Below are 57,671 nucleotides of genomic sequence, written 5' to 3'. Positions count from 1 at the left end.
TGCCACATGTGCATTTCTGCAAATAATACCATTGTTGGCTAAAGCATCAATATTTGGTGTTGGTATAATACCGCGCTCTGCAGGAAATGGGTGCGTACTTGCGTAGGCATTCCGATTAAAACCAACATCGCCATAACCCAAATCATCTGCCAGTATAATAATTACGTTTGGTTTAGCTCCTGCAGTTTGTGCTTTTATTTTAAAATTATTGAAAAAGAAAAAAGAAAAAAGGAGAATAAAGTAATAATGTTTCATCATTTTAAAGTTTAGCTTGGTGCGGTAAAATTAAAATGATTGTACTTTAATAGAACAACTATAATTACCTCATAATTGTTGTAAATTACCTCTAAAATGATGAAATACACAAAACATCTTTAAAGTGTAAATTGTAAGAATTATTATCATTAAATAATATCTCCCTTTGCATGATCAATTTTAATTACACATTATCTAATCACGTCAATAGAATTAAATATTAAATTTAAAAAACCAGTTTAACTTTTTACAAAAAAAACACAACAAACAACACTAAATAACTAAAAAACAATAACTTACACTATTAAACAATTTAACATAAATTTAATATTTAGAACTTTTGTGCTACTCAATAGAACATTTGTTTCCCTTAAAACAGGCTATTTTATTCAAATTTGTGTATCAAAACATTTAAAACTAACAAAATATGAAAATCAAATTACTTGAAAAGTTGCTATTCAAAGAATGGCAATTCAAGGCTTTTCTTATTGCATGTATTTGTACAATAGGCATAAGTACTGCCCAAGCGCAGACACTTACTATTAATGGACAAATTACTGATAATGCTGGAGAGCCTTTAGTTGGAGCTACCGTAATTGTTGTAGGAACATCAACAGGTGCAGTAACAGATTTTGACGGAAACTACTCTATCAAAGCTGCTACTGGAAGTAAGCTAAATATTAGTTACTTAGGCTATGTAGATGAAGTTGTTACAGTTGGAACTTCTACAACAATTAATATCAAACTTAATGAAGACACTGCTGCTTTAGATGAAGTTGTTGTAGTTGGTTATGGTACCCAAAAACGTAAAGAAATTACAGGTGCTGTGGGACAAGTTAAAAACGAAGACCTAGTTCTAAATGCTACGGCAGATTTAGGTACAGCTTTACAAGGTTCTGTAGCTGGTGTAAACGTTACTGCTTCAAGTGGTCAACCTGGTGCTGAATCTAATGTATTAATTAGAGGTATCGGTTCAATTAATGGAGTTAACACCCCCTTATATGTTGTAGATGGCATCCCTTTTGATGGAGACCCTAAATTAAGTATTGATGAAATTGAAACTGTAGATGTACTAAAAGATGCTGCCTCTACGGCTGTTTATGGTACTAGAGGTGCTAATGGTGTAATATTAATTACTACAAAGAAAGGTAAAGAAGGTATCATGAAAATGAATATTCATACTTGGTATGGATTACAGTCTATTACATCTGGTCTACCTTTAATGGAGTTAGAAGATCATTTATACGCTACACATCTGAGATCAAATGCTTTAAATGGTACAAATTTTGGAAATACATGGACACCTATAGTACAAGGTACACACCAGTTAACAAATAATTCTGATTTAACAGACATCATTCAACAAGATAGTGCTCCTATACAAAACCACAACTTGAGCATTTCTGGGGGTAAGGATGGATTAGCATATAATATTAATGCGTCATTCTTTAAGCAAGACGGTATGTTAATCAACTCTGGTTATGAAAGATTTAATGTTAGAGCCAACACTCAATACAGAAAAGGAAACTGGAACATATCTACCGGTATGGGCTTTAGAGTTGAAGAAAGAGACAGGGAGCCATGGCAATTATTACTTATGGCATACAAATACAATCCATATTCTCAACAGCTAGATCCAGATGCAACTGAAATAGAAAACCCAGGATCAACAACTAATAACGATGCTATAAACCTTTCTCAAAACCAACAACGTCTAATTCAAACCGATAGAGATAATGTTGATAGTTTTGATGCTAACATGACGGCTAAATATAATTTTAATGATAACTTAACTTATACTGCTAGAGTTGGTTTTAATATTTCTAATAGCACAAGACGTGTAATTAACCCATTATTTGTTCAAACTAACGAAGATGGAGAAATAGTACCACCTCAAGTACTTTCTGGTATAAGAGAAACATACTCAAGAAGAACTAAACAAACTTTTGAAAACTTCTTAAATTATAAAAAAAGTTTTGGTAACCACAACTTTAACTGGACAGGTTTATTCTCTGCAGAAACATCCTTTGCTAGAAGTACTTTTGCTGACAGAAGAGAGTTTGTTAGCAATGAAGTACAAGAATTAGGTGCTGCATTAGGAACTTCTGATGTAGGTAACAATGGAGGTAGATGGAATAACCGTACAATAAACCTAATGGGTATGATGACTAGGTTACAATATAACTTTAAAGGCAAATATCTTTTAAGTGGTGCTGTAAGACGTGATGGTTCTTCTCAATTTAGTGAAGATTTTAGATGGGGTAACTTCTTTTCTACATCAGTTGGTTGGAATGTATCTGATGAGGCCTTTTGGCAACCTTTAAAAAGGGTAGCTACATCATTAAAACTTAGAGCTGGTTATGGTGAAGTAGGGAATGAAGGGTTTGAACCTTACAGTAATCAAGCTACTATTCAAATTGAAAGAGATGCTATTTTGGGTCCTGAAGAAGCTGATGCGTTACTTGCAGGAGCTATTCAAGAGCGTTACGCAAATGATAAAGTAAAGTGGGAAACATCTATATCTAAAAATGCTGGGTTTGAACTTGGTTTATTTAAAAATAAATTAAACATTTCTGCAGATTTTTATAAAGAAAACAAAAGAGACTTATTATTGCCGTTGCTACTACCTCCTACTACCGCTGGTGCAACAAACTCAACTGTTATTATTAACATTGGTGATATGGAAAACAAAGGTATGGAGTGGTCTGCCAACTACAAACACAAAGGTAAACTTTCTTGGAATGTAGGCCTAACATACACTAAAAACGAAAATATAGTTACTCGTATGTCTGGCGGTAATGATATTTTATATTTAGGAGGTAGCCAAGTTGTACAAGGTGTTCCTAATGAAGATTTAGTATCAGCTGTAGCTTTAGGTTATCCTGCTGCTTCATTTTTCTTAATTAAAACTGATGGCATAATTGACAGTCAAGAAGAACTTGATGAATATAACTCACTTGTTGGTGGTAATGCCAATTTAGGAGATTTAAAATATGTTGATGCTCCTACTGTTGACACAAATAATGATGGTATTCCTGATGCTGGTGATGGTGTTATAAACCTAGACGACAGACAATTTGCTGGCGGCGGTTTACCAGAATTTGAAATGGGTCTTAACTTTGGTGCTAATTACAAAAATTTCGATTTTTCTATGCAGTGGTATGGCGCTTTTGGAGGTGAGGTAATGAATGGCAGTAAAGCTTTTGCTTACAAATCTGGTCGCCATCAAGACTTAGTGCATCAATGGTCTCCTCAAAATACAAATTCATTAATACCTACTGACCGTGGTAGAGACCATGAAAACTACAGAGGTTATACTGATTATTGGCTAGAAGATGCTTCTTTTGCAAGATTAAGAAACGTAGCCATTGGTTATACAATCCCTAAAGATGCTATAGAAAAGCATGGCATTTCAAACATAAGAATATATTTGTCTGCGCAAAATGCAATCACTATTACTGATTATACTGGTTTTGATCCTGAAGTTGGTAATAACGGATTCAGCACAAGAGGTTTAGATAGAGGTTCATACCCTGTTAGTTCTAGCTTTAGACTAGGTGTACAATTTGCCTTTTAATCATAAATTCAATATCTTATGAAAAAAACATTTAATAATTTTTCTAACAAATACACAATTATGAAAAAGAAAACATATAAAAAATTGGTTTTTTTGTTAGTAACTTCTCTATGCATCTTTAGTTGCTCTGAAGATTTCTTAGAGGAAACTAACCCAGTTGAGCTTTCAACTAGTAGTTTTTGGCTCAATATAAATGATCTTGAAACAGGATTAACAGCTGTTTACAATGCCTTTAAAGATGGTAACATATTAAGAACAGGAGACGAATACAATAGATCTGACATGACTTTCCCTGGTTGGGGTAGACCAAATACTAGCAATGTATATTGGTTGCAGACTTTTAATAATTCATCTGATGCTCCTAACGCAAAATGGGCTGCATTATACAAAGGTATTTTCAGAGCTAATCAAGTTATTGAAGCCACCGAAAGATTATACCCTGAATTCACAGGAGAGACTCTAGAGCGTGCAGATTTAGTTATGGCTCAAGCCAGAACATTTAGAGGTTTATTCTATTTTTACTTATACACAGGTTTTAATAACGGAGCTGTACCTATTTTAGATTATGTACCTCAATCAATTGATGATTATTATCAACCTATAAGTCCTGCTGAAACTGTTCAAGAATTTTACAGAGCTGATTTAGAGTATGGAGTAGAAAACTTACCAATGACCTATTCTGAAGGAAAAGCAGGAAGGCTAACATCTGGTACTGCTTTAGCTCTACTAGGAAAAAGTTACCTTTACGAAGGAGATTATACAATGGCTGCTCAATATTTTAAAACAATTATTGATGACCACCCTTATTCTTTAACTCCCGATATAGGTAGTAATTTCACTACAAGAGATGAATTTAATGAAGAGTCTATTTTAGAAATAGGATATTCATTAAACTATAAAGAAGAGTTAAGTCCTTATGGACAAGACCAAAACTCATCTACTATAAACTTTGCATTTAGTCCTGTAGGAGGTTGGAGATCTCTTTATCCTGCATGTTGGTTAAACGACCTATATAGAAATGAAGTACTAGATATGCAAGATCCAAGAAACACAGTTAGCAGGCCAGAAACAGATGCTAATGGATTAATTGTCAGAGATGAAGAAGGCAATCCTGTAATGGAAGAAAATGTACCAAGAGTATTCTCTTTACGAACTTCTGCTTCCATAGCTCTTGTTGATGATGTAGATACTCAGTACTACTTAAAAACCTCTGCTCAAGGAACTGCTTATAACAATGCAGAACACTGTTATTGGAGAAAATACACCAACTGGGATATAGCTGAAAGTGAAAGAGACATATCTGCAACTACCCCACGTTCTGGTGTTAATGTTCGCGTAATTAGATTAGCAGATATTTATTTAATGTATGCCGAGGCTCTAATTGCTGGTGGTACTAATGATGCTGGTGTTGATGAAGCCTTAGTTTATATTAATAGAGTTAGAAGACGTTCTGCTGTAAGATTATTAGGTTTAGATGGTACAGGTGAATACCCTGTAAATGATCATGATAATGTTTCATACAATGCGCAATCTTTAATGGAACACCTAATGCATGTTGAAAGACCTCTTGAATTATCTGCTGAAGGTAACGCAATACGTACAATAGACTTGCGTCGATGGGGTATTACAAAACAACGCTTTGAAGAATTATCACAAAGACAATACTGGTCTGACAACTTTAAATTTGAAACTGAAAAAGGTGAAAGTGGTACAAGATGGGGGTCAATTCTATCTGGAACCGAAATAGAGGGTAAAGACCCAGAACCAAAATGGACTGAGTTTGAGCAAGCAGCAGCTAATTACACTGAAAATCTTCATGGTTATTGGCCAATACCTAATAGCGAAGAAGTAGCTAACCCTAGATTATATGATACTCCTTAAAAAAAAATAACATGAAAAAACATAATATAAAATACAATTTAATTATGGTCATCGCTATACTTGCTGTTATATTCACAGCATGTAACAAAGATGATGAGTATGATCAACCTAATTCATTTAGTGATGTAGGTTGGTATATTGCCTATGAACAAAGTCCTTGGCCAGATACACTTTTAACAAATAAAGATGACTATTTAACATTTTCTGATTTATCTCAAAACGCTATTAGCCACAAATGGGAAATTGAATCTGGAAACTTTTTCTTAGAGGGTCCAATTCAAAGATTAGACTCTATTTTTGATGATAAAATAATTGGTTCTGGTTCTTCTGAAGATAAAACAGTAAGCGTTTTATTTAAAAATTCAGGTTATAATCACGTAAGATTATTTAATATATTTAAAGACAGCGTTACCTTTAGAGGTCCTACAGAAGAAGACAATATCTCAGCTGTAAAAGTTGGAGAAAACTGGGTAATAGACAAAACATTTGTTGTTGATGTTTATGATACTATTGTTCCTACTATAAGAATTGAAAGAAGTAATGGTGAAATTTTAAATCATACTAGCACAGATACTATTTATGTTGAAGCTGGTGACGCTATTAATGTGTTCGATTTAACAGAAACAGGAAGACCAGATGATTGGAATTGGAATATAGGAGGCTCAACTAGTACAGAAAAAGATGCTACACTAGTATTAAAAAAACTAGGAGCTTTTAATGGTACTTTAACACTAAGAAGAACTGGTCAAAACATCCCAGGTGATTATGAGCAATATAAAATACCCGCTCCTTTTAAAGTAATTCCTTCTAGTCAACCTTTCAGACTTACAGGTAATGTTTATGAATTAGAAGATCAAACCATAGTTGTTCCCTTTAATGGTGAATTTGCTCCATTCATTGATCATGAATCATATTTTACCGTTACAGTAAATGGAGGTGCAAACCCTGTTACTATCAGCAATGTTAGTACAGATCCAAATGACGCAACTTTACTTTGGATTACTCTTAATGAAACCATATACAGATCAGATAATATTACTGTATCTTATGATGGAAACGGAACTTTCAAATCTACTGATACAAGAGAGCCTGAAGCATTCACTGATGCTCCTGTAACAATGCACAACTATAACTATATTAATAGCGATGTTATGGCAAGTTTTGAAGAAGCAGGAACTGGTTGGGAAGAAAGAGGAGGTCCAACATCAATTGAGTATATAACAACAGCACCGTCAGGTGAACCTATTCCTGATGGCAATTATATTTTGAAAATTGTAAGCTCAGGTGGTGGCCAAGGAGCCATATTAAAAGACTTTGGTAGTTTTGAGCCTGGTGTAGATTATAAGTTAAGCTACTGGGTATACGCTGAACCTGGCTCTGCTAACTCTTGTCGTGCAGACTTTTTAGTTGGTAATAATGATGCTTTTAATTTCTGGCAAAGTTTAAATCCTGGACCCGCTGGTTGGCAAGCTGGTGCTGCTCCTGGTGCTTTTGGAGAGTGGAGAAAAATTGATAATAAAATTATTAACGTTGATAACGCTAATGATCACTCAATATTTTTCCGCCCTAATGGAGCAGGAACATATTACTTTGATAATATTTACATAGAAAAGGTAGATGTGAGACCTTAACTCATAAATGTACTCAACAAAAAGACCTATTTATCTAGATAAATAGGTCTTTTTTGTTAAAGTAAAATATTTATTATATTTATATAAAACTAAACTAAAATTGAAAAACTTAGCATTAATAATATTAATATTATATTCTAATATTGCTTTCTCTCAAGTTTTCAAAAACATAGAACAACAAGCAAAACTTTCTAACTTAGGAGAAAACAACGGTGTTGCCGTAGCAGATTATGATGGCGATAAAGATTTAGATTTAATTGTTGTTGCCAAATCCAAAGACAATAAGGACAGTAAAAGTATAACAAGGCTATTTAAAAATAATAATAATGGTACTTTTACAGATGTTACAACTGAAGCAGGATTAATTAACCTTTATCCTGAAAGTGAGAATTCACCTGAGTTTAGTGGTATAGATGGTATTAAGCATGGTGTTTCTTGGGGTGATTATGACAATGATGGGTATCCTGATTTATTTTTTACCCACAGTTATAAAGTTCAATTATTTCACAATCAAGGAGATGGATCATTTATTGAAACAACAGAACAAGCTGGTATATTAAAAAGAAATAATTGTAGAAACACAAGTGCAACTTGGTTTGATGTTAACAACGACAGTTATTTAGATTTATATATATCTGAATGGGGTGAATGTGAAAACAACTTATTCTATATTAATAATGGAAATGGTACATTTTCAAATGCTACAGAACAATTTGGCTCACAAAACCTAAAGTTTTCCTACATGAGTATACCTTTTGATTTTAATAATGATGGTTGGATGGATTTATACGTAAATCAAGATACAGGAGGAGATAATGACTTATTTATTAATAATGATGGAAATAATTTTACTGAACAAGCTATTAATTACGGTTTAAACACTGCAAATAATAATATGGGAGTAGCTATTTTTGATTATGATAATAATGGTTGGTTTGATTTTTTTGTAACTACAATAAATTTAAATGTATTTTTTAAAAATAATGGAAATAATACATTTAATAAAAATTTAGAATATAGTAATTTAAAAAATACAGGTTGGGCATGGGACTTAGCTTTTTCTGATTTTGACCTAGATGGTGATGAGGATCTTTTTATTACAAATGGATTCAAAGAAATGGCTCCTAATGAAAAACAAGAAAATTATTATTTTGAAAACTACAATGATAATGGAACCATTTCCTTTACAGATAAATCAAAAGAAACGGGCTTAAATAAACTTTCTGTAAGTATTAGTGCAACACCTTTTGATTATGATAATGATGGTGATTTAGATTTATTCGTAACAAACAACAATAGCCCATCAAACTTATATGAAAATAAAATAATAGAATCCTCTCAAGAGAATCTAAACTGGTTCAAACTCATTCTCGAAGGCACAGTCTCAAATCGTCAAGCTGTAGGTACAATTGTTACTATTAAAACCAATTTGAATACACAACACAGATACAGCACAGGTGTACGCTACTTGTCACAGAGTATTCAACCCGTACATTTTGGCTTAGGAAAAGCTACTGATATTGAGGAAATTTCAATAAAATGGCCATCAGGAATTGTTGAAACATATAATTCACTTGAAATTAATTCAACTTTTAAAGCAATAGAAAACCAAGGTATTGAAAATTACAATGTACCAACTGCTATTAAGAAAAAAGGATGTACAGATCCTTCATCTTGTAATTATGACCCAGATGCCTTAATTGATGATGATTCCTGCCAATACTTACAAAATAATGAAATTATTGGAAGTACAGATGTAGGCTTATTTTCTACAACAACTTACTCTTACAACGCAAAACAAAACAACACTTTAATTTGGGAGGTTTACGGAGGTGAAATAATTAGTGGGCAAAACACAAACACTATTAATGTAAAGTGGCATATAACAAATAAAGGAACAGTTTCTGTAATTGAATCTGACATGTTTTGCTCTACTAAAAAAATTAGCTTAGATATTTTTCCAAAAATATCATTAACTAATGAGCAATTTTCAATTGCTAGAATTTGGAACGAAGTTTTATTACAAGCCATAAGAAATGATTTTGCAAGACCAACAATTCATGCTAGAAACTTATTTCATTGTGGTATTGCAATGTATGATTCTTGGGCAATTTATAATAATACTAAAACTTACCTTATTGGAAAAAATCATAATGAACAAGATTTTACTGAATTTATTGGCCTAAGTAAACAAGAAATTGAGAAAACCATTAGCTATGCCATGTATAGACTGATAAATTATCGCTTTAAAGATTCTCCTAAATTTAATGAAACTAAAATATTAATAGACATGGTTATGTCTCAATTAAATTTGGATATAAATTATAATTCACAAAATTTTAATAATGGAGATGCAGCAGCATTGGGCAACTATATTGCTCAAACTATAATAAATTATGGAAATAATGACGGATCTAGAGAAAATACTAACTATTCAAATGCTCATTATAAACCTCTAAACCTTCCTTTATCACCCAGAGTATCTGGCAGTGGTATTTTAAATAATCCAAATAGATGGCAACCTTTAAGTTTAAATCAATTCATAGATCAAAGTGGTAATTTAATTTCAGGTAACACCCCTGAGTTTTTAAGCCCTGAATGGGGTCAAGTACTACCTTTTTCACTAAATAAAGATTTTCAAGTTAATTACACCAGAGACAATAATAATTATATCGTTTACCATGATCCAGGCGCTCCTCCCCTTTTAAATATAAATAATGAAGATGTTAGCAGTGAAAATTATAAATGGGGGTTTTCATTAGTATCTATTTGGGGGGCGCATCTAGATCCTTTTGATGGTGTTCAATGGGATATTTCACCAAAATCAATAGGCAATTTAAATATTAATAATTTTCCTACTGATTTTAGCAACTATCTAAATTTCTATGATGAAATAAATGGAGGAGATAATAGCATAGGTCATTCAATAAACCCAATAACAGGAGTTCCTTATGAAACTCAAATTGTCCCAAGAGGAGATTACGCAAGAGTTCTAGCTGAATTTTGGGCTGATGGACCCGACTCTGAAACACCTCCTGGGCATTGGTTTACTATACTAAATTACGTTAATGATCATCCTTTATTTGAAAAAAAACTTAATGGAAGTGGCAATATACTACCTCCTTTAGAGTGGGATGTTAAAGCGTACTTTTTACTTGGTGGCACAATGCATGATGCTGCTATAGCTGCTTGGAGTGTTAAAGGATGGTATGACTACATAAGGCCTATTTCCGCAATAAGATATATGGCTAGCCAAGGACAAAGTAGTAATAACATGCTGCAAAATTACAATACAGCAGGTATACCTCTAAAACCTGGATATATAGAACTTGTTGAAGAAGGTGATGAACTTGCTGGAGACACAAATGAACATATTGGAAAGATTAAACTTTACACATGGAAAGGACATAACTATATTGATGATACTAATACTGATATGGCTGGCGTAGGATGGATTTTAGCCGAAAATTGGTGGCCTTACCAACGCCCCAGTTTTGTAACGCCACCTTTTGCGGGTTACGTATCAGGGCATTCAACATTCTCTAGAGCTGCCGCAGAATTAATGACACTTCTAACAGGCTCAGAGTTTTTCCCTGGAGGTATGGGGGAATTTATTGCTAGGAAAAATGAATTTTTAGTTTTTGAAGAAGGTCCTAGTACTGATGTTAAATTACAATGGGCAACCTACAGAGATGCATCCGATCAATGTAGCTTATCAAGAATTTGGGGAGGTATTCACCCGCCAGCCGATGATATACCAGGTAGACTTATAGGTGAAAAAATTGGTAAAGATGCTTATAGTTTTGGAGTTAAATATTTTGAAGGAAAAGAAAACAATACATCTACACCTTCAAACTATAAAATTTACCCTAATCCTATAAGTGAAAACTTTATAATTAATGTAACAAATACCACATTAAATGATAAATTTAAATTAATTGATTTAAAAGGAAGTTATTTAAACATTATATCAAAACAATTTAACGAAAACACAAATAAAACAACACTAACACTTCCCTATAATTTAGCATCTGGTGTTTATATTTTAAAAATTAACCAAAAGTCAAACCTTATAATAAAACCCTAAAAACCAACCTGTAAATAGTAATTTATTGCTAATATTTAAACATTTGTTCTACTGTTAACACATTTATAATTTTATATTTATATAAACTAACTTAAATATAAATTTATGATGAAAAAATTACTATTACTTGTTTGTATTATTACAATCTATTCAACATCTTCTTATGGCCAATATATCTTGGATTTTGAAGATACATCTAAGTTTGGGGCTACTCAGCAATCAAATGGCGCACCTCATACCGAAGTTACTGCTGCCACAAACCCTGTAAAAGCTGGAATAAACACTAGTGATAATTCACTTCAATTTACTGAAACAGCAGGTGCTCTTTATTGGGAGTTTGGATTTTTATCTAATTCACCTGATCCTGAAATGGACGGTAACAGCTTTGGTTTTGCCCTAAATGAAACGAATGGCAAAATATTAAAACTTAAAGTGCTTTCAGTAAATGAAACAGATTTTGAACTAAAACTTCAACCTTACATTAATGGAGCTGTTTACAATGGAGGAGCTACTCAAAGTCTATCTAGTATTAATTTAAATACTTGGTATGAAGTTACATTCGACTTTTCTGCTGCTCCAGATGGTTGGGTTCCTAGAGTAGATGTTTGGTTTAATCCTACAGGAGGTACCAGAGATGGAGATATTTTCTACATTGATGATTTAGCCCAAGTAACAACTCTTGGAACTAAAACAAAAGATTACAACTCAATAAACATACATCCTAACCCTGTTTCCAACACCTTAAAAATAACTGATTATCAAAAATATAAACACATTACTATACACAACTTATTGGGGCAAGAACTTAAAACACTAAATTCAAAAAGGGAAATTGATGTTTCTGATCTTAAAAACGGAATCTATATTTTAAAAACAGACACTGGAAACACTTCAAAGTTTATAAAAAAGTAACAAAATATCTTAAATTAAAAAGGTGTAAACAGTTAAAAACTATTTACACCTTTTTTATTTTGTGACCACGGCAGGATTCAAACCTGCAACCTCTTGAGCCGTAATCAAGTGCGCTATTCAGTTGCGCCACGTGGCCTTTTTTGTGGGTGCAAATATAGCATTTATTAAAACTTTACCAAACATTTATTTCAAAATTATAAATATGTATTTTTGAAACATGGTAAAAGACTTAATACAGCAAAAATTTGGTAACACCCTAGATAGCGGCTTAATTGCCGAAATACTTGATGTTGGCATTATAAAATCATTTTTAAAAGATGATATTATTATTGATACAAACCAAACCATAAAATACATACCTTTACTTTTAATTGGGAATATTAAAATTTTAAGAGAAGACGATGCTGGTAATGATTTACTCATTTACTTCCTTGAAGCTGGCGAAACCTGCACCATGTCTCTTACCTGCTGCATGGGCACCTCAAAAAGCAAAATAAGAGCTGTTGCAGAGCAAGACTCTACGCTAGTTATGATACCCGTGCAAAAAATGCAAGAGTGGTTTCATAATAACCACAGTTGGCGAAACTTTATTTTAGAAAGTTACCAAGCCAGGTTTGAAGAAATGCTTGATGCTATTGATAGTATTGCCTTTTTAAAAATGGATGAACGCTTGCACAAATACTTACTCAATAAAGCTATTTTAAACAGCACTAATACCATAGAAATTAAACATCAAGAAATAGCTGAAGATTTACATTCATCTAGAGTTGTAATTTCAAGACTATTAAAACAACTTGAAAAAGAAAAAAAGATAGCCTTAGGCAGAAACAAAATTGAAATTTTAAAAGCTTAAGTAACCTAGGTTACATCATTGCCACTTTCTTAACCTTAATTTTGCACGTAAATTAAGTAGAATGGAAAGTATTTTAAACCCTTGGCCTTGGTATGTTTCAGGCCCTTTAATTGCCTTAATAATGGCTTTATTGCTTTATTTTGGTAAAACTTTTGGTATGTCTTCAAATTTAAGAACCATGTGTTCTGCCTTTGGTGCTGATAAGTTTGCAGATTTTTTTAGGTTTGATTGGAAAGCCCAAAAATGGAATCTTACCGTAGTTTTAGGCGCCATAATTGGTGGCTATATTGCAGTTAATTTTTTATCTAACGGTACACCAACCAATTTAAATACAACTACAATTTCCGAACTGCAAAACTTAGGTTTTAAAAATGCAGGAACCACACTTGTACCTAAAGAAATGTATGGTTTAGATGCCTTAACATCAGTTGAAGGTTTACTCATTTTAATTATTGGCGGTTTGCTTGTTGGCTTTGGCACACGTTACGCTGGAGGTTGTACATCAGGGCATGCCATTACTGGTTTAAGCAGTTTACAAAAACCTTCGTTAATTGCTGTTATTGGCTTTTTTATTGGTGGTTTAGTAATGACTAATTTTATTTTACCAATAATCTTTAACCCCTAAATTTAATTCAAAATGAAATTTTTAAAATTCTTAATAGTTGGTATTATATTCGGAATAATTTTAGTAAAATCTGAAGCTGTTTCATGGTACAGAATTTACGAAATGTTTAGGTTTCAATCTTTTCATATGTATGGTATTATTGGTACAGCAATTGCTTCGGGGGTACTATTTCTTCAATTGGCAAAAAAAGGCTTTATAAAAAATATACATGGCCAAAAAATAGCCGTTCCCAAAAAAGATAGAGGTTTTATAAGATATATTATTGGCGGCACCATTTTTGGACTTGGTTGGGCTTTAATTGGCGCATGCCCTGGCCCAATGTATATACTTTTAGGCACTGGTGTTTTTAGCATGCTAATTGTAATTGCAGCGGCATTAATAGGTACGTTTTTATATGGTATTTTAAAAAATAAACTACCACATTAAAAATGGACAACACAGATATTTTAGGTTATATTGGCGCACTAATTGTTGGTTTAGTACTAGGCTTAATAGGCGGTGGCGGTTCAATTTTAACAGTGCCATTGTTGGTGTATTTATTGGGTTATAACCCTATAATTGCTACAGCCTATTCGTTATTTGTGGTAGGCACAACATCATTAGTTGGCACACTTCAAAAACACAAAAAAGGGTTGGTTGATTTTAAAACAGGTTTAGCGTTTTCTTTTCCTTCATTTGTGGCTGTATATTTATCAAGGCGCTACTTGGTACCTAATATTCCAGACAGTCTTTTTTCAATAGAAAGCATTGAAATTACAAAAGAAATGAGCATCATGATTTTCTTTTCAATTATCATGCTTATTTCTTCAGTTTCTATGATAAAAAACAAAAAAAAATCTGATGTTACTACAAAAAATAGTCAGCCGTATTACAAAACATTTATACAAGGTATAATCATTGGTACTATTACAGGAATAATTGGTGCTGGTGGCGGTTTTTTATACGTACCCGCTTTAGTACTTTGGGCCAATATACCCATGAAAAAAGCTGTAGGCACATCATTAATTATTGTAACAATTAACTCTTTAATTGGTTTTACTGGTGATATGCAAACACTAGCAATAGATTGGTTTTTTCTGCTATCATTCACCATAACTTCTATTATTGGTATTTTATTAGGCGTGTATTTATCAAAATTTATAAGCGGAAAAAAGCTAAAGAAAAGCTTTGGTATTTTCACTTTAATAATGGCTATATACATTGTATACAGAGAAACTAGCCTAGAATAATTTATGTGACTTTAGTCACACTCAAAACTGAAGCACTTTAGTAATTTTGAATACGAAAAAGATTAAAAAAATGAAAATAGAACAAATATATACAGGATGTTTAGCACAAGGGGCTTATTACATAGAATCTGAAGGCGAAGTTGCTATAATTGACCCACTACGCGAAACACAACAATACATTGACAAGGCTACTAAAGAACATGCTACCATTAAATATATTTTTGAAACACATTTTCATGCCGATTTTGTATCTGGTCACATTGATTTAGCCAATAAAACAGGCGCTACAATTATTTTTGGCCCTAATGCTAAAACAGATTATGATGCCTATATTGCAAAAGATAACGAAACTTTTAAAATAGGAAAAATCACTATAAAGGTGCTTCATACACCTGGCCACACTTTAGAATCTGCCACCTATTTATTAATTGATGAAAACGGGAAAGACCACGCTATTTTTTCTGGAGACACCTTATTTTTAGGTGATGTTGGCAGGCCAGATTTGGCTATAAAATCTGATTTAACTAAAGAAGATTTAGCCAGCATGTTATATGATTCGCTTCGAAATAAAATTATGCCTTTAGCTGATGATGTTATTGTATACCCTGCGCACGGAGCTGGTTCTGCTTGCGGTAAAAACTTAAGCAAAGAAACCGTTGGTATTTTAGGTGAACAAAAGCAAACAAACTATGCGTTAAGGGCTGATATGACTAAAGACGAATTTGTAAAAGAAGTACTTGATGGTATACTACCACCACCACAGTATTTTGCCAAAAATGCGCAAATGAACAAGTCTGGTTACACAAGTTTTGATACAGTTTTAGAAAAAGGCGATGTTGCTTTAACTGCCCAAGAATTTGAAAACATTGCAAACCATGAAGGCGCTTTAGTTTTAGATGTTAGAACCGAACAAGAATTTGTAAAAGCACACATACCAAATTCCATTTTTATTGGTATTCATGGTGGTTTTGCCCCTTGGGTAGGCGCTTTAATTACTAATTTGCAACAACCTATTTTATTGGTAACACCTAAAGGCAAAGAAAAAGAAACCGTTACAAGATTATCTAGAGTTGGTTATGATAACACTTTGGGGTATTTAGAAGGCGGTATTGATGCTTGGAAAGACGCAGGAAAAGATATTGAATTTATTGAATCTATTTCTGCTGAAATATTAGCTGAAAGAAATAAAAATGGTACCATTGAAATTTTAGATGTTAGAAAAGATGGCGAATATAAATCTGAACATTTAAAAGGTGATAACGTACATCATTTTCCGTTAGATTATATTAATAACAACATGAATACCATTAATAAAAAATCTAATTACTACGTACATTGCGCTGGTGGTTACAGATCTGTAATTGCAGCCTCTATTTTAAAAGCTAGAGGTTTTAATGTTATAGATATTGCTGGTGGTTATGCTGCCTTAAAAAAGACCGATTTACCAAAAACAGATTTTGTGTGCCCTTCAACTTTATAAAAAATGAATACTACAATACAAATACAAAACTTAAAATGTGGTGGTTGTGCTAACACAATCACCACCAAATTATCTGAATTGGAATTAGTGAATAATGTAAAGGTGGATAATGCTAATAATTCAGTATCATTTTCTTATGAAAATGAAGAAACCCTTAAAACAGTTAAAACACTGTTAGTTAAATTAGGATACCCTGAAATTGGCAATAAAAATGTACTAACCACAAAAGCAAAATCTTTTGTAAGTTGTGCTATTGGCAGAATGCATAAATAATTATACTATTTCGGCGCTTAAACCTGCATTTAATAGTGCTGTACAACGTGGTTTTAAATCATCATACTCACCAGTTTTCACTGTACATTTACCTTTATAATGTACAATAATTGAGCATTGTTCAGCCTGTTCTGGTGTGTGTTCACAAGCAGTAATTAATGTTTCAATTACATGATCAAAGGTGTTTACATCATCGTTGTATAACACAATTTCATTTAAACTAGCTTCTTCTTCTAAAACGCTAAATTGTTCTTGTATTTTTTCGTGTGTACTCATAGCTATTCAAATTTATAAAAAAATACGTTACAAAAATTGTAAGCAAGATATAGATTTTAAATTTGGTGCAGAAAATACTTTTTTTAACAATCCGGTTTCTTCATCAATTTTAAAAACTTCAATAGTAAAAGAATCTTGATTTGCCACTAATAGCCAATTTCCACATGGCGAAATTTCAAAATCTCTTGGTGTTTTACCAAAAACAGTTTGAATTCCAATTTGCTTTAACGTGCCTTCTTCTTCTGAAAAGTTAAATATTGTAATTGTTTCGCTTCCGCGATTAGCGCAATATAAAAATTCACCATTTTTTGATAGTTTTATAGTTGCGCTTGAGGGTGTTTCTTTATAATTTTCTGGTAGCGAATTTATAGTATTAATTACTTCAAATTTATCATGCTTTAATTTTAATATAGAAACATGGCCCGTTAATTCATTCATTACAAAACCGTAGTTCCCGTTTGGGTGCATAACTAAATGCCTTGGCCCACTGCCCAAAGGCATATTAATGCTGTAACTTTCTTTTAATACAGCCTCTTTTTCTATGTTATAAACCATTACTTTGTCTATACCCAAATCTGGCACAAAAACTTGATTTTTGCGTGTATAAACCATGTGAGAATGCGCAGCTTCTTGCCTTGTTTTATTAATACTGTTTCCGGTGTGTTGTATTATTTGCGAATGTGAATTTATTGAGCCATTAGTGTTTACAGGGTATAAATGCACATTACCTGTCCAATAACACGCTACCGCTAACAGGTTGTTATTTATAAAGTTAATATGACAAGGCAAACCACCTAAAATAGGCTGTTTGTTTATAAATGTTAAACTATAGTCTTTGTTAATTTTATAAGCCAACACATGCGGGTGCTTCTGTGGCATTACCTCTTGAAAACTATACAAAAATTGTTTATTTTTTGAAATAGTTACATAGGCAGTATTTACATTTTCTGTAATATGTAAACGTGTTAGCTCGCCTGTTTTTTCATTAAATTTTAATGTTGAAATACCTTTACCAAAACCTTCTAAACCTGGCAAAACTTCTGTTGTGTATGAGCCCGCAAACAAAATCATATGCTATTGATATTTTAATGCTACCCAATTGTTTCGCTCTAATGTATGTTGAAGTTTTAGGTTGTATTTAGAAACCTCAGCATCAATAGTTGGAATATCATTGTTATAAAATCCGCTTAAAAATAATGTACCGCCTTTATTTAAACAAGCTGTGTAGGTTTTCATATCTTGAAGTAAAATATTTCTGTTTATGTTGGCTATAATTACATCGTATTTTTTTCCATGTAACAGTGATGCATCACCTTCAAACACTGAAATATTTGAACAATTATTCCGTTCAACATTTTCTAAACTGTTTAAATAACACCAATTATCAATATCAATAGCATCAATAAGTTTGGCGCCTTTCATTTCAGTTAAAATAGCTAAAACACCTGTACCACAGCCCATATCTAACACCGATTTATTTGCAATATCAGATTTTAAAATATGTTGTATCATCATGTGTGTAGTTTCATGATGCCCGGTACCAAAACTCATTTTAGGCTCAATTACAATATCAAATTTTGTATTGAATTTTTCATGAAACGGCGCTCTTACAGCACAAATATCATCAACTATAATAGGGTTAAAGTTCTTTTCCCATTCAGCATTCCAATTGGTTTGTTCAATTTCAGAGAAGGTGTATGTAATTTTAAACTCATTTGAATTTAAAATATTAATATCATTTAAAATAGCATCTGTCCATGCATCTTTTTGAATGTAAGCTGTAACGCCTGTTTCGGTTTCAACAAAGCTTTCAAAACCGGCGTAACCTAATTCTGCAATAAGAATTTCGGTAGCTGGTTGCAAAGGTTCTACTTTAAACTCGTAACCTATGTATATGATATTTGACATAATCTATTTTATTTAAAGCACAAATATAGAAGTTAAAACTACAACAGTTCTTTTTCAATAGCTATTTTAATAATCCCAACGCTATTTTTTGCACCTAGTTTACTCATTATATTCATACGATGGGTCTCGACTGTTTTAGGGCTAATAAATAATTTTTCGGATATTTCTTGGGTAGTCAATTCTTCTGAAATAGCCACTAATACATCATGCTCTCTCCTAGTTAAATTTGGTTTTAATCCGTTATCTGAAGTTATTCCTGTCTGACTCAACAGCTTCCTATGGATATCCTTTTGCAAGAAGAGTTCTCCTGAAAGAACAGTTGTTATGGCTGTTAGTAATTCTAACTTATCTGTATTTTTAAGTAAATAGCCATGAACCCCATTTTTTAACATGCGTTTTACAAAAGAAATGTCTTCAAAATTAGTGAGTCCAATAATTTTTAAATCGGGATACTTTTTTAATAACTGTTTGCTTAAATCTATGCCATTAATGTCTGGTAAATTAATATCTAACAGTAATACATCTGGTTGATCTTTAGGAATCCCTTCTATGGTTTCGTAAGCATTTTTATAAGTCCCCACAAAGGTAACCTCAGGTGTATTTTCCAGCATTGATAGTATGCCTTGTAACACCATTTCATGATCGTCTGTTATTGCTATTTTAGTTACCATCCACTTTGTCTTTATGAATATCTACTGTATATGAAGTTCCTTGATTATTTGATATAAAATCTGTGGTAGCATTTAAATAATCTACTCTAGATTGTATATTACTTAACCCTATACCATCACTCTCTATATTATTTTTATCAAAACCTTTACCGTCATCTTCTACTGTTATTTGAACGGTATTGTCTCTAGAGCTTATCTGTACATTTATTTGAGAGGCTTCAGCATGTCTAACGGCATTAGTTACTAATTCCTGAATGATTCTAAAAGCATTGACTTCTGCTTTTTTAGACATTTCAATAGATTCTCCTAAATGCTGAAAGGTAATTTCTAAACCTTCAGTTACATCATTTAAGTTACTACAATATACTTCTGTTGCTTCCAACAAATTGAAATTTTCTAAAGAAGGCGGAATTAAATTATGTGAAATAGCTCTTACCTGCTTACAAGAATCATCTATCATGGTAATAGCTTCTTTAATCACATTATTATTCATTTCTAGTAGTGAAGACAATTTATACTTAATAGCCGCTAAATCTCCGTTTACACCGTCATGCAATTCTTTTGCAACGCGATGACGCTCTTTTTCTTCTCCCTCAATTAAAGACTCAAGCGTTTTTATTTGAAACTCTCGTTTAAGCGTTAATAGCTCTTGATTTTTTCTTTTTTGGCGTTGTTTGAATAAGAATACCAATAAAGTTGTGGCAATTGCTAAAAACACGATAGCACCCAACATATAATTGTTTTGTGTTTTCTCTTTCTGAATCTGCGTTTCTTTGTCTTTAAGTTCTAGTTGTTGCGTAGCAATTTCTTTGTTTTTTTTTGCGGTTTCATACTTAGTCTCAATCTCCTGAATCTTTTCTAAATTAGCTATCTTGAACACACTATCCTTAAAATGAATATGGCTCTTAAAACTTTGAAAGGCAGGCTCAACTCTTTTTAATTCATAAAGACTATTACTTTTGGCTAAATACGTTTCAGAAAGCAGGTTCAGGTTATCTATGCTCTCTGCATAGGCAATGGCCTTATCAAAATGAATTTTAGATTTAGCTAAATCTTTCATTTTACCATAGATAACCCCTAACTCCATATGCGTTTCCACTAATTCGTCAATATCTTTTAATTTTTGACGAATAGACAGTGCTTTTTTCAAGAATGGTAATGCTCTGTTTAAATAGTTTTTCTTTTCGTGAACAGAACCAATATTATTATAGTTCCTAGCAATTTCTTTTTTATTATCATTTTCTATATTAATGGCTAAGGAACGTTCAAAAAAATCAAGCCCTTCATCAAACTTATTCATTTTGGTATACAAACTACCTATGTTATTTAGAATAGTGCCTTTGGCAAATTTTAAATTTTCATCCTTAGTCTCTTCGACAATTTCAAGAGCATCCAATAAAAACTTTATGCTTTTATCATAATCCTCTAAAATTGAATACACATTAGCAATATTTAGAAGCTTTACGCCTTTGCCGTAATCATTTAATTTTTTTTCATCATACTCGATACCCTCAAAATAAGTCTCAATTGCCTTTTCATAATTTTCTTCATTTTTATATAAAATCCCTAATGATGAATAAATATGAGACTTATTTAACCCCTCCTCTTCTGAAATTTTGGAAGACTTATTTAGATAAACTTTTGCAGAATCGTACTCATTTGAATATAAGAAAGCTGTTCCTATATAATAGTTGGCCTTAGCCTCTATTTCTTTATCACGAATATCAATAGATTTATTTAACGCCTTCTTACCATAAATTATGGAACTATCAATATCCTGATACAAATAATAATACGCTAGTTCATTAAATGTCTTGGCTAAAGAAGAGTCATTATTAAGTTTATTGATGCTTAACTTTAAACTATCGATAATATTAGAATTCTGAGACAAAACGGAAAAACTACACACGAAAAGAGCTAAAAGAAATACAATGTTTCTCAAAAGAATAATTTTTAGATATTTAAATGTAATAAAAATAAGATTAGAAATCTGTTAATTGCAAACATCACTAGCTCCAATAACCCATTTATCACCATTAATATAAAAAGCGCCATCTTCTGTGTAACGTTCTATAGGCATATAATTTACCTCACCAGCATTAGACACTAACCTAATGACCATATAATTTTTAATTACCATAAGGTTCCATAAGCCTATACCTTCGCTATTGTTTGATGACACCTCACCATCAAAGGCGCCACCACCTGCATGAAAATCTGAATACCCATTAAAAGCAAACTGCCCATTAGAACAAAAGTTTATAGTAACTTTAATGTTAGAGCCTACACTTATACTTCCACCATAATTAGAAGTGTAATAAGAACTGTATTTTACGAGTTTTCTCCCCTTAAACATATTGGCTTTTTGCTTTGCCGCACTATTCATAAAAGGTAAATATGTTATAGATTTCGAAATTTCAACAGCCAAATCTTGATAGCTATCTTTAAATGCTTGTTTAGGCACCAAAACAAGTGTCATTACTCCACCTATTTGCCAAAGTTTACTTTTAGATACTACTGCCACTAAAATAATTTCTTGCCCATTACTATAACTGCCTTGGTAAAGTGCTATATAGTTTCCATTATCTAGCTGCATAATATCTGTGGCTAAAGCGGCTTGCATACCATCTTCTTGTATGGTTTCTTGCATGTTTTGTAATATAACGTGTTCGTTTGCCCACCCATGTTCTATTAGCATAATGGCAGCTTGCTCATTAGAATTACTTAACATAACTTGTCCGTAATTTTCTTCTTGTACTTGCCAACCAACAGGCACAGAAGCTTTAATTGCTATGCCTTCAAATTTAGTTTGTGAAAATGCAGACATGCCCAGTAAAATAAAAATTAAAAATCTCATTGTTTTACTATTTTAAACACTTTAGATTTTGAAGCATCACTAGCTTGAACAGACACAAAATACAAACCAGTTGCTTTATCAGTCATATCTATTTTCAGCTTTGAGGACGCATTGTTATATACATTTAAGACTTTCCCCTGAATATTTGAAATAGTAATTTTTGTATTTTGTATTGCATCACACTGAATATTTAAAGTTTGAATTACAGGGTTTGGATATGCTTTTATTGTGTTTTTGGCTAACACCTCATTTGCAGTACTTAACACACCTGCACATTTTCCATTGGCTCCGGCATTATAAATACTTTGAATTTCCGTTTCAGTTAGTGCTCGATTATAGACACCTATCTCATCTATCTCTCCAGAGAAAAAGTTAGTGTAATCGTTTAAAGCCCCGTTAGGGTTGTGATATTGACCTCCAATAGTTAAAGGTAAACCTACAGTACTTGACGGACCATTATTAAATGTTTCCCAACCAAAATGAAAACCATCTGCATAAATAGAATGTTGATTACCTTGCCTCACATAAACATAATGGTGCCATTGAAAGTCTTCGAAACTCGGACCAGTTAAAACAATGTTTGCTCCAGTATTATCTTCAAAAATGCATTGGAAGGTGGCATTTTCAAAACGCATAGAAAATACTGTAGGAACATCTGCAGGTACATAACCTCCACCTTTGGCAATAACCTGTTGGCTTACTGTTGCGAAACCTGTTTGTTTTGCCCAAAGTTCTACCGTAACATCTCCAGTGATATCTAGATCTGGGCTATGTGGCACCACAACCACATCATCTACGCCATCAAATAAGAATGATTTACCCACAACACCTGTGGTGTATAAAGTGCCGTTGGTAGTACCATGATTATTACCTAATGAATCGTTTGTATTATCTTCTGCTTTCCACCAACTTATTAAATTATTTGGTGATGTTACACATTGCGAAAAGCTTAAGAAACTAGTGCAGCAAAAAACACTTACCAATAAAACAAAATATTGTTTTTTCATAATAATTGATTTAGTTAAAACTGTAAGACAGCCCTATTTGAATGTTATTAATCTTTAAATAATTATCACTATCACCTCTATCTAATAAATTAGTTTGCCCCCAATCATATCTGGCATCAATTGATATTTTGTCTGACACATCATAAGACAATCCAAAATCAATTGCAAAATTGGTAGATTTTACGCCTTCACCAGTATCTAACAGAAACCCTAAACTTGGACCTACTTTGGCTTTGAACTTATCTGAAATATTATAAGAAGCTAAAACCGGAACTTGTATTTGATTAAAGTCTTTAACTGCTACAAGCCTTACTTCTGGCAACAATTCTAATTTATCAGCTAAATTTATATCTGCTAAAGCTAGTCCTAAATAAAACCCTGTTTCACTAGACGTCTTACTAAAATTTACAGTTGAATTAATTGAACTATTATATGAAGTGGTAGATTTTGAGTTAGTGAATTTTGTAGTTAAATCTGTGTCTGTTGGTTGTCCATCTGTGGGATTTTCTGTATGTATTGTACTTACAGCATAATCAATATACATTATGTTTACCCCTCCTGTTACTTTTAATTTTTGTGCAAAAGTTAACGATGTTACAAAGCACATTAATACTGTTAGTTTGATTATTGTTTTCATTTTTTTGCTTTTAATTTGTTGTTATTATTGATTCTGTGTTTATTTGATAATCTTCTATTCTTATGTCTTCTACTTCACCTGTACACAAACAGGTAGTTGTTTCCCATATGGTTTGTACACTAGTATCATTAAAACTGGCACGCTTAAGAATAGATTTCTTATAGTCATCACTTTCTGTAAACCAATAGACATGCTTATTTTTGATATCTAACTTCATTCTATGTGGTAAAAATTGAGAAGTTACAGGATGATTTTGTGCTATTTCAGCAAAATTTAAATTGACATCTAATCCTTTTAAACTTAAAGTACCTACGGTATAATATCTACTACTTCCTCTATCATAAGACAGTATCATATAAATAATATCATTAGAAACATCTACTGCTATATCATGTATTTCATGACCATCTGTTTTAAAAATGGCACTACTTTCTAAATCGGTAGAACTTTCTAGGTTGTAAGAATACAAGGCATATCTATCATGCATTATTAAAAATGGTTGTTCACTGTCTTCTACCCATATTTTTTTAATTGCATTAGCTCTGGTGGCATTTTCAACTTGAACCAACATGGTTTTATTACTGCCATCTGCATTCATTTTATAAAGTCTATGATTACCTATTTTGTTTAAATCTGCGCCTTCTAAAAAATAATACACCTCTTGCTTTGTCTGATTTTTTGCTAATGCACTGAAAATGTAATTTGAAGTTGATACATTTTTTATTTCTCGTCCTCCTGCTGAAAGATTTACAGATGTAATATTAACATCTAGACCAGATTCTGTAGAACCAACAAGTAATTCATTGTATTCTGGGAAAATTATTAATGATTTACCATCTGTAACATCTTTTGACAATAAGGTTTCTTGGGTTGTTGCATCATTATAAATGTCTACACGCATAATACTTTCGTACTGTCTATCAGAATAAAACAATTGATAATTAATTGCTTGTTCTTCTTCGGTTTCTGATGCAATACACTCTATAGTTATTGTAGTAGATGCATTATTATCATTTGCATCTCTAAAAAGAAAATTAATGGAATAAACTCCAGGTGTAGTTGTAGAGAAATTACCAGTTAAATCTAATACTTTGTTGTTATCACTAAAATTGCTTTCTACATCTGCATCAACTAAATTTCCGTTAGCATCTGTTATTGTAAAAACACCAAAAACAACTGCATTATTATCTGTAGCTCTGGCATGTATTTCTATAGAATTGGATGGTAAACTAACGTTTTCAAGATGAAATGTTATATTATCAATTGGGGCGATAATTTCTATTACTGGGGCTTCATCATCACCTTCAAGAGGTTCAGTTTTACAACCAACAAATAAAATAGTTGTAATTGCAAATATTAAAAGAAATTTAAAAATTTTCATAAGGCTAAAATTGTTTATTAATAACTGATTGCAAGTTACTTTCAACCTTATAAAAAAATCTAAGGGCATTCACCCAGATTATAAAAATCAGGGAATACCCTTAGAAATTTACAAAACTAAAAAAGCGCTCAAATTTTAAATTTTGAACGCTTTTTCAATTAGATTTTATTTGAAATGCTAAAACAAATTCAGCATAACAAGACTATCTTTAATCTAGAATGCATTTACAATAGCAAAGAAATCTTCAGCTTTTAATGATGCACCACCAATTAAACCGCCATCAACATCTGGCTTAGAGAAAATTTCTTGTGCGTTGGCTGGTTTTACACTGCCACCGTAAAGAATTGAAACGCTATCGGCCACTTCTGCTCCGTACTTGTTTGCTAACGTTTTTCTAATAAAAGCGTGCATATCTTGTGCTTGCTCTGGACTTGCTGTTTCACCTGTGCCAATAGCCCAAACTGGTTCATAGGCTAAAACTATTTTATTAAATGCCGATGCTTCTAAATGAAATAACGCATTTTTAATTTGGTTTTCAACTACAGTTTCTTCATTTCCAGATTTTCTATCGGCTAACTCTTCACCAAAACAGAAAATAACAGTCATATCATTTGCTAAAGCAGCATCAACTTTTTTAGCCAAAAGCGCATCAGTTTCATTAAAATATTCTCTACGCTCACTGTGCCCTAAAATAACTATTTCGGCTCCTACACTTTTAAGCATGCTAGCACTAATTTCACCAGTATAAGCACCGTTTTCAGCATAATGCATGTTTTGAGCAGCTACATGAATATCGGTTGATTTTAAAACTTTATAAGCTTGGTATAAGTTTGTAAATGTTGGCGCTACAATTACCTCAGCGTTTGAAGTTTTAGTTTGGTTTGCTAAATCTGCTAATAACGCTTCAGTTTTTGATAAATCGTTATTCATTTTCCAGTTACCGGCAACAATATTTTTTCTCATGATATGGTATTTTTTTATGTTATTTGAGATATATAAACGTTGCTAAAGTACTTAATTTTTAACAGCTTGAATAAGATTTTTGTCATCAGCTTCAATAACATTAAATACAACGATTTCGCTAGCTTTATTTACAATCATATATCTAGGTATCCAACTTATGTTTACAAAGTTTGCAAACTCACAATCTTTACCATTAGGCATATAGTAATGGTCTCCTTGTACATTGTATTTTTCAATACCCTTTTTCCAAGCATCTTCCCCTCTATCTAATGATAAAAAAACGTACGCTGCATCTTTATAATTTTCTTGTAAAGCTTTTACTTTTGGCATACCTTTTATACAGTCTCCACACCATGATGCCCAAATATCAATAACAATGGTTTTGCCTTTGTGCTTGTTTAAAATAGATTGAAATGTTACGTTTTCACCATTTAACGTTACAAATGTATCATTTAGAGCTTTTTCATTAAATTGGGTTGGCTCTTGTGATTTACAACTAAAAAGAGCTGTTAATGCCAATAGAATTACATATACTTTTTTCATTGATTTATTTTTTTAATAGAATTTCCGCTTGTGCGAAAATGAAAATTATTTAAGTTTTACTTTAGGATCTAACCAAGCGTAAATTAAGTCGACAAATATATTAATCATTACAAACAAAGTAGCAATTACTAATACGGCTCCCATAATTACAGGTAAATCTAGAGTGTTTAAGGCGTTTACAATTTCTTTCCCTAAGCCATTCCAACCAAAAATATATTCTACAAAAACGGCGCCTGCTAACATGGATGCAAACCAACCTGAAATGGCCGTAACCACTGGATTCATTGCGTTTTTTATAGCATGTTTTTTTATAATTTGAAACTCGCTAAGCCCTTTTGCTCTAGCGGTTCTGATATAATCTTGATTAAAAACTTCTAATAATGAATTACGCATTAACTGAATAACTACCGCTAACGGCCTAATACCTAAAACCACTGCTGGCAACACCAAATTTTTCCATTTTATATGCATGGCTTCACCAAAATCATCTAGCTCATAAAGGCTTCCTGTCATTTCTAAATTGGTATACTCATGTAACACAAAGCCAAATAACCACGCAAATAGTATAGCACTAAAAAATGATGGTACACTCATACCCAAAGTACTAACAACTTGTATAAATTTATCTAACCATTGGTCTTTATAAAGTGCAGAAACTATACCCAAAATAATACCCAAACTAATTGCTATAAAAATAGCCGAAACTGCTAGCACAAAAGTATTTGGCAATGTTTCAGCTAAAACTTGGGTTACTTTTTTACCTTGTTTTGTGAAAGATTCTCTTAAATACGGAAACTTTAAAACAGTGGTTGTATTTCCAATGGTAAAAAGTGACTTAGCTGTGTATTTTCCAGATTGTAAAGTTGTGTAATCTTGCTTTTTATTTGAATGAAATGATAGTGGTGATAAATCATTTAAATAATAAACATATTGTATAGCAATAGGTTTATCAAAACCGTATTTCTGTTTTACTAATTTAAGTTGCTCTGTATCTTCATTTTGTCCTAACATCATTTGCGCCGGATCTCCTGGAAGCACATTAAATAAAAAGAATACCACAGTAACCACTCCTAATAAAGTGAGCAAAGCGTATATAATTTTATTTAATAAATAGTTTATCAGTTGTTGGTTATTGGTTATTAGAAACTATAGAATCTTTATTTTTCAATTCAACTTTAATGATATTGTCATATGACGTATTGTTTCTTTTATTGTACTCTATTACAGAATCCTTTTCCTTAAAAATATGCATAGCTTCAATATCTTCTTTGTTTAAAGCTTGTAATGCCTTGTAAGTAGATATTTCACCATCAATAATAACTAAAGCATTTGGAGCTTTTTCTTTTGGCTCAGTTCTCTTAACCTTAGGTAACTGAAAACTTTCTAAATCATTCCAATGTACTTTTTGTTTAACAGTACCTTGGTCTAACTCTAAAATACCAGGGTTTGAACGCACTACTGTTTTTAGAGCTTTTTCATCACATAAATACCATGTAACATCTAAACCAAAAGCTTCATTAATACGCTGTTTAACATCTTTACCAGATGCAGTTAAACCAATAACTTGGTAGCCTTGGTTTGTAGCATTTTCAATAAAGCGTTTCAATTTTTTTGCTCCTTCTAATTCAATTTTATCTAAATTGTATGATACAATAATAACAACATTATCTTGTGTTAAAAAATGTTGTGTTAAATCGTCATCTTCACTTTCTATAGAAAAGTCATAAATTGGTGGTTCGTAACCTTTTTCAATTTCTTTGGTTTCAACACTAACAAATTCACCTTCAACTGTAGGGTAATCGCCTAATGTTGTTATCACTTTTTCTTGGCCATTAACATTAAATTTCCATGCGTATTCTGTAACTGGTTTTTTGGCATCGTCTGGTATACTCATACCTTCTGCTATATTTTTTCCAATAGCATACCCTCTAAAATCTATAGCTGGTAAATGCATTAAAACATGATAACCAAACCACAAGCTTACTATAAAACTTAACAATGCTAAAATGGTTGTTTGTAGCTTACCAAATACCGCATTTATGTGTTTTACACCAATAAAAATAATTACTATTAACACCAGCAATACTACATCTTTGGTAAAGCTTTCCCATGGTGTTAGTTTAAGGGCATCACCAAAACATCCGCAATCTTTTACTTTATCAAAATACGCTGAATAGAATGTTAAAAATGTAAAGAAAACTATCATTAGAAGTAAGCTCCAAACCGTAAATTTTGGCTTATAGCCTATTAATAAAAATACGCCCAAAACCACTTCAAAAACTACAACAAAAACAGATATTAGTAATGCGTAAGGTTCTAAAAATGGTATATTTAATACATCTGTACTAAAATATTCTTGTAATTTATATGAGAAACCAAGCGGGTCATTTAATTTTATAAATCCGGATATTATAAAAAGTACGCCTACAAATATTCTTGATATACTTACTATTGCTTTCATGTAATTTTAATTTATTTTGAAATTTATTCACCTAAGTGAATTAGTGCAAATACCGAATAGTTTATCATGTCTTGGTAATTAGCATCAATACCTTCGCTAACCAATGTTTTTCCGGCATTATCTTCAATTTGTTTTACGCGAAGTAGTTTTTGTAAAATTAAATCGGTTAAGCTGCTAACACGCATATCGCGCCATGCTTCGCCATAATCATGGTTTTTATTTTCCATTAATTCTTTGGTAATGGCTACATGCTTTTCATACAATGCAACAGCTTCTTCGGTGTTTAAATCTGGTTGCTCTACAACACCTTTTTCTAGTTGAATTAAAGCCATAATACAATAATTAATAATACCAATAAACTCACTTTCTTGCCCTTCATCAACCCTTTGTTCTTTGTTTTCTTGCAAGCCTCTAATACGTTGTGCTTTTATAAAAATTTGATCGGTTAATGAAGGTAAACGCAGTATTCTCCAGGCGCTTCCGTAATCGGCCATTTTCTTTTTAAATAAACTTTTACAAGTTTCAATTACAGCTGTATATTGTTTTGAGGTATCTTGCATGAAATTAATATGTATTTTGCGTAAATTTCGCTTAAATAGTTCAGAGTTCAAAGTTCTAAGTTCGTAATTCTAAATATTTATGATTTTATTAAAACTTTAACCCTTGAGCATCAAATTTTGAACCCTTTTTTATGACAATTAACTGTAAAGGAAAACTCATTGATTTAACTACCCCTAAAGTAATGGGTATTTTAAACCTTACACCCGATTCATTTTTTGATGGCGGTAAATACACCAATGAAAATGCTATTTTAAATCAGGTTGAAAAAATGTTAACTGATGGTGCAACATTTATTGATGTTGGTGCTTATAGCTCACGCCCGGGCGCTGATTTTGTTAGTGAAACCGAAGAGCTACAACGCCTATTGCCAATTATAGCACTTATTGATAAAAAATTTCCTGAAACACTTATTTCGGTAGATACGTTTAGAGCTGAAGTTGCTAAACAAAGTATTGAAACTGGCGCCGCTATAATTAACGATATTTCGGCAGGAAAACTTGATGATAACATGCTAAAAACCGTTGCCAATTTACAGGTACCATACATAATGATGCATATGCGCGGAACACCCCAAACCATGCAGCAGCTAACCAATTATGATGATATTGTTAAAGACCTTATTTTTTATTTTTCTGAAAGAATACAAGCTGCTCATAACTTAGGTATTACAGATGTTATTATTGACCCGGGCTTTGGTTTTGCTAAAACTTTAGAGCAAAATTATAAACTACTAAACAACCTAGAATTATTAAATATTACTGAAAAACCTATGCTTGTTGGGGTTTCAAGAAAATCTATGATTTATAAATTACTTCAAACCACACCCCAAAATGCTTTAAATGGCACAACAGTTTTAAACACTATTGGTTTACAAAAAGGCGCTTCAATTTTAAGAGTGCATGATGTTAAAGAAGCTGTTGAAACGGTTAAATTAATTCAAAATTTAAATTGTTAGAAAAACATGAAATATATTTATTTGCTCATTATTTCTATTTTATTTTTTTCCTGCGGAAAAGATAAAGTGGTAAAACTACCCGAAATTAATACCTCTGAAATATCTGAAATTAATGACGTATCAGCAGCATACTTATTTTATGATAAAACGAAAGCTGATAGTGTTGATTTAAACCGAAAAAACCTAATTAGCACTACTAATTGGCTTGTTAATATTGATAAACGTTTAACTTTAAAACAAGTTATTCCGCATATTAAATTTTTACAAGAAAAAAAGGCTAATGCTGGCCACAAAAACGAACATGCTAAAAATTATTTTACATGCCACGATATTAGTAAAAATAATTTAGGGTTTATTGAGTTTACTAATTTGGTTTACAACAATACCAATACACTTTCAAACTTAAAAGCATCACCTAATGAAATAATAGTAAACTTTAATACATCAAATATAATTAGGGTTATAAATTTTAAATTAGATACGGTTTCAAAAAAAACAACAAAAAATAATTTAGCTAAAACAATAAAACCGTTTGATGTAGCTGAAAATACCATTAAACTTCACTTCAATTCAAATCTATTATTTCAAGATTATATTACTTATAAAGAACATATTATAACAAAAATAAAACACGCAAAAATATCACCCATAGAATTTATTTATAATTAACCTTATTTTACTAAATTTACCAAAACCCGTATTCCATTGGACATCTTTAAAGACATTTTAAATCTTCGTTTTATAGATTACTTAGATGTTGTAGTGGTAGCACTCCTGCTCTACTACCTTTACAAGTTAGTTAAAGGTACAGTAGCTATAAATATTTTTATTGGTATTATTATAATTTATGGGGCTTTTAAGCTTACGGGCTTTTTAGATATGCAACTTTTAAATGGGCTACTAAAAGGTTTTATTGAAGTTGGTATTATTGCTTTAATTGTTGTATTTCAACCAGAAATTAGAAAATTTTTACTCATGGTTGGCTCCACCAATTTTGGCCATAGGTTTAAGTTTTTGCAACGTTTTAAGTTTTTAAAAACCGATGCTACAAGTACTACTGATGTTGATGCCATTGTATCGGCTTGTAATAAAATGTCTATGTCTAAAACCGGTGCTTTAATTGTTTTTGAACGCAATAATAACTTAGATTTTTTAACCTCATCGGGTGATGAAATGAATATTAAAGTTACCCAACCTATTATTGAAAGTATTTTTTTTAAAAACAGCCCGTTACATGATGGCGCTATAATTGTAAGCAACAATATTGTTAAAGCCACCCGTGTTATTTTGCCTGTTAATAATGAAAAAAACATACCGCAACGCTTTGGTTTACGCCACAGAGCAGCCATTGGCGTTACCGAAAAAACCGATGCTTTAGCACTTGCTGTTAGTGAAGAAACAGGACATATTTCGTACTTTAAAGATGGAGAATTTATAGCTTTTGAAGATACTAGCCAACTTGTTTCTGCTATTAAAAAAGATCTAGCTTAATAATTCCTTATGAATTGTAAAAACTGTTATAACGAAATTTTACCAGAAAGCGACTATTGTAATGCATGTGGCGCCAAGGTTATTAGAAAAAGGCTTACTATAAAAAACCTACTTCAACATCTTGGAGAAACCTTTTTTAATTATGACAACAAACTTTTTACAACCATAGTACATTTACTTATAAAGCCCGAAGTTGTAATTGATGCTTATGTAAGCGGTGTAAGAAAACGCTACATTAATCCTATAAGCTTTTTTGGTATTTCATTAACATTAACTGGGTTTGTTATTTTTATTATTAGAAAATTCTACCCTAATGCATTAGATATTTCTACACTTATTGAAAACTACGAAATGTATTCTAATGAAGCTTCTAAACAAATTATGGCAGATTCTGGTAATTTTTCACTAGACTATTCTTCATTAATTTACTCAGCTATGATACCATTTTTTGCATTGTTATCATGGTTTCTTTTTTTAAATAAGCGCTATAATTACACAGAACATTTAGTTACGTACATGTATAGCTTGTCGCTGTATTCCATAAGTTCAGGTTTAATAGGGTTGGTAGTGTTAATTTTTAATTCTAATTTATATTTACTTTCTGGAAGCTTAATGTATCTTGTAGCCTTGTTTTACAACTGTTTTTTATTAAAAAGGCTATTTAACCTAAATTATCAGGAGCTTATATTAAAAACGTTTTTATTTTTAATTCTGTTTTTTATCCTATTCTTTGGTCTTTCAATTGGTATTGGTATTATTTACGCCATTATTATGCTTAAAAATGGCAATTTATAATAGTTGAAATTTTAAGTTATCTAATAAAAAATCTAAACAACCTCTTCTTGTAAAAACTGTACTTCATACAAGTTTTTGTAATAACCATTTTCTTTTTTAAGAAGTTCGTGGTGTGTACCTTGCTCAACAATATTTCCAGAATCCATTACAATAATTTTATCGGCTTTTTTTACAGTTGCCAAACGGTGTGCTATAACTATTGATGTACGACCTTTTGTAATTTTTTCTGTAGCATTTTGAATGAGTTGTTCTGAATACGAATCTACAGAAGAAGTAGCTTCATCTAAAACTAAAATGCTTGGGTTTGTAACATAGGCTCTTAAAAACGAAATTAATTGACGCTGACCCGAAGACAACATAACACCACGCTCTTTAACGTTATAATGATAACCGTTTGGTAAACTCAAAATAAAATCGTGTATACCAATATCTTTTGCTGCTTGATGTACTTGTGCTTCAGTAATTTCAGGATAATTTAATGTTATGTTATTCAAAATAGTATCGGCAAATAAAAATACATCTTGTAAAACAACTGCTATTTGGGTGCGTAATGAAGCTAAGGTAACATCTTTAATATTGGTATTATCAATATAAATATTACCGCCTTTTATTTCATAAAATCTACTCAACAAATTTATAATGGTAGATTTTCCAGCACCAGTAGCACCAACTATAGCAACAGTTTCACCTTCTTTTACATTAAATGAAATACCTTTTAAAACCGTTTCATTATCAACATAACTAAAATGTACGTTATCAAATTTAATATTGCCTTTAAAATGGTTGGCTACAATATTGCCTGTGTCATCAATTTGCGATGTTGTGTCTAACACTTTAAAAACACGGGTTGCTGCTACCATACCCATTTGTAGTGTATTAAACTTATCTGCTATTTGGCGCAAAGGCCTAAAAAGCATTGGTATAAACATTATAAATGCAACTAAAACACCTTTAGTAACAGATCCTTCAACCACATTTAAACCACCATACCAGGCAACCAAACCAATGGTTACAGATGAGGCCAAATCTGCAATAGGAAAGAAAAACGAGTTATACCAAACGGTTTTTAACCATCCTTTTTTATGGCGTTCATTAATTTCTTTAAACTTTTTATACTCGGTGTCTTCACGGGTAAAAAGCTGTAATATTTTCATACCTGTTATACGTTCTTGCACAAACGAGTTAAGGTTAGACACTTCGGTTCTAACTTCCTCAAATGCTTTTTTCATGTACTTTTGAAAAATACGGGTAGCATAAAGTAAAACGGGTAGCATTAGTAAAACTATTAAGCTTAACTTCCAGTTTGTGTAAACCATAACTCCAAAAACTACAAGCATGGTTAAAATATCTCTAAAAATCATGAAAAGTCCTTGCCCAAAAATATCGGCAATACGCTCCATATCGGTTACAGACCTAGTAATTAATACACCTACCGAAGAATTATCATAATACTTCATTTTAAATTTTAATAGGTGATTAAACAGCTTTGTTCTTACATCTTTAACCAAATTTTGCCCCAACCAAGCGGCATAATAAATAAAACCTAACTGAAAAACGGTTTGTAAAATTAAAACCGCAAACATTATTATCACATATATTAAAAACGTGTCGGGTTTATTTAATGCAATACCTTTATCTATAGCATCTTTTGTTAAATATGGTGTTGCTGCACTTAATCCTGCTAAAAAAATTACTAAAACAAACAACCCTACAAAAATGCTATTGTATGGTTTTATGTATTGAAAAAGGCGCTTAAAAAGCACAAAATCAAAAATACTTTCTTTCTTTTTAGTCATTATTCAATGTTATACTATCTGGATATTCTACATGTATTAAATATAAAGCATGAGCTGGCACAGAATATCCGGCTTCGCTTCTGCTTTTTGAGGCTATTATTTTATGCACATCATTTACCGATATTTTTCCTAAACCTACATTTATCATGGTGCCAACAACAGCTCTAACCATATTACGCAAAAACCTATCAGCTTGTATTATAAAATGGAGTTCATCATCTTTAAAAAACCACTGTGCTTTCATTATATCACAATTATACGTTTTTACATCGGTATTTGTTTTAGAAAAGCATTGAAAATCTTTATAATTAAATAGAATATCTGTGGCTTTTTGCATGTTTTCAACATTTAAATCTTGCTTCATAAACAACGCATTATTATATGAAAATACATTTTTTTTAAGCGTTATTCTGTATAAATATGTTCTACTTAAAGCATCAAAACGTGCATGCGCATTGGGGTTTACTTTAAAAATACGGTGTATAGCTACATCTTTTGGTAAAAACGCATTGAGTTTATAGGTTAGTTGTGTTTTGCTAAAAGTAATATTTGTATCAAAATGTGCAAACATTTGTGAAGCATGTACACCAGTATCTGTACGTCCTGCACCTACAATTGCTGTAGGTTGCTTTAGTAATGTTGATAATGCTTTTTCTATAACTTCTTGTACTGATATTGCTGTAGGTTGGTTTTGCCAACCATGATACGCACTTCCGTTATAAGATAGTTCTATAAAATACCTCAAATTGTTTTAATACATTTGTTGAAACAGCAAAGATATACAGTTTTCAGTTTTTATTTACTGTTGAAATCTTAATTAAATATTAAAACACACCAAGTATTAATGAACTCATGACCAAAATTCTCTTACTTTCTGATACGCATAGTTATATTGATGATGATGTACTAAAATATGTAAAACAAGCTGATGAGGTTTGGCATGCAGGCGATATTGGAAGTTTACAGGTTACTGATGCTATTAAAGCTTTAAAACCTTTAAGAGGTGTTTATGGCAATATTGATGATGCTAAGGTTAGGGTTGAATTTCCGGAGCATAACCGCTTTATGTGCGAAAGTGTTGATGTTTGGATAACGCATATTGGCGGTTACCCAGGCGCTTACAACATACGCGTTAGAGAGGCTATTAAACAGCATCCGCCAAGGTTGTTTATTTGTGGGCATTCGCATATTTTAAAAGTGATGCCTGATAAAAAACTGAATTTAATTCATATGAATCCTGGTGCGGTTGGTAAACATGGTTTTCATAAAACACGTACTATGTTACGTTTTACTATTGATGGTAAAAAAATTGATAATTTAGAGGTTATTGAGTTTAATAAACGGTAAATTTTATAGTGTATTTTTTGTTTTGAACAACCTTTAATAGATGGATATTCATTTAGTTTTGGTTGAAATGTTGGCTGATGGGTGCGTTAGGGATTGAAGCGGCAGCTTTTGGCTAGCATAGCGTAAAGCCAAAACTATTAGCGAAAAGCCCGACCCGAAGGGTAACGCCCTAAAATATAAAAAAAAGCCCAAAGTCTTCACCTTGGGCTTACGCACTAATACTACTAAGATATTAGGTTTTTATCGCAATCGATCTACTGATTTTACAAGGTCTTCGTCCTTTTTAATGGCTTTATTAGCTAAAGCTAAAAATACGATAGAAATGATAGGAAGAAGTACCCCAATACCTTTCTCAGAAACCGCCGTTTCTCCAGATAAATTTAGTGATTGATATACAAAAAATCCTAGTAAAATAAAGTTTAATATCATGTTCAGGCGGCCCAACATAAATTGAGACTTCCTGTTTTTGTATCTAAATATTGCTACCAATGAAAAGAATGCCGATGTTATAAAAGCTGCAAACACATAACTGATATCTTGTGCAAATACTACTGTGCCTTGGCTGGTTTTCCATAGGTTAAACACAAATATTAACCCGCCAGAAACTACGGCTGCAAGTAAAAGGTATATGGTTTGTATACGTTGTAACATACTTTTTTCTTAAAACTGGACAGCAAAAATAATAGTTTCTTTAAAATTTTAGTATAAAAAATTAAAATAAAGTTGTATAATTGCAGTATTAATTCACAACAACCGCTGTTACAAGTGGTTAATTCTCCAGATAAAATCATTTTTTCTTAGAATTACTCAAAAATTATATTCAAAATTTTATATTCAATTATAAACATCAATGTTTGAAATTTCACAATTAAAAGAAAAGAAACTCTCTGAATTACAAGAGATTGCAAAAGAATTAAGTATCCCTAAGTACCGTTCTTTAAAAAAATTAGATTTAGTTTATCAAATTCTAGATCATCAAGCTGCTAACCCAAAGGCAACAACCGAGGCTAAACCAGAAGCAAAAGCCGAAGACAACAAACCTAAACCTAAAAGACAGAGACAGCGCGTTCAAAAAAAACCTGCTAACACTAGCAATACTGATAAAGCTGAAGCAAACGCTGCTAAACCTACCGAAGATAAACCGCAAGCTAAAAAAGAGGAACAAACGCAAAGTAAGCCTCAAAACAACAACAATAGCAATAATAGTAACAACAACAATAATAGCGGTAATAATAACAATAACCAGCAAAAACACCGTCAACACAAAAATCAGCATAAAAATCAAAAAAATAATGTTGATAATGGCAATAAAGACAACAGAAACCGTTATCGTGAGCCAGATTTTGAATTTGATGCCATAATTGAAAGTGAAGGTGTTTTAGATATTATGCAAGATGGTTATGGTTTTTTACGCTCATCAGACTATAACTACCTATCATCACCAGATGATATTTACGTATCACAATCGCAAATTCGTTTATTTGGCCTTAAAAAGGGCGATACCGTTTTAGGTAATGTTAGGCCTCCTAAAGAAGGTGAAAAGTATTTCCCTTTAATAAAAGTAAACAGAATTAACGGCCAAAAACCTGAAGTTGTTAGAGACCGCGTATCTTTTGAGCATTTAACACCTTTGTTTCCAAGAGAAAAATTTAATATAGCTGAAAAACAAAGTACCATTTCAACACGAATAATGGATTTGTTTGCTCCTATTGGTAAAGGGCAACGTGGTATGATTGTATCGCAACCTAAAACAGGTAAAACCATGTTACTTAAAGATGTTGCTAACGCTATTGCCGCAAACCACCCCGAAGTTTATCAAATGATTTTACTAATTGATGAACGCCCAGAAGAAGTTACAGATATGCAACGTAACGTACGTGGCGAAGTCATAGCATCTACCTTTGATAAAGAAGCTCATGAACACGTAAAAATTGCCGATATTGTTTTAGAAAAAGCAAAACGTTTAGTTGAATGTGGGCATGACGTAGTAATTCTTTTAGATTCTATTACACGTTTAGCAAGAGCCTACAACACGGTACAACCTGCATCGGGTAAAATTTTAAGTGGTGGTGTAGATGCTAATGCTTTACATAGGCCAAAACGTTTTTTTGGTGCTGCCAGAAATATTGAAAATGGTGGCTCTTTAACTATTATTGCTACAGCACTTACAGAAACAGGTTCTAAAATGGATGAAGTAATTTTTGAAGAATTTAAAGGTACTGGTAATATGGAACTACAGTTAGATAGAAAAATATCTAACAGACGAATTTTCCCTGCTATTGATCTTACATCATCTAGTACACGAAGAGACGACCTTTTACTTGATGAAAATACCATACAACGCATGTGGGTGTTACGCAAATATCTAGCAGATATGAACCCTGTTGAAGCTATGGAATTTACAAACGAACGTTTCAAGCAAACTAAAAATAACGAAGAGTTTCTAATATCCATGAACGGATAAATATAAACTAACCTTAATAAATGTAAAGCCCTAGCAAAATTGTTAGGGCTTTTTTTATGAAATATAATAAACTATCTCTAAAACAGTATAAACAACAAATGCATGTTAACAAATTACTTTATTAACATGCATAAAATTACTCAATAAAAAAAGCCTTTCTTTTCAGAAAGGCTTTAATACTTTTAAAGCTTATCTTATAAAGAAGCTACGTGTTTAGCTAAACCTGATTTAAGGTTAGCTGCTTTATTATTGTGAATAATATTTTTCTTAGCTAACTTATCTAGCATAGAAACAACTTGAGGAAATAAAGCCTCCGCTTCTTTCTTATCAGTAAGCTCACGTAACCTTTTAATTGCATTACGTGTAGTTTTGTGTTGATATTTGTTTAACACACGCTTAGCTTCGTTACTTCTTATTCTTTTTAATGCTGACTTATGATTTGCCATTTCGTTTTTTTATTTTATAAAAAATTGTAGCCCGTAGGGGAATCGAACCCCTCTTACCAGGATGAAAACCTGGCGTCCTAGCCGATAGACGAACGGGCCATTTAGGTTATTTCAGTGTTTTGATGAACTGAGCAATTCGTGATTGCGGATGCAAAGATACTACTAAATTTGAATGTTGCAACACTTATTTCATTTTTTTTGAAAAAAATTTCAATTAATATGCTTTTGCAAACAAAACCCTACCTTTTGATGGCGCTCCCGAATACACGCAACTACCTGATTCTTCAGCACTTCCTAAAGGAACACACCTAATTGTAGCTTTTGTTATTTCTTTTATTTTTTCTTCGGTTTCAGCTGTTCCATCCCAATGTGCTGCTATAAATCCGCCTTTATTTTCTAAAACATCTTTAAATTCATCAAAAGTATCAACTTTAGTTATATGTTCGTTTCTATAGGCTAATGCTTTATCAAACAAACTTTTTTGTATTTCTTCTAATAAATCTTCAATTACAACATTTATTCTATCTAAAATAACTGTTTGTTTGGTTAAGGTATCTCTACGCGCAACTTCAACAGTTCCATCTTCTAAATCTTTTGGTCCTACTGCAATTCGTAAAGGCACACCTTGTAACTCATGTTGGGCAAATTTAGCGCCTGGTCTTAAAGTATCACGTTTATCAAACTTAACAGATATATTTCGTTCTCTTAAGTCACTAATTATATCTTCAGCTACTTTACTTATAGCTTCAAATTGCTCTTCATTTTTATATATAGGAACAATTACAACTTGATAAGGTGCTAAATTTGGAGGTAAAACCAGGCCATTATCATCACTATGCGTCATAATAAGCGCTCCCATTAAGCGTGTTGAAACACCCCAAGAAGTTGCCCATACGTAATCTTGCTTACCTTCTTTGTTTGCATATTTAACGTCAAAAGCCTTGGCAAAGTTTTGGCCTAAAAAGTGCGATGTTCCTGCTTGTAGAGCCTTACCGTCTTGCATTAATGCTTCAATACAATATGTTTCATCAGCACCGGCAAAACGTTCGCTTTCAGTTTTAACACCCTGAATAACTGGTATTGCCATGAAATTTTCAACAAAGTTGGCGTAAACGTTATTCATTTGTTTAGTTTCATCTATAGCTTCTTGTTTTGTAGCGTGTGCTGTGTGTCCTTCTTGCCATAAAAACTCTGCTGTACGTAAAAATAAACGTGTGCGCATTTCCCAACGTACTACGTTTGCCCATTGGTTTACTAAAATTGGTAAATCTCTGTATGATTGTATCCAGTTTCTGTAGGTATTCCAAATTATGGCTTCACTGGTTGGTCTTACAACTAATTCTTCTTCTAACTTTGCTTCGGGGTCTACCCTTAACTTACCAGGTTTATCAGGATCATTTTGCAATCTGTAATGTGTAACTACGGCACATTCTTTAGCAAATCCTTCTGCATTTTTTTCTTCAGCTTCAAATAAACTTTTAGGAACAAAAAGCGGAAAATATGCGTTTTGATGTCCTGTTTCTTTAAACATTCTATCTAATTCTGCCTGCATTTTTTCCCAAATAGCGTATCCGTATGGTTTTATAACCATACAACCTCTAACAGCCGAATTCTCAGCTAAGTCCGCTTTTACAACCAATTCGTTATACCATTTGGAATAATCTTCTGCTCTGCTGGTAAGTTTTTTACTCATATAAATGTTTTGGCACAAATATTGTGATTATGTTAAATAAAAAAATAGTTCAGCAAAACTAACTATTTTTGTTATGTTCAACAATAAAATTCTAGAGATATGCACTTTTATAACTACACAAAACAAAATGTATCAATCTTAGCCTTAATTGGTTTAATGTTTGGTATAGTATCATGTGGGTCTTATCAATACGTTGGTGTTGATGATGATGGTATTTATGGTTCTTCTACAGTACAAATAGCTAATACCCCTACACAAACAGTTACTGAAGTGCCTAACGACAACAGAAGTAATTACTACAAAAATTACTTTAGAAACAAATCTCTAGAATACGAAAACACACTTGAAAACGGTGCTATTTTTACTGATATAGATTCGTATTATACTGATGATTACGCGGTAAACGACACTATTTACAATGATTACCAAGGACATGCTGGTTGGGGACAAAACCCTAACAACGTAACCATAAACTATATTGACAACGGTTGGAATAACTGGGGTTGGAATGCTGGTTTTGGTTGGGGATGGAACAGACCTTACTCTAGATGGGGTTGGAACAACTGGGGATGGAATACCTATTGGGGATGGAATGACTGGAATTGGGGTTGGAATAACTGGGGTTATTACGATCCGTTTTGGGGTGGTGGTTTTTACGGTAGTTGGGCATACAACCCTTGGAGATACAACTACCCACACAGATATTATGGTGGCTATTATGGCAATAACAGATACTACAGCAACCGCGGTTATGCATATAACTCAAGCCGCAGAGGTAGCTATTACAATAAAAGTTCTAGAAGTGGTTTAAGTAGCAGAAATTACACATCTAGACGTTCTACTAGCGCAACATCAAAATACAATACAGCACGCCGCAGTAGTGTATCTAGCACCTCTAGCAGAGCTACAACATATAACAGAAGAGGCACTACTACATCTAGAATTAGCGGTAGTAATAACAGAAGTGCTACAAACAATTACAACACTGCTAGAAGATATAGTGGTACTAACAGATATTCTAGCACGCAAAGTAGAGGCACAACAGTAAATAGAACACCAACATCAAACTCTACAACAAGGTCTACTACACCTTATGCTAGAAGAAGTTCTAATTACCAACAACCTACTAGAAGCTACAATAATAATTCGTCTAGAAGCTCATATCCTTCGAGAAATTATGGATCTTCATCTTCTAGCAGCCGAAGTTCTTCTTATGGTTCATCTAGCCGAAGCTCAAGCTCAAGATCATCAATGTCTAGATCATCATCAAGTAGCAGAAGCGGTGGAAGAAGTTCATCTAGCGGTGGAAGAAGACGATAAAATTCAGTTTAAAAAAAATTAAATATCTCATATGAAAAAGTTACACGTATTGTGCATAGGCTTGCTATCTATGTCTGCAGTTTACGCTCAAGATTTAACCGATGCGCTTCGTTATTCGCAAGATGAAATTCAAGGAACAGCTCGTTTTAGAGCCTTAAGCGGTGCCTTTGGTGCACTTGGAGGCGATATGAGTGCCGTTAGTTTAAACCCAGCTAGTTCAGCTGTTTTTAGCAGAAGTCATGCCTCAATTACTGGCGCAAGCCTTCAAACAAAAAATAAAACTGATTATTTTGGTGGAACAGGTAGAACTGATGATACTAACTTTGATATAAGTCAAGCAGGTGCAGCATTTGTATTTGCAAGTAATAACAACTCACCATGGCGTAAGTTTTCATTAGCCGTGGCTTACGAACGTACAGGAAACCATGATAATACTTGGTTTGCTCAAGGTTTGAATACTGTTGTTGATCCTGATTTTAGTAATTCTATTGCTAGTTATTTTTATGATTTTGCCCAAGGTTTAAGATTAGACGAAATTTCAGCTTTTGATGGAGAATCATTAGCTGATGCCTATTTAGATATTGGTAATTCATTTGGTTTTCCACACCAACAAGCTTTTTTAGGCTATGAAAGCTTTATACTAGAGCCTGAAAACCTTGATGATGCAAATACCAATTACACATCAAATATAGCTGCCGGTGATTTTCAACATGACTATACCTATGCTGCTACAGGCTACAATGGTAAAGTATCTTTTAACGTAGCTACACAGTATGAAGATAACCTATATTTAGGTTTAAATTTAAATTCTCATTTTATAGATTACCAACGTTCAACCTTACTATTTGAAGATAATAATAACGTAGGGTCTACAGTTAACTTTGTTGAATTTGAAAACAATTTAACTACCAGAGGTAATGGTTTTTCATTTCAACTTGGTGGTATCATGAAAGTTACTGATGAATTTAGAGTTGGTTTAACTTATGATTCTCCTACTTGGTACACCATTGAAGAAGAAACATCACAATATTTAGGAACCGATGGCGATAATGGTTTTGTTGGTATAAATCCTCAAATTATAAATGTTTACCCTCAGTACAAGCTAAAAACACCTTCAAAAGTAACAGGAAGTTTAGCCTATGTATTTGGCAACAAGGGTTTAATTAGTTTTGATTATTCTAGAAAAGATTACAGTGACACAGAATTTAGACCAGAAAATGATGATTATTATAAAGTTTTAAACGAAAACATAAGCAATACATTTACTGATGCTTCCACTTACAGATTTGGTGGCGAATACAAACACAAACAATTTAGCTTTAGAGGTGGTTACCGTTTTGAAGAAAGCCCATACAAAGATGGTTTTACTGTAGGCGATTTAAATGGTTACTCGCTTGGTTTAGGTTATAATTTTGGCAATACAAAACTAGATGTAACTTATGATTATTTTGAAAGATCATACATTAACACGCTTTATAATTTAGATTTTGGTAACGCACCAATAGCAACTCGCGATAGAAAAAACTCAAACGTAACGGTATCGTTAAGTTTCAACATATAACCACTTAATAACTTTTTTTTGAGTGTTAAAAGCTTGAGGTAAATAGCCCCCTCAAGCTTTTCTTTTATGTAATGTTTTCCTAATTAAACAGACCAAAAACAACCATTAGCAATAAATTACAATTAATTGTTAATAATATTAGTTAAATAACCGAAAAACGTATCTTTGCACACCAAAGTTGATTTTTTACGTTTTTCAACCGTAAAAACAAAAGTTTTAGATACATGAAATTGGACAATAACTTCGATGATTTTGATGCTTTAGGAGATGAGCATATTGGCACATCGCAAGACACGCCTATGCGTAGCGATGCTTTTAAACTTACCAATGAAGAGAAAATTGACATTATAAAAGATGATGTACGCCACATAATGGAAACATTGGGTTTAGACCTAACTGATGATAGTTTAAAAGGCACACCAAACCGTGTTGCAAAAATGTTTGTAAACGAAATTTTTGGTGGGCTAAACCCTAATAAAAAACCAAGCGCATCTACTTTTGATAATAAATACAAATACGGTGAAATGCTAGTTGAAAAAAACATTACTGTTTACTCAACCTGCGAACACCATTTATTACCAATAGTTGGTAGAGCACATGTAGCATACATTTCAAACGGAAGTGTAGTTGGCCTATCAAAAATGAATCGTATTGTAGATTACTACGCAAAACGCCCACAAGTACAAGAGCGTTTAACCATTCAAATTGTAAAAGAATTACAACAAGTATTAAACACCAAAGATGTAGCTTGTGTTATTGATGCTAAACACCTATGTGTAAACTCTAGAGGCATTAGAGATATTGAAAGCAGCACAGTAACATCAGAATTTGGCGGCAAGTTTAAAGACATGGCTACCCGTAAAGAGTTTTTAGATTATATAAAATTAGACACTAAGTTTTAGAAGGCATCAATCCATAAACAAAACCACACCATCAACCATGCAGCTTTATAAAAATCAGGAGATAAAAATTTACAATTCAATTACTGGACAAAAAGAAGTTTTTAAACCTATAAATGAAGGACACGTAGGCATGTACGTTTGTGGGCCCACAGTATATAGCAACGTACACTTGGGTAATGTTAGAACTTTTATGTCTTTTGATGTAATTTTTAGATACTTAAAGCACTTAGGCTATAAAGTACGTTATGTTAGAAATATAACTGATGCTGGACACTTAGAAAATGATGCCGATGTTGGTGAAGATAAAATAACAAAAAAAGCACGTTTAGAACAAATAGAACCTATGGAAGTAGTACAACGCTACACCGTAGATTTTCACAACGTACTAAGTACCTTAAACTTTTTACCACCAAGTATTGAACCTACTGCAACAGGCCATATTATTGAGCAAATTGAGTTAATTTCAAAAATAATTGAAAACGGTTTTGCCTATGTGGTAAATGGCTCGGTATATTTTGATGTTCATAAATTTGACGAATCTAACGAATACGGCAAACTAAGTAAACGTAAGTTAGAAGATTTAATTCATAACACCCGCGAACTTGACGGGCAAACAGATAAAAAGAATCCGCAAGATTTTGCACTTTGGAAAAAAGCCGAACCACAACATATTATGCGCTGGCCTTCGCCTTGGGGCGATGGTTTCCCTGGTTGGCACTTAGAGTGTACTGCAATGAGCACAAAATATTTAGGTGAAACTTTTGATATTCATGGCGGTGGTATGGATTTAAAATTTCCACACCATGAGTGTGAAATAGCTCAAAATGAAGCTGCTCTAGGCAAATCGCCTGTAAACTATTGGATGCACGCCAATATGCTTGAATTAAACGGGCAACGCATGTCTAAAACCACAGGCAACACAATAAATCCGCATGAATTGCTTTCGGGTAATAATGACAAAATGAGTAAAGCTTATTCGCCTAGTGTAATTCGCTTTTTCATGGCACAATCATCATACCGTAGTGTGTTAGATTTAACCGATGCAGGTTTACTTGCCAGCGAAAAAGGCTATAACAGACTCATGGAGGCTATGGCATTAATACCAATGTTAAAAGCATCTAGTACATCATCATTAAACATAAATGAATGGCTTCAAAAATGTTATGATGCCATGAATGACGATTTTAACACCCCAATTTTAATAGCCAATTTATTTGAAGCTGTTAAATTTATAAATCAAGTTAAAGATGGTAGCGCAACACTAACTACCGATGATATTAAGCTATTATCAAACAGTTTAAACACCTTTACTTTTGATGTTTTAGGACTTTTAAAAGATGCTGAAAACGCTGCCGGAGGCGATAAATTAGCTGGTGCTGTTGATGTTTTAATAAAGCTAAGACAAGAAGCCAGAGCTAATAAAGATTTTGCACTGTCTGATAAAATTAGGGATGAATTAGCAGAAGTTGGTATTATACTTAAAGACGGGAAAGACGGCACAACATTTTCTGTTAATTAATAGTATACTGTCATTTAGAAGACTTTACAACTAAACGTTCTTCGTTATATAACATGTACTATTAATAACATTAACCAGGTATTTTTAAAAGAAATAAGAAATGATTAAAAAAATACTCACAGCACCGTTTCTGTTCTTAATAAAAATATACCAATTATTTATATCACCTTTAACACCTGCTACGTGTAGGTTTCACCCAACCTGCTCTCAATACAGTAAAGAAGCCTTAAAAAAATACGGGCTTTTAAAAGGCGGTTGGTTAGCTATAAAACGCATTTTTAGTTGCCACCCATGGGGTAAATCAGGTCATGACCCAGTACCATAATATTTTTACTTTCATTACTGAATTTATATTCATATTTGACCCTCATAATTTCAAAATTATTTAGATTTGTTTATCTAAACTATTCTTATGAAAAAACTATGTCTATTTGCTATTTTGGCAATTACTTTTTCGTGTAAAAACAATAAAGAAACATCTGAAAAAGAAGCTTTAAACCACACATCAAACGCTAACCCAAATATTATTATTTTATATGTAGATGACTTAGGATATGGTGATTTAAGTTGCTACGGTGCTACTGGTGTAAAAACACCAAATATTGATAAATTAGCCACTAATGGTGTAAAATTTACTGATGCTCATAGTGCTACAGCAACCTGTACACCTTCACGTTATGCAATGCTTACGGGTAATTATGCTTTTAGAAGAAAAGCTGCCGTTTTAAAAGGTGATGCGCCTTTAATTATAAGTACAGAGCAACCTACACTACCTAAAATGCTAAAAAAAGCAGGCTATAAAACAGCAGTTATTGGAAAATGGCACCTTGGTTTAGGAGACGGTAATGTTGATTGGAATACAACTGTAAAACCAGGACCCGCAGAAATAGGATTTGATTATAGCTTCCTTTTGCCTTCAACCGGAGACAGAGTTCCATCGGTGTATATGGAAAATGGCAATATTTTAAACTTATCTCAAGACGACCCTATTGAAGTTAGCTATACCGAAAAAATTGGTAACAGACCAACAGGTTATGAAAACCCTGAGTTAAGACGACAAATAGCCGATGACCAACATAATAAAACCATTATTAATGGCATTAGCAGAATTGGTTGGATGAAAGGCGGTAAATCGGCTGAATGGGTGGATGAAGATTTCCCATACAAATTAACCGAAAAAGCCAATAACTTTATTAAAAACAACAAAAAACAACCTTTCTTTTTGTACTACGCATTTCATGATATTCATGTGCCTCGTTTACCTCACAAAAACTTTCAAGGAAAAACAAGTATGGGCCCAAGGGGTGATGCCATTTTACAAGTAGATTATGTGGTTGGTGAAATTGTAAAATCTTTAGAAGCCGAAGGTATTGCTAATAATACCATGATTATTTTTACTAGTGATAATGGCCCTGTTTTAAATGATGGCTATGAAGATGATGCTGTAGAGAAATTAGGCAACCATAAGCCCGCAGGTATTTATAGAGGCGGAAAATACAGTGTTTATGAAGCAGGCACCAGAGTACCAACAATTGTACATTGGCCTGAAAAAGTAACACCAAAAGTTTCTGATGCCTTAATGAATCAGGTAGATTTTTACAGCTCTTTTGCTGCCCTAACAAACCAGACACCTGAGACAACTATTTTAGATTCTAAAAATTATTTAGATGCTTTACTTGGTAAAACTGACTCTGGAAGACAAGAGGTAATTTTAGAAGGCTACACACTAGCCCTTAGGCAAGGAAACTGGAAATACATTAAACCTTCAAACAATAAAGGTACATGGATTACTGAAGAGAAAAAAATTGAAAGCGGATTAACACCCCAAGAGCAACTTTTTGATTTAAGTAAAGACCCAAGCGAACAAAACAACCTTGCTGAACAATACCCTGATAAGGTTGAAGAATTAAAAAATAAACTTCAAGAAATAGAACATCTATCTAAATAAAGCATTTAAAAAGAGACTATTTAACTATAGTCTCTTTTTTTTATAAAAATTTTTGGAACACACTTAATTAATCGTAATATTGCAATATAAAAATAAATAATGGGTTTAACTAAATCTGAAATATTTACCAATAACCAAAATAACATTGCGCTTTTAGCCAAAGCATTTGCGCATCCGGCTCGTGTAGCAATTTTGCAGCAGCTATTTAAAATTAATAGTTGTTACTGTGGCGATTTGGTAAACGAAATTGGCTTAGCACAACCCACAATTTCTCAACATTTAAAAGAACTTAAAAACCTAGGTTTAATAAAAGGAAGTATTGAAGGCACTAGCGTTTGTTATTGCATTAATGAAGATACTTGGAAGACTATGAAAACCATTTTAGGTGAATTTTTAAATCAAGATATAGACAATAGTAACCAATGTTGCTAAAAAAATTTGAAATCATTAATCGTATTATTACGATAAAATAGTAAAATCATGAAAAAATTAAGTTTTTTAGATAGAAATTTAACCCTTTGGATATTTTTGGCCATGGCCATTGGTGTAGCGCTTGGGTATTTTATACCATCACTTCCAAACGTTATAAATACCATGAGCTCTGGTTCAACAAATATTCCCATTGCTATAGGCTTAATAGTAATGATGTATCCGCCACTGACAAAAGTTAATTACAGCCTTTTACCTAAAGTGTTTAAAAATGTAAAAATACTATTAACCTCATTAATTTTAAACTGGATTATTGGCCCCATATTAATGTTTGTATTAGCCATTACCTTTTTACAAGAGCACCCAGATTATATGGTTGGCCTTATTTTAATTGGTTTAGCAAGATGTATTGCTATGGTTTTAGTATGGAATGATTTAGCTGAAGGCAGTAGTGAATATGGTGCTGGTTTAGTAGCATTAAACAGTATTTTTCAAGTGTTTGGCTACAGCTTTTATGCTTGGTTATTCATTACAAAACTACCTCCTATTTTTGGTTTTGAAGGTACCATTGTTGATATTTCAATAGCAACTATTGCTGAAAGCGTATTGATTTATTTAGGCTTACCATTTTTAATGGGTATATTAAGTCGTGTATTTTTGGTTAAATTAAAAGGCGAAACTTGGTACAACACTGTGTTTATTCCTACTATTTCACCGTTAACACTTATAGCTTTATTATTTACTATAATAGTTATGTTTTCTTTAAAAGGCGAACTAATTGTTGAAATACCAATAGATGTATTAATTATAGCTGTTCCGCTTTTAATTTATTTTATAATTATGTTTATTGTGGGCTTCTTTTTCACTAAAAGTGTTGGAGCCAATTACACAAAAACTGCTGCCGTAGCGTTTACTGCTGCTGGTAATAATTTTGAATTGGCTATTGCTGTTGCTATTGCTGTATTTGGTTTAAACTCCGGACAAGCATTTACTGGTGTTATTGGCCCTCTAGTTGAAGTACCTGCATTAATTTTACTTGTAAAAGTTTCCTTTTGGTTAAAACGTAAATACTTTAAAACTTCTGAAATAAAATAAAAAAACTGCCATTTGTAAAATGGCAGTTTTTTTTAAAATTTATGTTGCTCTTTAAGCTTCCGGAATATTTTTTAAAATTTCTAAAACAAATTTCCAGTATTTTTGAACTGAAGAAATTTGTGCACGTTCATCGGGTGAGTGTGCTCCTTTAATATTAGGACCAAAACTAATCATATCCATTTCAGGATAATTTTGCCCTAAAATACCACACTCTAAACCTGCATGACACGCTGCTACGTGTGGTTTTTCGCCATTTAAATCTTCATATAATTTAGCCATTACTTTTAATATAGCTGAGTCCATATTAGGTGTCCACCCTGGATAATCACCTGATAACTCAACCTCGCAACCTGTAAGCTCAAAGGTAGCCCTAAGTGTATTAGCTAAATCTAATTTAGCGCTTTCAACCGAGCTGCGTGTTAAACAAGCAATTTTAATATGGCCATTTTTAATGAGTACACGTGCTAAATTGTTTGAAGTTTCAACCAAATCTGGAATATCGGCACTCATACGGTACACGCCGTTTAAAGCTGCGTACAAAGCTCTAGTTACGCCTTCTTGTACCCCTAAATCCATAATACGTTTTGGTGTTTCAGTTTTAGAAATTACAATATCTAAATCTGGTTCTGTGGTTTTAAGCTCTTTTTTTATAGTATTTGAAAGCATTGCCATTTCAAGTAAAAAAGCGTCTTCATGAATAGCATCAATAGCTACCACGGCTTTACTTTCTCTAGGTATGGCATTGCGTAAACCACCACCATCAATTTCTGAAATTCTTAAACCATAATTCTCAAAACCGTCAAAAATTAAACGGTTCATAATTTTATTGGCATTACCCAAGCCTTCATGAATTTGCATACCAGAATGCCCACCTTGTAAACCTTTTACTTCTATATTAAAACCAATTTTAAACTCGGGTGTTTCTTCTTCTTTATAAGTTCTTGTAGCGGTTACATCTACACCACCAGCACAACCAACACCTATTTCATCATCTTCTTCGGTATCTAAATTTAAAAGGATTCCGCCAGTTAATAATCCGCCTTCAAGCCCCATGGCACCTGTCATACCGGTTTCTTCATCAATGGTAAAAAGCGCTTCAATTGCAGGGTGTTCAATGTCTTTACTTTCTAAAATTGCCATTATGGTTGCTACACCTAAACCATTGTCAGCTCCAAGGGTTGTTCCTTTGGCTTTTACCCAATCGCCTTCAATAAACATGTCTATACCTTGAGTATCAAAATTAAAAACAGTATTGTTGTTTTTTTGGTGCACCATATCTAAATGCGATTGCATAACCACTGTAGTTTTAGATGCCATACCTGGTGTTGCTGGCTTTTTTATAATAACATTACCAACCTTATCAACTTGGGTTTCTAAACCTAAGTTTTCGCCAAATTGTTTCATAAAAGCAATGACACGTTCTTCCTTTTTTGAAGGTCTTGGTACTGCGTTTAAATCGGCAAATTTATTCCAGAGTTGTTTGGGTTCTAATTGTCTTATTTCTGAGTTCATAGTATTTTAATTCAAGTTTTACAAAGATACTGTTTAGTAGTAAATGTAGCCTTTACAAGTATGCCTTTTTTTGCAGCTACTCCTGATTGTAGTGGCATCCTTTTTTTGAGGCACGAGAAAAAAGATATAACGGAAAGCAGGTAGAAACCTTTATTAATTTGCACTATGCTGCCGTACTAAATTTTAGTATTTTTGAAATTATGCTGAAAAATAAAAAATTACTGCTTGCTGTTAGTTTAATACCGCAATATTTACTGGTGTTATGGGCTTCTAAAAACCCTGTTTTTATTGAAAATTTTTACAGCAACGGGCTTTATATTTATATTGCTAAAGTTTTTAGGTTTGTACTGGGTTGGCTACCGTTTTCATTTGGCGATTTAGTTTACGGCTTGGGTATTTTATATGCGCTACGTTGGTGTTATAAAAACCGAAAGCGTATTATTAATGATACTAAAAATTGGGTGATTGATGTAGCAGCTGCCTGTGCCCTATTGTATTTTGCTTTCCACATGTTTTGGGGCTTGAATTACTACCGATTGCCACTGCATGTAAACTTACATTTAAATGCCGATTATACTACTGAACAACTTGTGAGTGTTACTAAAAAACTTATTAAAAAAAGTAATGCTTTACAGCTTGAAATTACTAAAAGTGATACCGTAAAAGTTGAAATGCCTTATAGCAAGCATGCTATTTTTAAAATGACACCCAACGGTTATAACAACCTAAAAGCAGTGTTTCCGCACTTGGAATATTACCCTAAGAGTATAAAAAAATCGTTATTTAGTTATCCGTTAACCTATATGGGTTTTAGCGGTTATTTAAACCCTTTAACTAATGAGGCCCAGGTTGATGGTTTAATTCCTACTATAAAGTTCCCTACTACATCGGCACATGAAATGGCACATCAATTAGGCTATGCTGCCGAAAACGAAGCTAATTTTATTGGTTGTTTGGCTTCTATTTATAATGATGACGTATATTTTAAATACTGCGGATATGCCTTTGGTTTGCGCTATTGCCTAAACGAAATTTATAAACGTGATGAAGCGCTATTTAATGATATTATAAAAACCATTAATAAAGGTATTTTAAAGCATTATGAAGAGGTTAGATTGTTTTGGGAAGCGCATGAAAACCCTGTTGAGCCCTTTTTTAAATATTTTTATAGTGGTTACTTAAAAGCTAATAACCAAAGTAAAGGCATGCAAAGTTATAGCTATGTTGTGGCGCTTTTGGTTAATTATTTTAATGCATAAAATGTAGCAAAAGTTAAAATGTGTTAAGAATTTTTTAATGAATTCTTAAATTAACTAATTTAACACCAAAATAAATATTATTTATGCTTAAAAATTACCTTTGGTTTATTGCTATATTTTTTGTGTTAGCAATAAACGCTCAAGACTATTTTCCAAAAAACGATGGTGTAAAAACCCAAAACACAAACTACACTGCATTTACCAATGCTAAAATTTATGTAACGCCAACTCAAATTATTGAAAAAGGTACGCTTTTAATTAAAGATGGTAAAGTTGTAAACTCCGGTAGTTCTATTACCATTCCAAAAAATACAGTAATAGTTAATTTAAATGGTAAAAGTATTTACCCTTCTTTTATTGATATTTATTCTGATTTTGGTATTGAAAAACCGCAAGCTTCAGCATCAAGATCACGTTCAGCACAGTATAACCCATCGCGTACTGGTTATTACTGGAATGACCATGTTATGCCCGAAAACAATGCCATTACCAAGTTTAGTTACAACAAAAAAGAAGCTACCGAATTGCTTAAAGCTGGTTTTGGCGTTGTAAACACACATATACATGACGGTATTGTGCGTGGTACTGGTGCTTTAATTGCCTTAAACAATACAAAAGGTAATGAACAACGTATTATAAGCGAAACTTCAGGGCACTATTTATCGTTTAGAAAAAGTGTAACATCATCACAATACTACCCTGGCTCTATAATGGGCAGTATAGCTTTATTAAAACAATTATATATTGATGCAGATTGGTATGCTAAGGGTAATATTAACACCAAAGATTTATCGCTTGAAGCATTAAACGCAAACAAAAATTTAACCCAATTTTTTGAGGCAGGTAGTAGAGCAAACATAATACGTGCAGATAAAATTGGTGATGCTTACGGCATACAATATGTTATGCTAGGTGGTGGCGATGAATATGAACGTATTAGCGATATTAAAGCCACTAACGCCAAAATTATTTTACCATTAAATTTTCCTGATGCCTATGATGTTGAAGACCCATTTGCAACCGCTTCATTATCATTAGAAGATATGCGTGCATGGAACCAAAAGCCACACAATCCTAAAATTTTAGCTGATAACAACATTGATTTTGCTTTCACCACTTTCAAACTCAAATCTGTAAAAGAACTGAAATCTAAAATTACAACAGCTATTAAAGCAGGTCTTTCAAAAGAAAAAGCGCTAGCTGCTTTAACTACTATTCCTGCTCAAATTTTAAATAAAAACACCAGTATAGGCTCCTTAAAAAATGGTTATTTAGCTAATTTTTTAATTACTTCTGGAGATATTTTTGATAAAGAAACCACACTTTATGAGAATTGGGTACAGGGAGAAAAAACAGTGTTTGAAAGCTTAAACACCAAAAACATTTTGGGTATCTATGCCTTTAACATTAATAATCAGCCTTATGAAATGGTTATTTCTGGTAAACTAAGTAAACCTAAAACCAAAATAACAACGGGTTCGCATACGTTAGGCTCTAAAATAAATTATAAAGATGATTGGGTAAATATTTCGTTTACTACCATCGACACTACAAAACAAGAATTTATTAGAATTGTTGCTAAAGTTGATAACACAAATACTTTAACAGGAAAATCTATTCTTCCAAACGGAGACACATTACCTTTCACTGTAAAAGTTTCTGATGTTGAAGGTGATGAAGATGATAAAAAAGACACAAATAAAGAAGCAAACATTAATGATACCTTTTTTGCTGTAAGTTACCCAAACAAAGCCTTTGGTTTTACAAAGTTACCTGAAGCTGAAACGCTACTATTTAAAAATGCTACCGTTTGGACGGGAGAAGCCGAAGGTATTTTAAAAAATACCGATGTTTTAATTAAAAACGGTAAAATTGCAAAAATTGGTAAAGGTTTATCTAGCGGTGGCGCCAAAGTTATTGATGCTACTGGTAAACATTTAACTGCTGGAATTATTGACGAACATTCGCATATAGCAACAGCATCGGTTAATGAGGGCGGTCAAAATTCATCTGCAGAAGTAACTATTGAAGATGTAATTGATGAAACCGATACTAATATTTACCGCAATCTTGCCGGCGGTGTAACATCTATTCAAATATTACACGGTTCAGCAAACCCAATTGGTGGTCGTTCGGCAATTATTAAATTAAAATGGGGTGAATCTGCCGATAATTTAATTTACAGCAATACACCAAAATTCATCAAATTTGCTTTAGGTGAAAACGTAAAACAATCAAACTGGGGTAGTTATTCACGTTTTCCACAATCGCGTATGGGTGTTGAGCAGTTGTATATAGACTACTTTACAAGAGCAAAAGCATATGATGATTTGAAGAAAAGCGGAAAGCCATATAAAAAAGATATTGAACTTGAAGTTATTGCCGAAATTTTGAATAAAGAACGTTTTATTTCGTGTCACTCCTACGTTCAAAGTGAAATTAATATGCTCATGAAGGTTGCCGAAAAATTTAACTTTAACATTAACACCTTCACTCATATTTTAGAAGGCTATAAAGTAGCCGATAAAATGGCAGAACACGGTGTTGGCGGCTCTACGTTTAGCGATTGGTGGGCTTATAAATACGAAGTAAACGATGCCATACCGTATAATGCAAGTATAATGCACAATGCGGGTGTAACAGTAGCTATTAACAGTGATGATGCTGAAATGTCTAGACGCTTAAACCAAGAAGCCGCTAAAAGCATAAAATATGGTAATGTAAGTGATGAAGATGCTTGGAAATTTGTAACCTTAAACCCTGCCAAATTACTACATATTGATGACCGCGTAGGCAGTATAAAAATTGGTAAAGATGCCGATGTAGTATTATGGTCTCACAACCCTTTATCTGTTTACGCTAAAGCCGAAAAAACTATAATAGAAGGTGTTACTTATTTTGATATTGAACGCAATAAAAGCATGCAAGAAGCCATAAAGTTAGAAAAAAACACACTTATCAACTTAATGTTAAAAGCTAAAAATAAAGGCTTAAAAACACAAGCTATTAAAAAGAAAACCAAAGAGCTTTTACACTGCGATTCTATTGATAAAGAAATATAAATTTACCATGAAAAAATTAACAATATACATATTTATACTCAGCATATTTATTGGTTTTGCACAACAAACACCAGCACCAAAACAAAACAAAGCCATAACTATTGAAGGCGCAACTGCTCATTTAGGCAACGGTAAAGTTATTGACAACGCACTAATTATGTTTGAAAACGGTAAAATAACATACATGGGTAGCGCACTAACCAAAATTGCACGAAAAGGCGAAATTATAAATGCAAAAGGCAAACATGTTTACCCTGGTTTTATAGTTCCTAATTCAACACTTGGTTTAGTTGAAATTGATGCGGTAAGAGCTTCTGATGATGATGCCGAAATTGGTAATTGGAACCCCAATATTAGAAGCTTAATTGCATACAATGCTGAATCTAGAGTTGTTGAATCTATGAGACCAAATGGTGTACTTTTAGGGCAAATAACACCCCGTGGCGCAAGACTTACTGGTACATCATCTATTGTTCAATTTGATGCTTGGAATTGGGAAGATGCCGCTGTAAAAGCTGATGATGCCGTACATTTAAATTGGCCACAAAACTTTAAACAACGCCGTGGTGTTGTTTCACAAAACAAAGAATACAAAACGCAAACTTTAAAAATTCATGAATATTTTAGCAATGCTAAAGCCTATTTAAACGGCAGCAAAGCCACTACGCATTTACCTTTTGAAGCTTTAAGTGGTGTTTTTAATGGTTCAAAAAAACTATTTATTCATGTTGATGAAGAAAAAGGCATTATTGATGCTGTAAGTTTTAGCCAAAAACACAAACTACAAAACATAGTTATTGTTGGTGGTTATCAGGCTGAAAACACCATAGATTTACTTAAAAAACATAATATTCCTGTTGTACTTAGGCGTGTGCACTCTTTACCTAATTTAGATGATAATGATTACGATTTACCTTTTAAATTAGCCAAAACGTTAACTAACGCAGGTATAACGGTTGCCTTAGAAACCAGCGGAGATATGGAACGTATGAACACCCGAAACTTACCGTTTTACGCAGGAACAACAGTTGCACATGGTTTAACCAAAGCGCAAGCACTACAACTTATTACACTTAATGCCGCTAAAATTTTAGGTATTGATGAAAATTATGGGTCTTTAGAAAATGGAAAAAGTGCTACCCTTTTTATATCGGAAGGTGACGCTCTAGATATGAAAACAAATAAAATTTCATACGCTTTTATTGATGGGCGAAGTATTAGTTTAGAAACCCACCAAACTAAACTCTGGAAACGTTATTCAAAAAAACTTGAAAAATAAATATTAAAAAAGCGGTTAATTATATGATAATTAACCGCTTTTTATTTATAACTATTTAGTATAAATTATTCTGTTACTATTTCTGCATTGGCAGGTTTTTCAAATAATGAATCTGCTGGTTTTTCACTTGTAATTTTCACGTTTACAAACTTATTTTCACTATGTATTGTTGTTGGTAAATTATTTTCATAATTATAGCGGATACTATTTGCTGGTAATAGTAAACCATTTACATTTTGCCACTCACTGTAACGCCTAAAATGTAATTGTTGTTCCTTTTCTTGTGTAAAAAATGTTACGGTGTAACCTAACCATTCCATTCTGTAAGTTTCAGGGTTATAATAAAGTACATATTCATCTTCAGGAGACTCACCTACACCAGCGTTATATGAAACACTAATTCCTGGATAGGTTTTACCTTCAAACTCTAAAGGTTTTGCTTCGCCATACACAATACCATCATCAGCTAAAACAAAAGGCATAGCGTAAAAATAAAACATAAGATTATAGTAAAATTTAGGACTATAACCTTTAAACTCGGTATTTGTTTCTTTTTGTAGCCACACATTTTCACCATCAAAACCAATAGCATGATTTGGGGTTTTAATTAAAGATTTTCTTGTATACAAATTGGTTGTAGTAACTTCATCACCATCTGGTTTTGGCATTGTAAACTCTAAAAACCGCATTTGTTTCCATTTATTTAATCCGCCATGAGCATTAAATACTT

At 32.6% G+C, this 57,671-nt stretch carries 50 protein-coding genes and 2 tRNA genes (2 of these 52 only partly in view); 28 read left to right on the top strand and 24 right to left on the bottom strand.

Annotation, left to right across the window (positions count from 1 at the left end):
* Positions 1-255 carry the 5' end (the start) of a sulfatase-like hydrolase/transferase gene (locus FUA26_RS11735; protein WP_186826909.1) on the bottom strand. Its footprint begins 2,706 nt before the window's first position, so 255 of the gene's 2,961 nt are visible here — the first part of the coding sequence; the start codon lies at positions 253-255; the stop codon falls past the left edge of the window.
* 427 nt (positions 256-682) lie between these two features.
* On the opposite strand from FUA26_RS11735, the gene FUA26_RS11730 reads away from it, so the two are divergent.
* The 5 genes from FUA26_RS11730 to FUA26_RS11710 all read left to right on the top strand — a co-directional run bounded on the left by FUA26_RS11730 (position 683) and on the right by FUA26_RS11710 (position 12,343).
* Positions 683-3,832, top strand: a complete 3,150-nt coding sequence (locus tag FUA26_RS11730) for a SusC/RagA family TonB-linked outer membrane protein (RefSeq protein WP_147136166.1) — start codon at positions 683-685, stop codon at positions 3,830-3,832.
* A 60-nt stretch (positions 3,833-3,892) separates the two neighbouring features.
* A complete protein-coding gene (locus FUA26_RS11725; protein ID WP_147136163.1) occupies positions 3,893-5,713 on the top strand; it encodes a RagB/SusD family nutrient uptake outer membrane protein in 1,821 nt (606 codons plus the stop codon).
* 11 nt (positions 5,714-5,724) lie between these two features.
* Positions 5,725-7,344: a carbohydrate binding domain-containing protein gene (locus FUA26_RS11720; RefSeq protein ID WP_147136160.1), complete on the top strand. Its 1,620-nt coding sequence runs from the start codon at positions 5,725-5,727 to the stop codon at positions 7,342-7,344.
* A gap of 100 nt (positions 7,345-7,444) precedes the next feature.
* Entirely contained in the window at positions 7,445-11,431 is a 3,987-nt protein-coding gene (locus tag FUA26_RS11715) for an FG-GAP-like repeat-containing protein (protein WP_147136157.1), read from the top strand.
* Positions 11,432-11,536: 105 nt separating this feature from the next.
* A complete protein-coding gene (locus FUA26_RS11710) occupies positions 11,537-12,343 on the top strand; it encodes a T9SS type A sorting domain-containing protein (protein ID WP_147136155.1) in 807 nt (268 codons plus the stop codon).
* A 62-nt stretch (positions 12,344-12,405) separates the two neighbouring features.
* On the opposite strand, the gene FUA26_RS11705 is transcribed toward FUA26_RS11710, so the two are convergent.
* A tRNA-Arg gene (locus FUA26_RS11705) sits at positions 12,406-12,479 on the bottom strand.
* A gap of 81 nt (positions 12,480-12,560) precedes the next feature.
* Here FUA26_RS11705 and FUA26_RS11700 point away from each other — a divergent pair.
* The 6 genes from FUA26_RS11700 to FUA26_RS11675 all read left to right on the top strand — a co-directional run bounded on the left by FUA26_RS11700 (position 12,561) and on the right by FUA26_RS11675 (position 16,803).
* The gene (locus tag FUA26_RS11700) at positions 12,561-13,196 is read left to right on the top strand and encodes a Crp/Fnr family transcriptional regulator (protein WP_147136153.1); all 636 of its coding nucleotides are present in this window, start codon (positions 12,561-12,563) and stop codon (positions 13,194-13,196) included.
* A 61-nt stretch (positions 13,197-13,257) separates the two neighbouring features.
* Entirely contained in the window at positions 13,258-13,821 is a 564-nt protein-coding gene (locus FUA26_RS11695) for a YeeE/YedE family protein (RefSeq protein WP_147136150.1), read from the top strand.
* 12 nt (positions 13,822-13,833) lie between these two features.
* On the top strand, positions 13,834-14,247 hold the full coding sequence (locus tag FUA26_RS11690; protein ID WP_147136147.1) for a DUF6691 family protein: 414 nt from the start codon (positions 13,834-13,836) through the stop codon (positions 14,245-14,247).
* 2 nt (positions 14,248-14,249) lie between these two features.
* Positions 14,250-15,050 carry a sulfite exporter TauE/SafE family protein gene (locus tag FUA26_RS11685; protein ID WP_147136144.1) on the top strand — a complete coding sequence of 267 codons (801 nt, stop codon included), beginning with the start codon at positions 14,250-14,252 and terminating at the stop codon, positions 15,048-15,050.
* Positions 15,051-15,120: 70 nt separating this feature from the next.
* Positions 15,121-16,530, top strand: a complete 1,410-nt coding sequence (locus FUA26_RS11680; protein WP_147136142.1) for an MBL fold metallo-hydrolase — start codon at positions 15,121-15,123, stop codon at positions 16,528-16,530.
* 3 nt (positions 16,531-16,533) lie between these two features.
* Positions 16,534-16,803 (top strand): heavy-metal-associated domain-containing protein, encoded by a 270-nt coding sequence (locus tag FUA26_RS11675; RefSeq protein ID WP_147136139.1) that lies wholly within the window; start codon positions 16,534-16,536, stop codon positions 16,801-16,803.
* Here FUA26_RS11675 and FUA26_RS11670 read toward each other — a convergent pair whose 3' ends face one another.
* The 14 genes from FUA26_RS11670 to FUA26_RS11605 form a co-directional block, all read right to left on the bottom strand.
* Complete coding sequence (locus FUA26_RS11670; protein ID WP_147136136.1) at positions 16,804-17,079, bottom strand: ATP-dependent Clp protease adaptor ClpS; 276 nt, start codon at positions 17,077-17,079, stop codon at positions 16,804-16,806. It abuts the gene before it with no gap.
* 27 nt (positions 17,080-17,106) lie between these two features.
* Entirely contained in the window at positions 17,107-18,150 is a 1,044-nt protein-coding gene (locus FUA26_RS11665; protein WP_147136133.1) for a lactonase family protein, read from the bottom strand.
* Between the two features lie 3 nt (positions 18,151-18,153).
* Positions 18,154-18,987 (bottom strand): 50S ribosomal protein L11 methyltransferase, encoded by an 834-nt coding sequence (gene prmA / locus FUA26_RS11660; protein WP_147136131.1) that lies wholly within the window; start codon positions 18,985-18,987, stop codon positions 18,154-18,156.
* Between the two features lie 38 nt (positions 18,988-19,025).
* Positions 19,026-19,658, bottom strand: a complete 633-nt coding sequence (locus FUA26_RS11655; protein ID WP_147136128.1) for a response regulator — start codon at positions 19,656-19,658, stop codon at positions 19,026-19,028.
* Positions 19,648-21,600 (bottom strand): tetratricopeptide repeat-containing sensor histidine kinase, encoded by a 1,953-nt coding sequence (locus FUA26_RS11650; protein WP_147136126.1) that lies wholly within the window; start codon positions 21,598-21,600, stop codon positions 19,648-19,650. The genes FUA26_RS11655 and FUA26_RS11650 overlap by 11 nt, the downstream gene beginning before the upstream one ends.
* Positions 21,601-21,651: 51 nt before the next feature.
* Entirely contained in the window at positions 21,652-22,515 is an 864-nt protein-coding gene (locus FUA26_RS11645; RefSeq protein WP_147136123.1) for a hypothetical protein, read from the bottom strand.
* Positions 22,512-23,522 (bottom strand): LamG-like jellyroll fold domain-containing protein, encoded by a 1,011-nt coding sequence (locus tag FUA26_RS11640; RefSeq protein ID WP_147136120.1) that lies wholly within the window; start codon positions 23,520-23,522, stop codon positions 22,512-22,514. The genes FUA26_RS11645 and FUA26_RS11640 overlap by 4 nt, the downstream gene beginning before the upstream one ends.
* A 10-nt stretch (positions 23,523-23,532) precedes the next feature.
* Positions 23,533-24,159: an outer membrane beta-barrel protein gene (locus FUA26_RS11635; protein ID WP_147136117.1), complete on the bottom strand. Its 627-nt coding sequence runs from the start codon at positions 24,157-24,159 to the stop codon at positions 23,533-23,535.
* 10 nt (positions 24,160-24,169) lie between these two features.
* Positions 24,170-25,540 (bottom strand): hypothetical protein, encoded by a 1,371-nt coding sequence (locus FUA26_RS11630; protein WP_147136114.1) that lies wholly within the window; start codon positions 25,538-25,540, stop codon positions 24,170-24,172.
* Positions 25,541-25,753: 213 nt separating this feature from the next.
* Positions 25,754-26,503, bottom strand: coding sequence for a triose-phosphate isomerase (tpiA, locus tag FUA26_RS11625; RefSeq protein ID WP_147136111.1), 750 nt, complete (start codon positions 26,501-26,503; stop codon positions 25,754-25,756).
* Between the two features lie 51 nt (positions 26,504-26,554).
* Entirely contained in the window at positions 26,555-27,046 is a 492-nt protein-coding gene (locus FUA26_RS11620; RefSeq protein ID WP_147136108.1) for a TlpA family protein disulfide reductase, read from the bottom strand.
* Between the two features lie 45 nt (positions 27,047-27,091).
* On the bottom strand, positions 27,092-28,168 hold the full coding sequence (locus FUA26_RS11615; RefSeq protein ID WP_147136105.1) for an ABC transporter permease: 1,077 nt from the start codon (positions 28,166-28,168) through the stop codon (positions 27,092-27,094).
* A 7-nt stretch (positions 28,169-28,175) separates the two neighbouring features.
* Complete coding sequence (locus FUA26_RS11610) at positions 28,176-29,507, bottom strand: BT_3928 family protein (protein ID WP_147136102.1); 1,332 nt, start codon at positions 29,505-29,507, stop codon at positions 28,176-28,178.
* Between the two features lie 23 nt (positions 29,508-29,530).
* Complete coding sequence (locus FUA26_RS11605; RefSeq protein ID WP_147136099.1) at positions 29,531-30,067, bottom strand: DUF1599 domain-containing protein; 537 nt, start codon at positions 30,065-30,067, stop codon at positions 29,531-29,533.
* A gap of 131 nt (positions 30,068-30,198) precedes the next feature.
* Between FUA26_RS11605 and folP the strand changes: the two genes are divergently transcribed.
* Genes folP through FUA26_RS11585 form a run of 4 tightly spaced genes read left to right on the top strand, consistent with a single transcriptional unit; the run spans position 30,199 to position 33,309 of the window.
* On the top strand, positions 30,199-31,023 hold the full coding sequence (folP, locus tag FUA26_RS11600; protein WP_147136097.1) for a dihydropteroate synthase: 825 nt from the start codon (positions 30,199-30,201) through the stop codon (positions 31,021-31,023).
* 6 nt (positions 31,024-31,029) lie between these two features.
* Positions 31,030-31,692 (top strand): hypothetical protein, encoded by a 663-nt coding sequence (locus FUA26_RS11595; RefSeq protein ID WP_147136094.1) that lies wholly within the window; start codon positions 31,030-31,032, stop codon positions 31,690-31,692.
* Between the two features lie 36 nt (positions 31,693-31,728).
* Positions 31,729-32,514, top strand: a complete 786-nt coding sequence (locus tag FUA26_RS11590; protein WP_147136091.1) for a diadenylate cyclase — start codon at positions 31,729-31,731, stop codon at positions 32,512-32,514.
* Between the two features lie 9 nt (positions 32,515-32,523).
* Positions 32,524-33,309: a DUF3667 domain-containing protein gene (locus FUA26_RS11585; RefSeq protein WP_147136088.1), complete on the top strand. Its 786-nt coding sequence runs from the start codon at positions 32,524-32,526 to the stop codon at positions 33,307-33,309.
* A gap of 32 nt (positions 33,310-33,341) precedes the next feature.
* On the opposite strand, the gene FUA26_RS11580 is transcribed toward FUA26_RS11585, so the two are convergent.
* Both FUA26_RS11580 and truA read right to left on the bottom strand, forming a co-directional pair.
* Positions 33,342-35,105, bottom strand: coding sequence for an ABC transporter ATP-binding protein (locus FUA26_RS11580; protein ID WP_147136084.1), 1,764 nt, complete (start codon positions 35,103-35,105; stop codon positions 33,342-33,344).
* Complete coding sequence (truA, locus tag FUA26_RS11575) at positions 35,098-35,850, bottom strand: tRNA pseudouridine(38-40) synthase TruA (protein ID WP_147136081.1); 753 nt, start codon at positions 35,848-35,850, stop codon at positions 35,098-35,100. Before truA ends, FUA26_RS11580 begins: the two co-directional genes overlap by 8 nt.
* Before the next feature lie 107 nt (positions 35,851-35,957).
* Between truA and FUA26_RS11570 the strand changes: the two genes are divergently transcribed.
* The gene (locus FUA26_RS11570; protein WP_147136078.1) at positions 35,958-36,452 is read left to right on the top strand and encodes a metallophosphoesterase family protein; all 495 of its coding nucleotides are present in this window, start codon (positions 35,958-35,960) and stop codon (positions 36,450-36,452) included.
* Between the two features lie 240 nt (positions 36,453-36,692).
* Here FUA26_RS11570 and FUA26_RS11565 read toward each other — a convergent pair whose 3' ends face one another.
* Complete coding sequence (locus FUA26_RS11565) at positions 36,693-37,103, bottom strand: DUF4293 domain-containing protein (RefSeq protein ID WP_147136074.1); 411 nt, start codon at positions 37,101-37,103, stop codon at positions 36,693-36,695.
* Between the two features lie 199 nt (positions 37,104-37,302).
* Here FUA26_RS11565 and rho point away from each other — a divergent pair, with 199 nt between their 5' ends.
* Entirely contained in the window at positions 37,303-38,916 is a 1,614-nt protein-coding gene (gene rho, locus FUA26_RS11560; protein WP_147136071.1) for a transcription termination factor Rho, read from the top strand.
* Positions 38,917-39,110: 194 nt separating this feature from the next.
* On the opposite strand, the gene rpsT is transcribed toward rho, so the two are convergent.
* The 3 genes from rpsT to proS form a co-directional block, all read right to left on the bottom strand.
* Positions 39,111-39,362 (bottom strand): 30S ribosomal protein S20, encoded by a 252-nt coding sequence (rpsT, locus tag FUA26_RS11555; protein ID WP_147136068.1) that lies wholly within the window; start codon positions 39,360-39,362, stop codon positions 39,111-39,113.
* Between the two features lie 27 nt (positions 39,363-39,389).
* Positions 39,390-39,461: transfer RNA gene (locus tag FUA26_RS11550), tRNA-Glu, on the bottom strand.
* Between the two features lie 115 nt (positions 39,462-39,576).
* Positions 39,577-41,055: a proline--tRNA ligase gene (gene proS, locus FUA26_RS11545; RefSeq protein WP_147136066.1), complete on the bottom strand. Its 1,479-nt coding sequence runs from the start codon at positions 41,053-41,055 to the stop codon at positions 39,577-39,579.
* Positions 41,056-41,154: 99 nt separating this feature from the next.
* Between proS and FUA26_RS11540 the strand changes: the two genes are divergently transcribed.
* The 8 genes from FUA26_RS11540 (at position 41,155) to arsB (ending at position 49,829) form a co-directional block, all read left to right on the top strand.
* Positions 41,155-42,375, top strand: a complete 1,221-nt coding sequence (locus FUA26_RS11540; RefSeq protein ID WP_147136063.1) for a hypothetical protein — start codon at positions 41,155-41,157, stop codon at positions 42,373-42,375.
* Positions 42,376-42,406: 31 nt separating this feature from the next.
* Positions 42,407-43,936, top strand: a complete 1,530-nt coding sequence (locus FUA26_RS11535; RefSeq protein ID WP_186826908.1) for an OmpP1/FadL family transporter — start codon at positions 42,407-42,409, stop codon at positions 43,934-43,936.
* A 224-nt stretch (positions 43,937-44,160) separates the two neighbouring features.
* Positions 44,161-44,838, top strand: a complete 678-nt coding sequence (folE, locus tag FUA26_RS11530) for a GTP cyclohydrolase I FolE (protein WP_147136060.1) — start codon at positions 44,161-44,163, stop codon at positions 44,836-44,838.
* Between the two features lie 37 nt (positions 44,839-44,875).
* Positions 44,876-46,357, top strand: coding sequence for a cysteine--tRNA ligase (gene cysS / locus FUA26_RS11525; RefSeq protein WP_147136057.1), 1,482 nt, complete (start codon positions 44,876-44,878; stop codon positions 46,355-46,357).
* 100 nt (positions 46,358-46,457) lie between these two features.
* Positions 46,458-46,682, top strand: coding sequence for a membrane protein insertion efficiency factor YidD (gene yidD / locus FUA26_RS11520; protein WP_147136054.1), 225 nt, complete (start codon positions 46,458-46,460; stop codon positions 46,680-46,682).
* Between the two features lie 87 nt (positions 46,683-46,769).
* Positions 46,770-48,305, top strand: a complete 1,536-nt coding sequence (locus FUA26_RS11515) for a sulfatase family protein (RefSeq protein ID WP_147136052.1) — start codon at positions 46,770-46,772, stop codon at positions 48,303-48,305.
* Between the two features lie 99 nt (positions 48,306-48,404).
* Positions 48,405-48,737, top strand: a complete 333-nt coding sequence (locus FUA26_RS11510) for an ArsR/SmtB family transcription factor (protein WP_147136049.1) — start codon at positions 48,405-48,407, stop codon at positions 48,735-48,737.
* Positions 48,738-48,785: 48 nt separating this feature from the next.
* Positions 48,786-49,829: an ACR3 family arsenite efflux transporter gene (arsB, locus tag FUA26_RS11505; protein WP_147136046.1), complete on the top strand. Its 1,044-nt coding sequence runs from the start codon at positions 48,786-48,788 to the stop codon at positions 49,827-49,829.
* A gap of 51 nt (positions 49,830-49,880) precedes the next feature.
* Here arsB and FUA26_RS11500 read toward each other — a convergent pair whose 3' ends face one another.
* Positions 49,881-51,341: an aminoacyl-histidine dipeptidase gene (locus tag FUA26_RS11500; protein ID WP_147136043.1), complete on the bottom strand. Its 1,461-nt coding sequence runs from the start codon at positions 51,339-51,341 to the stop codon at positions 49,881-49,883.
* Between the two features lie 200 nt (positions 51,342-51,541).
* Between FUA26_RS11500 and FUA26_RS11495 the strand changes: the two genes are divergently transcribed.
* From FUA26_RS11495 to FUA26_RS11485, 3 genes are all read left to right on the top strand, one after another.
* Positions 51,542-52,600, top strand: a complete 1,059-nt coding sequence (locus FUA26_RS11495; protein ID WP_147136040.1) for a DUF3810 domain-containing protein — start codon at positions 51,542-51,544, stop codon at positions 52,598-52,600.
* A gap of 83 nt (positions 52,601-52,683) precedes the next feature.
* Positions 52,684-55,662, top strand: a complete 2,979-nt coding sequence (locus tag FUA26_RS11490) for an amidohydrolase family protein (RefSeq protein WP_147136038.1) — start codon at positions 52,684-52,686, stop codon at positions 55,660-55,662.
* Between the two features lie 7 nt (positions 55,663-55,669).
* Positions 55,670-56,941 (top strand): amidohydrolase family protein, encoded by a 1,272-nt coding sequence (locus tag FUA26_RS11485; RefSeq protein WP_147136035.1) that lies wholly within the window; start codon positions 55,670-55,672, stop codon positions 56,939-56,941.
* 65 nt (positions 56,942-57,006) lie between these two features.
* Here the strand turns inward: FUA26_RS11485 and FUA26_RS11480 are convergent, their stop codons facing one another.
* Positions 57,007-57,671, bottom strand: partial view of a DUF6503 family protein gene (locus FUA26_RS11480; protein WP_147136033.1) — the 3' portion only. 139 nt of this gene lie beyond the right edge of the window; the window shows 665 of its 804 coding nt (coding positions 140-804); its start codon lies beyond the right edge, outside the window; it ends in the stop codon at positions 57,007-57,009.

The sequence above is a fragment of the Seonamhaeicola algicola genome, from assembly GCF_007997385.1.
GTDB classification, from domain to species: domain Bacteria; phylum Bacteroidota; class Bacteroidia; order Flavobacteriales; family Flavobacteriaceae; genus Seonamhaeicola; species Seonamhaeicola algicola.
The sequence above is the reverse complement of the archived record's forward strand: the minus strand, read 5'-3'. Positions and strand labels throughout refer to the sequence as shown.

Bases quoted from the DNA above. Each gene is read 5' to 3' on its own strand.
- FUA26_RS11540 (WP_147136063.1), top strand. From the start codon at position 41,155: ATGCACTTTTATAACTACACAAAACAAAATGTATCAATCTTAGCCTTA.
- FUA26_RS11655 (WP_147136128.1), bottom strand. From the start codon at position 19,658: ATGGTAACTAAAATAGCAATAACAGACGATCATGAAATGGTGTTACAA.
- FUA26_RS11605 (WP_147136099.1), bottom strand. From the start codon at position 30,067: ATGCAAGATACCTCAAAACAATATACAGCTGTAATTGAAACTTGTAAA.
- FUA26_RS11565 (WP_147136074.1), bottom strand. From the start codon at position 37,103: ATGTTACAACGTATACAAACCATATACCTTTTACTTGCAGCCGTAGTT.
- FUA26_RS11500 (WP_147136043.1), bottom strand. From the start codon at position 51,341: ATGAACTCAGAAATAAGACAATTAGAACCCAAACAACTCTGGAATAAA.
- FUA26_RS11585 (WP_147136088.1), top strand. From the start codon at position 32,524: ATGAATTGTAAAAACTGTTATAACGAAATTTTACCAGAAAGCGACTAT.
- FUA26_RS11725 (WP_147136163.1), top strand. From the start codon at position 3,893: ATGAAAAAGAAAACATATAAAAAATTGGTTTTTTTGTTAGTAACTTCT.
- rho (WP_147136071.1), top strand. From the start codon at position 37,303: ATGTTTGAAATTTCACAATTAAAAGAAAAGAAACTCTCTGAATTACAA.
- folE (WP_147136060.1), top strand. From the start codon at position 44,161: ATGAAATTGGACAATAACTTCGATGATTTTGATGCTTTAGGAGATGAG.
- proS (WP_147136066.1), bottom strand. From the start codon at position 41,055: ATGAGTAAAAAACTTACCAGCAGAGCAGAAGATTATTCCAAATGGTAT.
- FUA26_RS11720 (WP_147136160.1), top strand. From the start codon at position 5,725: ATGAAAAAACATAATATAAAATACAATTTAATTATGGTCATCGCTATA.
- FUA26_RS11485 (WP_147136035.1), top strand. From the start codon at position 55,670: ATGAAAAAATTAACAATATACATATTTATACTCAGCATATTTATTGGT.
- FUA26_RS11640 (WP_147136120.1), bottom strand. From the start codon at position 23,522: ATGAAAAAACAATATTTTGTTTTATTGGTAAGTGTTTTTTGCTGCACT.
- folP (WP_147136097.1), top strand. From the start codon at position 30,199: ATGACAATTAACTGTAAAGGAAAACTCATTGATTTAACTACCCCTAAA.
- FUA26_RS11710 (WP_147136155.1), top strand. From the start codon at position 11,537: ATGATGAAAAAATTACTATTACTTGTTTGTATTATTACAATCTATTCA.
- FUA26_RS11595 (WP_147136094.1), top strand. From the start codon at position 31,030: ATGAAATATATTTATTTGCTCATTATTTCTATTTTATTTTTTTCCTGC.
- FUA26_RS11695 (WP_147136150.1), top strand. From the start codon at position 13,258: ATGGAAAGTATTTTAAACCCTTGGCCTTGGTATGTTTCAGGCCCTTTA.
- FUA26_RS11730 (WP_147136166.1), top strand. From the start codon at position 683: ATGAAAATCAAATTACTTGAAAAGTTGCTATTCAAAGAATGGCAATTC.
- FUA26_RS11570 (WP_147136078.1), top strand. From the start codon at position 35,958: ATGACCAAAATTCTCTTACTTTCTGATACGCATAGTTATATTGATGAT.
- FUA26_RS11580 (WP_147136084.1), bottom strand. From the start codon at position 35,105: ATGACTAAAAAGAAAGAAAGTATTTTTGATTTTGTGCTTTTTAAGCGC.
- rpsT (WP_147136068.1), bottom strand. From the start codon at position 39,362: ATGGCAAATCATAAGTCAGCATTAAAAAGAATAAGAAGTAACGAAGCT.
- yidD (WP_147136054.1), top strand. From the start codon at position 46,458: ATGATTAAAAAAATACTCACAGCACCGTTTCTGTTCTTAATAAAAATA.
- FUA26_RS11620 (WP_147136108.1), bottom strand. From the start codon at position 27,046: ATGAAAAAAGTATATGTAATTCTATTGGCATTAACAGCTCTTTTTAGT.
- FUA26_RS11635 (WP_147136117.1), bottom strand. From the start codon at position 24,159: ATGAAAACAATAATCAAACTAACAGTATTAATGTGCTTTGTAACATCG.
- FUA26_RS11700 (WP_147136153.1), top strand. From the start codon at position 12,561: ATGGTAAAAGACTTAATACAGCAAAAATTTGGTAACACCCTAGATAGC.
- FUA26_RS11610 (WP_147136102.1), bottom strand. From the start codon at position 29,507: ATGAAAGCAATAGTAAGTATATCAAGAATATTTGTAGGCGTACTTTTT.
- prmA (WP_147136131.1), bottom strand. From the start codon at position 18,987: ATGTCAAATATCATATACATAGGTTACGAGTTTAAAGTAGAACCTTTG.
- tpiA (WP_147136111.1), bottom strand. From the start codon at position 26,503: ATGAGAAAAAATATTGTTGCCGGTAACTGGAAAATGAATAACGATTTA.
- FUA26_RS11510 (WP_147136049.1), top strand. From the start codon at position 48,405: ATGGGTTTAACTAAATCTGAAATATTTACCAATAACCAAAATAACATT.
- FUA26_RS11490 (WP_147136038.1), top strand. From the start codon at position 52,684: ATGCTTAAAAATTACCTTTGGTTTATTGCTATATTTTTTGTGTTAGCA.
- FUA26_RS11670 (WP_147136136.1), bottom strand. From the start codon at position 17,079: ATGAGTACACACGAAAAAATACAAGAACAATTTAGCGTTTTAGAAGAA.
- FUA26_RS11535 (WP_186826908.1), top strand. From the start codon at position 42,407: ATGAAAAAGTTACACGTATTGTGCATAGGCTTGCTATCTATGTCTGCA.
- FUA26_RS11645 (WP_147136123.1), bottom strand. From the start codon at position 22,515: ATGAGATTTTTAATTTTTATTTTACTGGGCATGTCTGCATTTTCACAA.
- cysS (WP_147136057.1), top strand. From the start codon at position 44,876: ATGCAGCTTTATAAAAATCAGGAGATAAAAATTTACAATTCAATTACT.
- FUA26_RS11515 (WP_147136052.1), top strand. From the start codon at position 46,770: ATGAAAAAACTATGTCTATTTGCTATTTTGGCAATTACTTTTTCGTGT.
- FUA26_RS11665 (WP_147136133.1), bottom strand. From the start codon at position 18,150: ATGATTTTGTTTGCGGGCTCATACACAACAGAAGTTTTGCCAGGTTTA.
- FUA26_RS11675 (WP_147136139.1), top strand. From the start codon at position 16,534: ATGAATACTACAATACAAATACAAAACTTAAAATGTGGTGGTTGTGCT.
- FUA26_RS11495 (WP_147136040.1), top strand. From the start codon at position 51,542: ATGCTGAAAAATAAAAAATTACTGCTTGCTGTTAGTTTAATACCGCAA.
- FUA26_RS11685 (WP_147136144.1), top strand. From the start codon at position 14,250: ATGGACAACACAGATATTTTAGGTTATATTGGCGCACTAATTGTTGGT.
- arsB (WP_147136046.1), top strand. From the start codon at position 48,786: ATGAAAAAATTAAGTTTTTTAGATAGAAATTTAACCCTTTGGATATTT.
- FUA26_RS11690 (WP_147136147.1), top strand. From the start codon at position 13,834: ATGAAATTTTTAAAATTCTTAATAGTTGGTATTATATTCGGAATAATT.
- FUA26_RS11680 (WP_147136142.1), top strand. From the start codon at position 15,121: ATGAAAATAGAACAAATATATACAGGATGTTTAGCACAAGGGGCTTAT.
- FUA26_RS11630 (WP_147136114.1), bottom strand. From the start codon at position 25,540: ATGAAAATTTTTAAATTTCTTTTAATATTTGCAATTACAACTATTTTA.